This window comes from Anabaena sphaerica FACHB-251 (assembly GCF_014696825.1).
GTDB lineage: Bacteria > Cyanobacteriota > Cyanobacteriia > Cyanobacteriales > Nostocaceae > RDYJ01.
In genome coordinates this window covers 115,343-173,013 of the sequence record NZ_JACJQU010000005.1, presented here as the reverse complement: position 1 = coordinate 173,013, position 57,671 = coordinate 115,343, and the positions used below count along the sequence as shown (strand labels likewise).

At 38.2% G+C, this 57,671-nt stretch carries 57 protein-coding genes, 1 tRNA gene and 2 pseudogenes (1 of these 60 cut by a window edge); 17 read left to right on the top strand and 43 right to left on the bottom strand.

The genetic code is table 11. The features are described from left to right. Nucleotides 1–281 precede the first annotated feature (281 nt). Nucleotides 282–2,351 carry a prolyl oligopeptidase family serine peptidase gene (locus tag H6G06_RS11520; protein ID WP_190560166.1) on the top strand — a complete coding sequence of 690 codons (2,070 nt, stop codon included), beginning with the start codon at nt 282–284 and terminating at the stop codon, nt 2,349–2,351. Between the two features lie 67 nt (nt 2,352–2,418). Here the strand turns inward: H6G06_RS11520 and H6G06_RS11515 are convergent, their stop codons facing one another. Together H6G06_RS11515 and H6G06_RS11510 are read right to left on the bottom strand one after the other, a co-directional pair. After that, the gene (locus H6G06_RS11515) at nt 2,419–2,964 is read right to left on the bottom strand and encodes a PIN domain-containing protein (protein WP_190560164.1); all 546 of its coding nucleotides are present in this window, start codon (nt 2,962–2,964) and stop codon (nt 2,419–2,421) included. Nucleotides 2,965–2,984: 20 nt separating this feature from the next. Beyond that, nucleotides 2,985–4,193, bottom strand: coding sequence for an XRE family transcriptional regulator (locus tag H6G06_RS11510; protein WP_190560162.1), 1,209 nt, complete (start codon nt 4,191–4,193; stop codon nt 2,985–2,987). A 191-nt stretch (nt 4,194–4,384) separates the two neighbouring features. On the opposite strand from H6G06_RS11510, the gene H6G06_RS11505 reads away from it, so the two are divergent. The 3 genes from H6G06_RS11505 to H6G06_RS11495 are packed head-to-tail and all read left to right on the top strand — an operon-like array spanning nt 4,385 to nt 5,110. Further along, nucleotides 4,385–4,552, top strand: coding sequence for a hypothetical protein (locus H6G06_RS11505; protein WP_168646016.1), 168 nt, complete (start codon nt 4,385–4,387; stop codon nt 4,550–4,552). Continuing rightward, nucleotides 4,549–4,737 (top strand): hypothetical protein, encoded by a 189-nt coding sequence (locus H6G06_RS11500; RefSeq protein ID WP_190560160.1) that lies wholly within the window; start codon nt 4,549–4,551, stop codon nt 4,735–4,737. Before H6G06_RS11505 ends, H6G06_RS11500 begins: the two co-directional genes overlap by 4 nt. Continuing rightward, nucleotides 4,730–5,110: a hypothetical protein gene (locus tag H6G06_RS11495; protein ID WP_190560158.1), complete on the top strand. Its 381-nt coding sequence runs from the start codon at nt 4,730–4,732 to the stop codon at nt 5,108–5,110. Before H6G06_RS11500 ends, H6G06_RS11495 begins: the two co-directional genes overlap by 8 nt. 279 nt (nt 5,111–5,389) lie before the next feature. Here the strand turns inward: H6G06_RS11495 and H6G06_RS11490 are convergent, their stop codons facing one another. Then, on the bottom strand, nt 5,390–6,004 hold the full coding sequence (locus tag H6G06_RS11490; protein WP_206754714.1) for a restriction endonuclease: 615 nt from the start codon (nt 6,002–6,004) through the stop codon (nt 5,390–5,392). Between the two features lie 18 nt (nt 6,005–6,022). Between H6G06_RS11490 and H6G06_RS11485 the strand changes: the two genes are divergently transcribed. Next, nucleotides 6,023–6,643 (top strand): tyrosine-type recombinase/integrase, encoded by a 621-nt coding sequence (locus H6G06_RS11485; RefSeq protein ID WP_190560154.1) that lies wholly within the window; start codon nt 6,023–6,025, stop codon nt 6,641–6,643. Here H6G06_RS11485 and H6G06_RS11480 read toward each other — a convergent pair. From H6G06_RS11480 to H6G06_RS11460, 5 genes and pseudogenes are all read right to left on the bottom strand, one after another. Then, nucleotides 6,640–8,232, bottom strand: a pseudogene (locus tag H6G06_RS11480) (Tn3 family transposase); the annotation flags it as partial. The gene H6G06_RS11485 and the pseudogene H6G06_RS11480 sit on opposite strands and share 4 nt — an antisense overlap. Before the next feature lies 1 nt (nt 8,233). Beyond that, nucleotides 8,234–8,905 (bottom strand): annotated as a pseudogene (locus H6G06_RS11475) (RpnC/YadD family protein); the annotation flags it as partial. Nucleotides 8,906–8,941: 36 nt separating this feature from the next. Beyond that, nucleotides 8,942–9,379: a PIN domain-containing protein gene (locus H6G06_RS11470; RefSeq protein ID WP_190560152.1), complete on the bottom strand. Its 438-nt coding sequence runs from the start codon at nt 9,377–9,379 to the stop codon at nt 8,942–8,944. Continuing rightward, a complete protein-coding gene (locus H6G06_RS27370) occupies nt 9,372–9,548 on the bottom strand; it encodes a hypothetical protein (RefSeq protein ID WP_242039666.1) in 177 nt (58 codons plus the stop codon). The genes H6G06_RS11470 and H6G06_RS27370 overlap by 8 nt, the downstream gene beginning before the upstream one ends. A gap of 221 nt (nt 9,549–9,769) precedes the next feature. Beyond that, entirely contained in the window at nt 9,770–10,324 is a 555-nt protein-coding gene (locus H6G06_RS11460; protein WP_190560150.1) for a GNAT family N-acetyltransferase, read from the bottom strand. Between the two features lie 743 nt (nt 10,325–11,067). Between H6G06_RS11460 and H6G06_RS11455 the strand changes: the two genes are divergently transcribed. From H6G06_RS11455 to H6G06_RS11440, 4 genes are all read left to right on the top strand, one after another. Continuing rightward, the gene (locus tag H6G06_RS11455) at nt 11,068–11,940 is read left to right on the top strand and encodes a DUF4388 domain-containing protein (protein ID WP_190560148.1); all 873 of its coding nucleotides are present in this window, start codon (nt 11,068–11,070) and stop codon (nt 11,938–11,940) included. 376 nt (nt 11,941–12,316) lie between these two features. Then, the gene (locus H6G06_RS11450; RefSeq protein WP_242039665.1) at nt 12,317–15,082 is read left to right on the top strand and encodes a M16 family metallopeptidase; all 2,766 of its coding nucleotides are present in this window, start codon (nt 12,317–12,319) and stop codon (nt 15,080–15,082) included. A 488-nt stretch (nt 15,083–15,570) separates the two neighbouring features. After that, complete coding sequence (locus H6G06_RS11445) at nt 15,571–16,065, top strand: hypothetical protein (RefSeq protein WP_190560146.1); 495 nt, start codon at nt 15,571–15,573, stop codon at nt 16,063–16,065. A 37-nt stretch (nt 16,066–16,102) separates the two neighbouring features. After that, complete coding sequence (locus tag H6G06_RS11440) at nt 16,103–16,537, top strand: hypothetical protein (protein ID WP_190560144.1); 435 nt, start codon at nt 16,103–16,105, stop codon at nt 16,535–16,537. A gap of 535 nt (nt 16,538–17,072) precedes the next feature. Here the strand turns inward: H6G06_RS11440 and H6G06_RS11435 are convergent. The 6 genes from H6G06_RS11435 to psbQ form a co-directional block, all read right to left on the bottom strand. Further along, nucleotides 17,073–17,933 carry a DUF6671 family protein gene (locus tag H6G06_RS11435; RefSeq protein WP_190560143.1) on the bottom strand — a complete coding sequence of 287 codons (861 nt, stop codon included), beginning with the start codon at nt 17,931–17,933 and terminating at the stop codon, nt 17,073–17,075. 53 nt (nt 17,934–17,986) lie between these two features. Next, nucleotides 17,987–18,580 carry a protoporphyrinogen oxidase HemJ gene (hemJ, locus tag H6G06_RS11430; protein ID WP_190560141.1) on the bottom strand — a complete coding sequence of 198 codons (594 nt, stop codon included), beginning with the start codon at nt 18,578–18,580 and terminating at the stop codon, nt 17,987–17,989. A gap of 121 nt (nt 18,581–18,701) precedes the next feature. Then, complete coding sequence (locus H6G06_RS27365; RefSeq protein ID WP_242039664.1) at nt 18,702–18,998, bottom strand: hypothetical protein; 297 nt, start codon at nt 18,996–18,998, stop codon at nt 18,702–18,704. 396 nt (nt 18,999–19,394) lie between these two features. Further along, nucleotides 19,395–20,246 carry an alpha/beta fold hydrolase gene (locus tag H6G06_RS11420; RefSeq protein ID WP_190560137.1) on the bottom strand — a complete coding sequence of 284 codons (852 nt, stop codon included), beginning with the start codon at nt 20,244–20,246 and terminating at the stop codon, nt 19,395–19,397. A gap of 277 nt (nt 20,247–20,523) precedes the next feature. After that, nucleotides 20,524–21,660: an NAD(P)/FAD-dependent oxidoreductase gene (locus H6G06_RS11415; RefSeq protein WP_190560135.1), complete on the bottom strand. Its 1,137-nt coding sequence runs from the start codon at nt 21,658–21,660 to the stop codon at nt 20,524–20,526. A 227-nt stretch (nt 21,661–21,887) separates the two neighbouring features. Further along, on the bottom strand, nt 21,888–22,343 hold the full coding sequence (psbQ, locus tag H6G06_RS11410) for a photosystem II protein PsbQ (RefSeq protein ID WP_190560133.1): 456 nt from the start codon (nt 22,341–22,343) through the stop codon (nt 21,888–21,890). A gap of 414 nt (nt 22,344–22,757) precedes the next feature. Here psbQ and H6G06_RS11405 point away from each other — a divergent pair, with 414 nt between their 5' ends. Together H6G06_RS11405 and H6G06_RS11400 are read left to right on the top strand one after the other, a co-directional pair. Continuing rightward, the gene (locus tag H6G06_RS11405) at nt 22,758–23,189 is read left to right on the top strand and encodes a hypothetical protein (RefSeq protein WP_190560131.1); all 432 of its coding nucleotides are present in this window, start codon (nt 22,758–22,760) and stop codon (nt 23,187–23,189) included. Nucleotides 23,190–23,371: 182 nt separating this feature from the next. After that, nucleotides 23,372–23,635 carry a hypothetical protein gene (locus tag H6G06_RS11400; protein WP_190560129.1) on the top strand — a complete coding sequence of 88 codons (264 nt, stop codon included), beginning with the start codon at nt 23,372–23,374 and terminating at the stop codon, nt 23,633–23,635. Between the two features lie 224 nt (nt 23,636–23,859). On the opposite strand, the gene H6G06_RS11395 is transcribed toward H6G06_RS11400, so the two are convergent. From H6G06_RS11395 to H6G06_RS27360, 5 genes are all read right to left on the bottom strand, one after another. Next, entirely contained in the window at nt 23,860–24,777 is a 918-nt protein-coding gene (locus tag H6G06_RS11395) for a M48 family metalloprotease (RefSeq protein ID WP_190560423.1), read from the bottom strand. A 106-nt stretch (nt 24,778–24,883) separates the two neighbouring features. Then, nucleotides 24,884–27,574, bottom strand: a complete 2,691-nt coding sequence (locus H6G06_RS11390; protein WP_190560127.1) for a type I secretion system permease/ATPase — start codon at nt 27,572–27,574, stop codon at nt 24,884–24,886. Beyond that, a complete protein-coding gene (locus H6G06_RS11385; protein ID WP_190560125.1) occupies nt 27,523–28,281 on the bottom strand; it encodes a peptidylprolyl isomerase in 759 nt (252 codons plus the stop codon). The genes H6G06_RS11390 and H6G06_RS11385 overlap by 52 nt, the downstream gene beginning before the upstream one ends. A 257-nt stretch (nt 28,282–28,538) precedes the next feature. Then, on the bottom strand, nt 28,539–29,297 hold the full coding sequence (locus tag H6G06_RS11380; RefSeq protein ID WP_190560123.1) for a TIGR00297 family protein: 759 nt from the start codon (nt 29,295–29,297) through the stop codon (nt 28,539–28,541). A gap of 116 nt (nt 29,298–29,413) precedes the next feature. After that, on the bottom strand, nt 29,414–29,629 hold the full coding sequence (locus H6G06_RS27360) for a DUF2887 domain-containing protein (protein ID WP_338422935.1): 216 nt from the start codon (nt 29,627–29,629) through the stop codon (nt 29,414–29,416). 279 nt (nt 29,630–29,908) lie between these two features. On the opposite strand from H6G06_RS27360, the gene H6G06_RS11370 reads away from it, so the two are divergent. Continuing rightward, nucleotides 29,909–30,337 carry a VOC family protein gene (locus tag H6G06_RS11370; protein ID WP_190560121.1) on the top strand — a complete coding sequence of 143 codons (429 nt, stop codon included), beginning with the start codon at nt 29,909–29,911 and terminating at the stop codon, nt 30,335–30,337. A 45-nt stretch (nt 30,338–30,382) separates the two neighbouring features. Here H6G06_RS11370 and H6G06_RS11365 read toward each other — a convergent pair whose 3' ends face one another. Further along, nucleotides 30,383–30,991 carry an esterase/lipase family protein gene (locus H6G06_RS11365; RefSeq protein ID WP_190560119.1) on the bottom strand — a complete coding sequence of 203 codons (609 nt, stop codon included), beginning with the start codon at nt 30,989–30,991 and terminating at the stop codon, nt 30,383–30,385. A gap of 398 nt (nt 30,992–31,389) precedes the next feature. Between H6G06_RS11365 and H6G06_RS11360 the strand changes: the two genes are divergently transcribed. Beyond that, the gene (locus tag H6G06_RS11360) at nt 31,390–31,761 is read left to right on the top strand and encodes a hypothetical protein (protein ID WP_190560117.1); all 372 of its coding nucleotides are present in this window, start codon (nt 31,390–31,392) and stop codon (nt 31,759–31,761) included. Between the two features lie 149 nt (nt 31,762–31,910). On the opposite strand, the gene H6G06_RS11355 is transcribed toward H6G06_RS11360, so the two are convergent. The 6 genes from H6G06_RS11355 to H6G06_RS11330 form a co-directional block, all read right to left on the bottom strand. Further along, a complete protein-coding gene (locus H6G06_RS11355; protein ID WP_190560115.1) occupies nt 31,911–32,993 on the bottom strand; it encodes a tetratricopeptide repeat protein in 1,083 nt (360 codons plus the stop codon). An 86-nt stretch (nt 32,994–33,079) separates the two neighbouring features. Further along, a complete protein-coding gene (locus H6G06_RS11350) occupies nt 33,080–33,787 on the bottom strand; it encodes a 16S rRNA (uracil(1498)-N(3))-methyltransferase (protein WP_190560113.1) in 708 nt (235 codons plus the stop codon). A gap of 408 nt (nt 33,788–34,195) precedes the next feature. Continuing rightward, nucleotides 34,196–34,483 (bottom strand): DUF29 domain-containing protein, encoded by a 288-nt coding sequence (locus H6G06_RS28120; RefSeq protein ID WP_199306667.1) that lies wholly within the window; start codon nt 34,481–34,483, stop codon nt 34,196–34,198. A gap of 153 nt (nt 34,484–34,636) precedes the next feature. Next, nucleotides 34,637–34,804 carry a DUF29 family protein gene (locus H6G06_RS11340; RefSeq protein WP_190560111.1) on the bottom strand — a complete coding sequence of 56 codons (168 nt, stop codon included), beginning with the start codon at nt 34,802–34,804 and terminating at the stop codon, nt 34,637–34,639. A 516-nt stretch (nt 34,805–35,320) separates the two neighbouring features. Further along, nucleotides 35,321–37,234, bottom strand: a complete 1,914-nt coding sequence (gene sir, locus H6G06_RS11335) for a sulfite reductase, ferredoxin dependent (RefSeq protein WP_190560109.1) — start codon at nt 37,232–37,234, stop codon at nt 35,321–35,323. Nucleotides 37,235–37,586: 352 nt separating this feature from the next. Further along, complete coding sequence (locus H6G06_RS11330) at nt 37,587–38,123, bottom strand: porin family protein (protein WP_190560107.1); 537 nt, start codon at nt 38,121–38,123, stop codon at nt 37,587–37,589. Nucleotides 38,124–38,356: 233 nt separating this feature from the next. Between H6G06_RS11330 and H6G06_RS11325 the strand changes: the two genes are divergently transcribed. Beyond that, nucleotides 38,357–39,310 carry an ADP-ribosylglycohydrolase family protein gene (locus H6G06_RS11325; protein WP_190560104.1) on the top strand — a complete coding sequence of 318 codons (954 nt, stop codon included), beginning with the start codon at nt 38,357–38,359 and terminating at the stop codon, nt 39,308–39,310. A gap of 1 nt (nt 39,311) precedes the next feature. On the opposite strand, the gene H6G06_RS11320 is transcribed toward H6G06_RS11325, so the two are convergent. From H6G06_RS11320 to H6G06_RS11260, 13 genes are all read right to left on the bottom strand, one after another. Beyond that, on the bottom strand, nt 39,312–39,827 hold the full coding sequence (locus H6G06_RS11320) for a hypothetical protein (RefSeq protein WP_190560102.1): 516 nt from the start codon (nt 39,825–39,827) through the stop codon (nt 39,312–39,314). A gap of 108 nt (nt 39,828–39,935) precedes the next feature. Continuing rightward, the gene (locus H6G06_RS11315) at nt 39,936–41,516 is read right to left on the bottom strand and encodes a TrbI/VirB10 family protein (protein ID WP_190560421.1); all 1,581 of its coding nucleotides are present in this window, start codon (nt 41,514–41,516) and stop codon (nt 39,936–39,938) included. A gap of 151 nt (nt 41,517–41,667) precedes the next feature. Further along, complete coding sequence (locus H6G06_RS11310) at nt 41,668–42,378, bottom strand: hypothetical protein (RefSeq protein WP_190560100.1); 711 nt, start codon at nt 42,376–42,378, stop codon at nt 41,668–41,670. 31 nt (nt 42,379–42,409) lie between these two features. Beyond that, nucleotides 42,410–43,234, bottom strand: a complete 825-nt coding sequence (locus tag H6G06_RS11305; protein ID WP_190560098.1) for a hypothetical protein — start codon at nt 43,232–43,234, stop codon at nt 42,410–42,412. Between the two features lie 154 nt (nt 43,235–43,388). Continuing rightward, the gene (locus H6G06_RS11300) at nt 43,389–44,438 is read right to left on the bottom strand and encodes a hypothetical protein (protein ID WP_190560096.1); all 1,050 of its coding nucleotides are present in this window, start codon (nt 44,436–44,438) and stop codon (nt 43,389–43,391) included. Nucleotides 44,439–44,700: 262 nt separating this feature from the next. Then, nucleotides 44,701–45,486: a hypothetical protein gene (locus H6G06_RS11295; protein WP_190560094.1), complete on the bottom strand. Its 786-nt coding sequence runs from the start codon at nt 45,484–45,486 to the stop codon at nt 44,701–44,703. A 78-nt stretch (nt 45,487–45,564) separates the two neighbouring features. Next, entirely contained in the window at nt 45,565–48,312 is a 2,748-nt protein-coding gene (locus tag H6G06_RS11290) for a hypothetical protein (protein ID WP_190560092.1), read from the bottom strand. After that, entirely contained in the window at nt 48,260–48,637 is a 378-nt protein-coding gene (locus tag H6G06_RS11285) for a hypothetical protein (protein ID WP_190560090.1), read from the bottom strand. Before H6G06_RS11285 ends, H6G06_RS11290 begins: the two co-directional genes overlap by 53 nt. 184 nt (nt 48,638–48,821) lie before the next feature. Continuing rightward, a complete protein-coding gene (locus H6G06_RS11280; RefSeq protein ID WP_242039663.1) occupies nt 48,822–49,421 on the bottom strand; it encodes a hypothetical protein in 600 nt (199 codons plus the stop codon). 341 nt (nt 49,422–49,762) lie between these two features. Further along, nucleotides 49,763–50,098, bottom strand: coding sequence for a divalent-cation tolerance protein CutA (gene cutA, locus H6G06_RS11275; RefSeq protein ID WP_422387050.1), 336 nt, complete (start codon nt 50,096–50,098; stop codon nt 49,763–49,765). 5 nt (nt 50,099–50,103) lie between these two features. Next, complete coding sequence (locus H6G06_RS11270; protein ID WP_190560084.1) at nt 50,104–51,093, bottom strand: transposase; 990 nt, start codon at nt 51,091–51,093, stop codon at nt 50,104–50,106. 18 nt (nt 51,094–51,111) lie between these two features. After that, a complete protein-coding gene (locus H6G06_RS11265; RefSeq protein ID WP_190560082.1) occupies nt 51,112–51,990 on the bottom strand; it encodes a hypothetical protein in 879 nt (292 codons plus the stop codon). Nucleotides 51,991–52,137: 147 nt separating this feature from the next. Next, on the bottom strand, nt 52,138–52,797 hold the full coding sequence (locus tag H6G06_RS11260; RefSeq protein WP_190560080.1) for an Npun_F0813 family protein: 660 nt from the start codon (nt 52,795–52,797) through the stop codon (nt 52,138–52,140). Between the two features lie 355 nt (nt 52,798–53,152). Here H6G06_RS11260 and H6G06_RS11255 point away from each other — a divergent pair. Next, nucleotides 53,153–53,225 (top strand) — tRNA-Arg (locus H6G06_RS11255). A 17-nt stretch (nt 53,226–53,242) separates the two neighbouring features. On the opposite strand, the gene H6G06_RS11250 is transcribed toward H6G06_RS11255, so the two are convergent. The 4 genes from H6G06_RS11250 to H6G06_RS11235 all read right to left on the bottom strand — a co-directional run bounded on the left by H6G06_RS11250 (nt 53,243) and on the right by H6G06_RS11235 (nt 56,807). Further along, complete coding sequence (locus H6G06_RS11250) at nt 53,243–53,791, bottom strand: deoxycytidylate deaminase (RefSeq protein WP_190560077.1); 549 nt, start codon at nt 53,789–53,791, stop codon at nt 53,243–53,245. A gap of 57 nt (nt 53,792–53,848) precedes the next feature. Next, a complete protein-coding gene (locus H6G06_RS11245) occupies nt 53,849–54,274 on the bottom strand; it encodes an XRE family transcriptional regulator (protein WP_190560075.1) in 426 nt (141 codons plus the stop codon). Between the two features lie 127 nt (nt 54,275–54,401). Continuing rightward, entirely contained in the window at nt 54,402–55,241 is an 840-nt protein-coding gene (locus H6G06_RS11240; protein ID WP_190560074.1) for a dCTP deaminase/dUTPase family protein, read from the bottom strand. 72 nt (nt 55,242–55,313) lie between these two features. Then, the gene (locus tag H6G06_RS11235) at nt 55,314–56,807 is read right to left on the bottom strand and encodes a thymidylate synthase (RefSeq protein ID WP_190560072.1); all 1,494 of its coding nucleotides are present in this window, start codon (nt 56,805–56,807) and stop codon (nt 55,314–55,316) included. A gap of 176 nt (nt 56,808–56,983) precedes the next feature. Here H6G06_RS11235 and H6G06_RS11230 point away from each other — a divergent pair, with 176 nt between their 5' ends. Both H6G06_RS11230 and H6G06_RS11225 read left to right on the top strand, forming a co-directional pair. Then, nucleotides 56,984–57,199: a chlorophyll a/b-binding protein gene (locus tag H6G06_RS11230; RefSeq protein ID WP_190560070.1), complete on the top strand. Its 216-nt coding sequence runs from the start codon at nt 56,984–56,986 to the stop codon at nt 57,197–57,199. A 147-nt stretch (nt 57,200–57,346) separates the two neighbouring features. Then, nucleotides 57,347–57,671: the 5' portion of a thioredoxin family protein gene (locus H6G06_RS11225; protein WP_190560068.1), read on the top strand. Its footprint extends 254 nt past the window's final position; 325 of the gene's 579 nt are visible here — the first part of the coding sequence; its start codon is at nt 57,347–57,349; the stop codon falls past the right edge of the window.

Genomic DNA, 57,671 nt, shown 5'->3' with positions numbered 1-57,671 from the left:
AGATGGGGCGCAGAGGCGCAGAGGAGCAGAGGAGCAGGGGAGATGGGGCGCAGAGGCGCAGAGGAGCAGAGGAGCAGAGGAGCAGAGGAGCAGAGGAGCAGAGGAGCAGGGGAGATGGGGAGATGGGGAGATGGGGCGCAGGAGAGAAAATTATGTACCTATTCTCTATTTCCTATTCCCTATTCCCTATTCTCTATTTCCTATTTCCTATTCCCTATTCCCTATTGCCTTTTCCCGCTGACAACTGTTAACTGTTAACTTATAACCGTTAACTATTAATTATGTCTGAATCACACGAACCCCTCAAATATCCCACTACTAGCAAAAGCAATCAAGCTGATAATTATCATGGTACTGTGGTATCAGATCCTTACCGTGCTTTAGAAGACCCGGATGCAGAAGCAACGAAAGCTTGGGCTGAGGCACAAAATCAAGTTACTTTTGCATACCTCAACGAAATTCCTACCAGGGAAAAAATTAAACAGCGTCTCACTAAACTTTGGGATTATGAAAAATATGGTATTCCCTTTAAAGAAAGTGAAACTTATTTTTATTTCAAAAACGATGGTTTACAAAACCAAAGTGTTCTATATACTCTCCCCAGTTTAGATGCAGAACCTAGAGTTTTACTTGACCCTAACAAACTTTCTGAAGATGGGACAGTTGCTCTTTCTGGTATTGAAATTAGTGAAAATGGTAAACTTTTAGCTTATGGTTTATCTACTTCTGGTTCAGATTGGCAAGAATGGAAAGTTAGAGATATTCAAACAGGTGAAGATTTACCAGATTATATACAATGGGTTAAATTTTCTGGTGCATCTTGGACTCATGACCATCAAGGGTTTTTCTACAGTCGTTATGATGAACCCAACGAAAAAACCAAATTAGAGGATGTTAATTATTACCAAAAGCTTTATTATCACAACCTTGGTACATCTCAATCAGAAGACATATTAATTTACCATCGTCCAGATCAAAAAGAATGGGGTTTTAGTGGCAGTGTTACGGAAGATGGCAAATATCTGATTATTTCTGTTTGGTTGGGAACTGACCCCAGAAACTTGGTTTTTTACAAAGATTTGACTCAACCTAATTCTGAAGTAATCGAATTAATTAACCAATTTGAGGCAGATTACAGCTTTATAGATAATGACGATAGTGTTTTCTATTTTCGCACAGATTTAAATGCCCCACGCGGTAGAGTTATTGCCATTGATACTAAAAATCCAGCTTCAGAAAATTGGGTAGAAATTATTCCCCAAGCAGCAGAAACATTAGAAAGTTTAGGCATTTTAAATAATCAATTTGTGGCTGATTATCTCCAAGATGCTCATAGTCAAGTTAAAATATTTGACCTACAAGGTAATTTTATTAGAGAAGTAGAATTACCAGGACTCGGTTCAGCAGGAGGATTTGGTGGTAAGCGTTATGATACAGAAACTTTTTATAGTTTCACCAGTTTTACTACTCCTGGAACTATCTACCGCTACGACATGAAAACGGGTCAAAGTGAAATTTTCCGTCAACCCAAGGTAGATTTTAATGCTGATGAGTATGAGACAAAACAAGTCTTTTATCAAAGTAAAGACGGTACACAAGTACCGATGTTTATCACTCACAAAAAAGGTATTCAATTAGATGGCAATAACCCAACTTATCTCTATGGATATGGTGGTTTTAATGCTTCATTAACTCCCAATTTTTCCGTTAGCCTTTTGGTATGGCTAGAAATGGGGGGAGTTTATGCTGTACCTAATTTGCGCGGTGGTGGTGAATATGGGGAAGAATGGCATCAAGCGGGAATGAAGGAGAAAAAGCAGAATGTTTTTGATGATTTTATTGCTGCTGCTGAATGGTTAATTGCTAATAATTACACCCAACCGCAAAAATTAGCTATTGGTGGTGGTAGTAATGGTGGTTTGTTGGTGGGTGCTTGTATGACACAACGCCCGGAATTATTTGCAGCAGCTTTACCCGCAGTGGGGGTAATGGATATGTTGCGTTTCCATCAATTTACCATTGGTTGGGCTTGGGTGGCTGAATATGGTTCTTCAGAAAATGCGGAAGAATTTAAAACGCTTTATGCTTATTCTCCGTTGCATAATTTAAAGTCAGGAACAGCTTATCCTGCTACTTTAATTACTACGGCTGATCATGATGATCGGGTTGTTCCTGCCCATAGTTTTAAGTTTGCTGCTGCTTTGCAAGAATGTCATGTTGGGGATGCGCCGGTGTTGATTAGAATTGAGACTAAAGCTGGACATGGTGCTGGTAAACCGACGGCGAAAATTATTGAGGAAGCGGCTGATAAGTGGGGGTTTTTGGTGAGGGTTTTGGAGGTTGAGGTTTAATTTTTGGGTGGGGTGTTCCCACCTTTTTTGTTTCACGCAGAGACGCAGAGGCGCAGAGAAAGGAAGATTAAGAGGCATTTGTCCACCAAGTTCGCAAAGGATCATTTTTTGGGGGTACATAATGTCCTTTAATCTTAATTGCATTGAGGACGTTACTTAATATGACAGAATCAATACTTTGTTTTTCTGACCAATTTTTTATTATTTCTGAGGTTGATATTATTTGAATATTGGGAGCTTCTTTTTGAATAAATGAAATTGCTCGTTTATCATCAGTTGCGATCGCCCATTTTCTTTGAACGGCGATCGCACAAGTTGCTGACTCACCATCATCAAGAATAGCCGCATAGTTTACAAAATATTCTTCCTCTTCTTCTGATTCAAAATCTACAACTTTTAATAAACCTTGTTGAATAGCTGCTTCAAACTCTGACACAGTATCATTTTCTTCTTCCTTGAGACTTTCGAGTGTCTTTAATTCCCGTTCTTGAACAACTGTAGTCACGACAATTTCCGCAGGAAGAGATTTCAAAATTGCTAAAAATTGACCAGATGCACAAAGATTGAGAACACAACAAGCATCAAAAATAATGTGGGAGTGAGTAATTTTCATAGCAATTTATATATACTTCCTCACTTCCCAGCAGTTTGGATTTGACGCAAATCAAAATCTGTATCTTCTTCCATCATTCCGCTTGAATATTCCCGTAATGCTTCCGCAATACGACGGGCTTCTAAACGATCAACATGAAGAAATTCAGCAAAACGCCCTTCTGTAATTAAACCTTGATCTAATGCTTCAATTGCGAGATGTTGATAGTGCAGAGGCATCATATCAACCCGTTGGGGAATCTGTTCTAAACCTAGTTCTTCCTGTATCTTTCTGACTTTTAAACCTCTATCTCGCAATTTCTCCCAAGTTCCTGAAGGTAGAAGTTCCATTTCTTCTAACCGATAAACCAGGGCTTCTACGGACACACCGTAGTAATGAGCTAGTGTAAATAAATTAGTTGGCGTGAATTTGCCGTGTGTACGGTACATATCATTAAACCGCTTCAGCAATCCACTGGTAGGCATCAAGAAATATTTGGGGAAAGTTTCTGCTAGTTGCTCACTTTCAGGAAATCGCTGATATTGACCATCAAAATGAAACTCTGGTTTTTGCCGATGCGCTAAAAAGTGCAGATATCCATGCGCCATTGACCAGCGCCGACGTTCTTCTGGATGATTGGCATTGATAGCCATACAACCGCCAACTTCTTCGTTATAGCTATACACTTCTGAGTATTTTTGCGGCATCTGCAAATAGAAGATCCGTAAACCCACATCTTGTTCTAATATGTCCCGCAGTTGGGAAATAGGCGCATCACCTAAACCCAGTCTTTGACGTTCTGCTACTGCTATACTCTCCGCAGCAGATTTAATGGGCATATCAGTTACTTGATACTCAAGAGGATAGTTACGCGCTATTGGCGCATCCATGATTTTCTCAAGTTCTAGGTAATTCTGACATAATTCCTCTAAATGCAGGATAAATGGTTCAATTTCTGCTTGTTGTTCCTGACTGCGTTGATAAAGTGCGCGAAACTGCACTTCAAAAGGTTGAACTATGGGACGTTGGCGAACAAATTCACTCACAGAACGTCCGTAAGCACGGGCAAGTTTAATCAGTTCATTGGCTTTGAGGCGACGTTCTCCTTTTTCAATAGCAATCATGGTGGTACGTGCAGCATCAATAATCTTGGCTGCATCCGCTTGAGTCATGTTGCATTTTTTACGGGCTTGTTGGAGGAGTTCTCCTAATGTCCGCAGGTCAATGTTATCCAGGATGTTGGTAGTCATGATGGTTTTCTAATAATGTCAGGTATTAATTATATTATTTTAGCTATAATGTCAGATTTTTATATGGTTGACAAATATATCACCTGTTAATATTATAATTACAAGTGACTCACCTGTAACTACTTTAATTCATTATTAGTCAATCAGACTAATAAGAACGATAATTTAGGAGTAGTGAATCATGGTTAGATATGCCTTCCAAAAAACCGCAAATGACAATTCGTATAGAAGAGGATGAATATAAATACTTAGAAGATTGGGCTGCTAGAGAATTTCTCAGTGTTCCTCAACTAGCTAAGGTGATTGTCAAAAGAGCGATCGCTGAAAACAAAAAGTCTCAACAAGTAAAATCACCATGACAGATGAAGAAAAAATTTCCAGACACGCAGCAACAGATAGAGATAAATGTCAAGAAATGGCTGATAAATACGGATGGGAATTATTGAAAGTAGAACCTACTAATAATAAAATTCTCAAAGTGGATTGTGTGTTTGAAGGTGAAACAGAATTTCCTAATTATCATGAGGAATCAGAAAATGAGTAAATATATTATTTTTAAAGCAGATAAAGGACAGTTAGAAAACTGGGAAAAAATGTTACTATCTCATACTGGAGCTTGTACTGATATCCTAGCTGAACATTATGACGGTTCTAAAAAACCTATTCCCGAACCAGGTTATAGACTCAAGGAATTTTGTCAAATTGAAGAATATGTAGATCCTGAGTTTCCAGGTGCAAGTACACATTATAGAATTGGTAATTGGGAAGTTTCAAAGGTAGAAGAATATGTACCAGATTTACCTGTGGGTACTTTTGAATCAGTAGTTATTTGTTATTGTCGTTATTCCCCAGTAAATACCCCATTAAAACCATTACCAAAAATCCAAGTATCCCCCAGTATTAAAATAGAAGCGTGAATAGATTATAGTGGAAATATCTTGATGGAAGACGGATTTTTTTATGGTTAATTAAATCGTAGGTCAAGACTAACCTTAGAGGATGTTTTAAAAGTTTTTAATGTATAAATCCCTCTCCCAACCTCTCACCAACGCGGGGATAGGCTTTGAAATACCCATTGTAGGAAAGGGGGGTAGAGGGGTTATTTTTCTGGAGATTATTGGTTTCATCTAATACTTTTCAAACACCCTCTTATGATCTTTCTTGCAAAGCAAAGCCACACAGAAGAAGAATAACCTTTATGAAATATCATGAGAACAATATATGTTGCCTTTCAAAGATGCTTCCTTTCTTGCGTGTTCTAATAATTCTTTAAAGGTACGAATACCAGATATAACACTCATTAAATGTGTACCATCGAGAAGTATAATTTGCATAGGTTTCCCTCTTGTTAGGGATTCTAAAGCTTCTTGAGAATAGCCATTCATTGAAATAAATAATCCCAGAGATTGCATCTTACCTTCTACTTTCATGTAAAGACTGGATATTTGAGCTTGATTAACTTTATTTGCAGTCCACTTTAATTCAACTATATAATAGTAACTATCATATTTAATTGCTCCATCTATTTGTTCTCCTTCTATTTTGAATGATTCTTCTACAGGAATATTACTTATCTTCATCAAATCGGTAAATATTTTTTCTAATTCATAACCTCTCCTTTGTGGCGGTAATTTAAACGAATCAATAAATCGCTCATGTAGGCGTAAATAGAAGGTTCGTGCAACCAGGGGCAACCTTGTGAAATTTGGTAAAAATAACCCTTGATTTAGCCTTGATTGATAAGAAATACTAATAATAACTTTGCCTAGTTCATCTCCTTTTAGGCAAAGTATGCTGGAGATAGCAACCAAGGCGTGAGGATTTGACCTATGTCTATCCACACTACTCAACTTCCATTTTCGGCAAAGTCAACCAACTGCTCGACTCCACCAGCCAAACGCCCATCTGCTCGCGAACGAGAATATTTGCGATCGAAAGAAGTCGAAGCAATGATCAGTGCGGCTCGCTCTGTCGGTCGGCATGGGGTACGGGATGCAGCAATGATATTACTTATGTTCCGGCATGGACTACGTACTGCTGAGTTAGTTGCGCTCAAGTGGTCACAAATAGATTTGTCAGAGGGCTATATCGACATTCATCGTCTCAAACATGGCCATGATACCGTTCATCCATTACGCGCTCCAGAATTAAGAGCCTTGCGTCAACTGCAACGGGATTATCCCGACACTCCCTATGTTTTTGTGTCCGAGCGCAAAGCTCCACTATCAACCAGAGCCGTTCGTCACATTATTGCACGAGCAGGTGAGCGTGCTGGAATCACTGAACCAGTTCATCCCCATCAACTGCGCCATGCTTGTGGCTACTATTTAGCAGCCCAAGGTCATGATACCAGAGCCATTCAAGATTATTTAGGACACAAAAATATACACCACACAGTACGCTATACCCAAATGTCACCTCAGAGATTTGAGAACTTCTGGAGAGATTAAGCGACCGCCTGTTCCGTTAAACCAGCAATCCTTTCGTTGAGATCCAGCTTAAATGTACCATAAGGGTTGACATGACTGAAAATCAGAGGAGTAATTGCCCTTTTATCAGTTTCTGTTAGCTTTTGCTGCCAATGCTTCTGTTCTAGAACACTCTGAATCATTAAAGTATTCACATAGACCAAACATATCTGCAATAAATGCAAAGATAACACAGACAACTCCTGACTCTCCAGGCGATTTGAAGCGAATTCCCCACCTTTACCATAGAAAATAAAATCATTAACCCCATTCCATCGTTCTACTACATTCAATCCTTCATTAACTTCCCGTCGTATTTCCTCCTCCTGAAGATACTGACACAGGAAAATTGTTTTAATTGCTCGTCCTAATTCGAGTAAAGCCAGATAAGTAGGATGTTTGAAAGGATTTCTGCTAAAACGTTTTAAAATAGCTTCAGTTTCTGTCGTTCCCAACTTTAAAGCAGTAGTATACTTCACCATTTGGTCATACTGTTGACGAATCAAATCCCAATTAATAGGACGAGTCAGAATCGGCTGTAAATTAGGGTAAGCCTCAGATTGTCCAGTATAAGGACGATATAATTTCTGTACCTTAATCCGCTTCAATCTGGGCATTAACTGAAATCCCAACAGATGCGTAAAAGCAAAGGCCACCTCACTTTGACCATGACTATCCACATAGTTTTTCTGCACATCCATATTGGTACAGTGACGTAACACCCCTTCAATCATGGCTGCAACTTCACTACTGGAGCAAGTTTTGAGTTGGGAATAGATGCAGGCCGACTTCTTCTCGACGTGCCAATAAATCATCACTCCTCGACCACCGTAACGCAAATGATACTGGGTCATAAGATTCTGGTCCCATGCTCCAAAATGTTTGCTGTCACTGGCACAGGTAGTAGTTCCTTCCCCCCAAATGTGGGGTAAACGAATCTCAAAAATGGCATTAATAACGTCCGCAATGGCACTACGTAACTGGTCTTTGTGGATATAACGACGACGTACATAGAGTAAATCTTGATAGTTTTCCCCATTTATTCCTGTATTAATTCTCTTCAATCCAGTATTTGTTCCCATCCCGTAGAGACAGAGCAATAATCGCTTTTGTAGTGTTTCTCTATCAATAATTTCTCTTGTCCCCATACTCTTAAAGTTACGGGTAAAATCAACTCTTAAATCTGTTTCCTTGAGAATATCTAAAAGACTGGTTTGATGCCAAATCTGATTTATTTCTCCCTTCAGTCGTTTGAGATTGATAGGTTCAGATACAGGGTCTATCGGGCTAAGTCTAATTAAACCCTGACCTTTCTTACCGAGAATAGTGACATCTGGGTTTTTGGGCATTCCCTGGTCTAGTTTTTCTAACCCTTGTACCATTTGTTGTTGTAAGTTTGAGATAAAAGTTTCTACATCTAATGGAAGGGTTAAAGCTTGATAGTAAATCTGACGTTGTTGGTCAAAATCAGTTGGTAAATCATAATCTGGATTACCATAACGAGAAGCTCCTAATACCCAGATTTCCTTACAACTGAGTCTTTCTCTAAGAGCTTGCAAAACGCTAATTTCATTGCTGTAATTGCTCAGGTAATGTCATCATTTTGTCAATGATTTTAAAGAGTTTAACAATTTGTTCTTTTGTTAATCCTCTATCATACAGTCCGCGAATTAATGTCCATTTCCATTGCTCCCGTTCTGATAAATTCCCAGTGGTGGCTTTAGTTTTCAAATGTGCCATTACTATGATAGCAAATGGATTATCACTAGCTTCTAATTCTTGCCAGCGAGATTCATAGTCCAGAAGTTTAGCAATAGGAAATTTCAGACTAACTTCACACCCTCCAAGGGAATAACCATACGCACTAGGTCGCCAATTATTCCTTTCATCACCTAGAACAGCTAGACTAACTACAGGTTTGTGATACAGATCAAAGGAACGGTAATTATAAATATACATCCGTTGCCCAAAATCTACCTCATATTGACTTTGAATTTCTACATGAATTAATATCCAAACTTCTCGTTTGTCCAGTAACCAAACTTGATAAAGTTGGTCAGCAATTCGTTTTTCTGTCTCTGATGAAGCTGTAATTTCCTGTAATTCTTTATCTAGAGAACGGGGTGGTTTTGTCCAATCAATTAATTGATGAACTTCCGGAAAAAAGAATGTCAAAAAGCTTTCAAAATATTCGGTTAAAGCTTCTTTCCAAGATTCATCAAAATTAGCAGTTATTTCTTGCATAATCAAAGATTCATGAATTAAAAAATAGGAGTAATTTTAATTGATTATCTCCCCTATTTCTCGTAAATAATTAGGTTTAGGTGTCAGTTGTCTCACCAGTGCAGCGTCAGCAGTCCAAAACTCAGCAGATGTCATTTCAGAACAAGTAAGAAAAGCGGCATCATAAAGGGTAGATAAACCGTATTTTTCGGCAATTTCCCAACTTTTTACCCTGATTACTTCATCTTCAATATAATCTATCGGCAATTCACAGAAGTCGTCAAAAAAATCTTGTGCTTCCTCCTTAGTTATGACTCCTATTCGTGTTTTCTTCCGTAGTACAGATCCAACTTCTGCCCAAACAAACGCAGGAGCTACTAAACGTATACTCAAACTTAATGCTTCTGTTAGTAAGGTTCTAGCTTGAGGTTGATACACTTCTGGAACAAGGTAAGGTATCCAAACACTGGTATCTATGCACAAAACTCTAGTCACGTCTCCCCTCACTCTCTCTGAGACTGCGAATCATATCGGTAGAATTTGCTTGTGTACCAGTTCTTGCTTTAACGGTTTCGCTTCTGGCAATAATTCGTTGATGTGCAGCCCATCCCCTTCTCCGTTTGACCTCACGTTCTAAAGCTTCAACTATTAAATCATTAGACATCTCCGGTAATTAAATGTGCGTGGTTTGAAACCCTTGTAGAGACGTTCCGCCGGAACGTCTCTACCATATTTCCGGAGAGGTCTATTAAAAGATTCGCTACTTTCTTTGATTTTCCTAGCTTTTGCTAGTAGTTCCGAGGGAAAACGGATTGTTAAAGCTTCCCGTTCCATAATATAACCATTTAATGCAACTAATTAATGATATCACTTATTATAACTAATCTATCTTTCCCACTCTTCACGCAAAATAGCAAACCACAACTCATCTACCCACTCACCCTTAAACCACAAACTCTTGACAAAATGCCCTTCCCGTCGCATTCCTAAACGTTCCAGGAGTTGAATAGATGCAATATTTTCCGAGTCGCAATTTGCGCGGACACGATGCAATTTATATTCTGTAAATAAATATGCCAATAAACAGGTTACTGCTTCTGTCGCATAACCTTTTCCTTGATGTTGACGTGACAGGGTAAAACCAATTTCCGCCTGTTGTCCATCTTCAGCTAAGATGCAAAAAGCACAATCTCCAATTATTTCATCTGTGGTTTTGAGTGCAATTCCTAATTGATACCATTCACCTAAAGTCCCCGGTTTTGTCTGTTGCAGATATTCGATAAATTCTCTGGCCGCTGTTTCTGGGTAAGGGATATCCCAACTTTGATATTTAGCAACTTCAGGATCATTGCGATAAGCAATAAAAGCGTTTATATCCCCATATTTAAAGGTACGCAGCAGCAATCTTGGTGTTTCTAAGTTGATGGGAATTAGTAACATATTTTAGAAACGGGGGCAAGAATTTACTGTCAATTTACCATTGGTTAGGTCGGGATGGTTGAATATGGTTCGTCATAAAATTGGGAACAATTTAAAACTCGTTATGTTTATTCACTATTGTATAAGTTGAAGCGCAAGACAGCCTAACCCATACTTTCATTCATTGCTATTGCAGGGGAAAAGTCAATATGTGAAAGTTCTGTGCTGTCCTTACTGAAATCTTCAGTATTATTACGGTATTGATTCATTGGTTACTATAAAATTTTTCTATTTATTCCTAGTGATAATCACGTATTTATACTGTGTCCATTTTAGGTTGATTTCAGCATACTAGAACAGATACACAAAAAGTAACAATAACTAAAATGATGCGTGTTTATACTATAGCAGAGGTTAAGGTGGTTAGGACATCAATTGATAATGAAACTCCCACTACAAAAGGGGTTTGTGCCTGACTCCTGCTCTATTACGTAAATTTCTATCTCATCATTTCAGGACTTACGCAAAACAGAACGGAAGTAGGGGTAATTCATGTAGCTTGCTTCCCGAAGGGTATTACCCCTACGCAAGAATCAGGTTTTGAGTTCAATCTTGCGTAAGTCCTACATTTAATAAAATACTAATTTTTTACCGCAGTTAGAAAACTGCAATGACTAAAATTCATCCCCTTTCACCTAAACAAAGTTTGACATTAATGGGCAGTAATATCAAATATTTAAATTCTTATATTAAGGAGGTTAATAATGTCTACATCTGGTAATTTAGCAGATTTTTCCTTGCCAGAACTGCTGCAATTTTTAGATCGAGGGAAAAAGACTGGATTACTTTACATTGAATTTGAACATGGAAGAACTATAAAAAGTAACCCTGAATCTTACTATATTTGGCTGTACAAAGGTCGTGTGATCGCGGCTTCTGAACGTTCAGATCAACAGGGTTTGATGCGAATGATTACTAAACGCGGTTGGCTCAATAACAGTGAACTTTCTGAGGTAACTAAAACTTCTCCATGTTTTATTGACGCACCAATGGGGTTATGCCTAAAATCTCAGGGATTATTGCAACCAGAACAGCTACAATTGCTATTTAATAGCCAAGTGCTGCGACCGATATCTGCATTATTTCAAGTTAGCGATGGTGTTTTTAAATTTGATCCAATACCATTTTTGCCGTTAGGGGAAATGACTGGTTTGAGTATGCCTGGAATTGAGGTGATATTAAATTGTCTGCGATCGCTCAAAGACTGGAAAGCTTTTGAAGATAAGCTCCCAGATCCCAAATCAGGATTGTCTAGTTTGATCCATAAACAACCACAGATGCTGCTCAATGCCCAAGAATCTCAAGTGTGGAAATTTGTTGACTCACAGGTTTGTTTGGAGGAGATTGCCAATCAACTGAACATGAGTGTAAAAACTGTCCAGAAAATTGCCTTTCGACTAATTGTAATTGGTTTGACGAAAGAAAATTTTATGGTTGTTTCTAGTCCATCCAGTGACTCGAAGTTTACTCCTGTACCCAACTTTATACAAGCAGTACCTGACATGGTTCAAAAACCAGCTATTAGTCAATCATTCCTCAAAAATCTAGTCGGTTTTCTGCGGCTTAAAGCGTCATAATTATCACTCTGAAAGATTGGTTTGATCAGCGAGGAGGGGACTGTGATGTACCTCATGTGATTAGGAAACGCTATAAGCTTCTGTAATACAATTTGTGTATAATACTACCACATCTCCCTCCTGCCCTCTGCCTCCAGCCTTCTTTGTCAGGTGTGCGAAACACCTTGATTTAGAAAGGTTGTGGGTTTGAGCTATTAACTCAAGCTGAAATTTTTGCTTTCGCTAATATAGAAAAATAGATTATTGGCATGATCTGAATTGCCATAACTTTTCCTTTGAAAACCCAGTCTCTAATCCCTAATCCTTAGTCAAGAGTCCCTTTTAATTCACCTTTCACCCCAAAACCTGGGGTTTTGTTGTCTCAACTCAACCGCTTATGAAGCTACGCTCATATATGCTTTTAGGTTTGTGTCTCAGTCTGATTCTGAGTGTTTTGCCATTTTCTGGCAATGTCACCAACGCTGTAACACCAGCAGCTACACCCCCTGCGGAAATCTCCTTTACCCAAGGGGTACAAAAAACGGTATTAGAAAATGGTTTAACGGTGCTAACCAAAGAAGTGCATACTGCACCTGTGGTAAGTGTGCAGGTTTGGTATAAAGTTGGTTCTCGCAATGAGGGAAAAGGAGAAAATGGTATTTCTCACCAACTTGAACATTTAATGTTTAAAGGTACTTCTGACCGTCCGGTGCAATTTGGTCGGTTATTTAGTGCTTTGGGTAGTCAGTTTAATGCTTTTACTAGTTTTGATGAAACGGCTTATTTTGGTACGGTGCAGCGAGATAAGTTAGAAGCACTGTTGACTCTGGAAAGCGATCGCATGAAAAATGCTTTAATAGGCTCAGAGCAACTCACTAGTGAAAAGCGTGTAGTCATTTCTGAATTGCAAGGGTATGAAAACTCACCAGAATATCGTTTAGATCGGGCAGTCAGAAAAGCTGCTTTCCCTAACCGTGCTTATGGTTTAACTGTGGGAGGTACAAAAGCAGATGTAGAGAAATTCACGGTTGAGCAGGTGCGGAATTATTACCAAAATTACTACAGTCCTGATAATGCAACTTTAGTAGTTACTGGTGATTTTGCCACAGAACCGACACTGAAAGCTATCAAAGCAACTTTTGGTCAACTGTCAAAAGGAAAAAAGACTAATGTTAAAGCTTCTCCTGCTGTAACTGCTGTTAGTGCTGCTGAAAAAACCCCAATAGTTCTTAAACAACCAGGAAGTGCAGCACTATTGCAAGCTGTCTATCCTTTACCCGATATTAAGCATCCCGATGTACCAGCAATTGATGTCATGGATGCTATCCTCACAGGTGGACGTACTTCTCGGCTGTATCAAGCTGTGGTAGAATCGGGACTTGCTAGTTCAGTTAGTGGTAGTGCTGCGGAACTGATAGAACCTGGTTGGTATGAGATTAGCGCCACTGCTGCACCGGGTCAGGAAGTAAGAAAAATCGCGGATGTAATTCAGAAATGTTTGACAAAATTGCAACAAGAAGCAGTAACATCGGCAGAATTAAACCGAGCGAAAACACAACTGCAGGCTAGTTTCATTTTGAATAATCAGGATATCAGCAGTCAAGCTAGTCAATTGGCCTATAACCAAATTATTGCTGGAGATTATCATTATATTGAAAAGTATTTGCGTGCGATCGCTCAAGTTACCCCCGAAGATGTGCAGCGAGTCGCTAAAAAATACCTCGACCCCGCAAAACAAACAATTGGCTTTTTTGAACCAACTTTAGCAGATGGTCAAGCTGGAACTTCTAACGGTGGTTCTGGTCGCACTGTCGAAAACTTTAGTCCTGGTCAACCTGTAGACCCCGCAGAATTAGCTAAATATCTACCACCGACAACATCAGCTACTAATTCCACTCAACAATCTCTACCGCAACAGTTTACCTTAGCTAATGGCTTGAAGGTTCTGCTATTACCAGACCGCAGCGTTCCCACTATTAACATCAGTGGACAAATTAACGCTGGTAGTGTGTTTGATGGCAATCAAAAAGCGGGTTTAGCAGTTTTGACTGCTACCAACTTAATGAATGGTACTCAAACTCAAGATGCTCTGACTTTGGCACAATCTTTAGAAGATAGAGGTGCTGGTTTGGAGTTTCGTGCTACTCGTGAAGGTGTGAGTATTTCTGGTCAAGGATTATCTGCGAATTTACCCATATTAGTTGAAACTATAGCAGATGTGGTGCAGAATGCCAACTTCCCCCCTGAGCAGTTAGAACTTAGTCGTCAACGAGAATTAACCAGTCTCAAAGTCCAGCTAGATGACCCTAGAACCCTGGGAAGACGGGTATTTCAGCAAGCAATTTACCCAGAAAATCATCCTTTCCACAGTTTCCCCACGGTCGAGAGTTTACAAAGTATTAATCGTGCAGATGTGGTAAGTTTCTATCACACATACTATCGACCGGATACTACAACGCTGACTTTAGTAGGTGATTTTGAACCAATGCAGGTTAAATCCTTGCTAAATCAGGCTTTTAGTAAATGGCAAGCTCAGGGAAAACCCCCTATTCTCAACCTAAAAACTGTAAATATCCCGTCAGATTTGAAACAAATCAATACCGTAATTCCTGGTAAAGCTGAGGCTGTCACTTACCTTGGTTACAATGCGATCGCTCGCACAGACCCGCGTTATTATGCTGCACTGGTGCTAAATCAGATTTTGGGTGGTGATACCTTATCTAGTCGGTTGGGTACGGAAGTGCGCGATCGCTTGGGTTTGACCTATGGTATTTACAGTGGTTTTGCTGCGGGAATTAATCCTGGCCCTTTCTTGATTTCCATGCAGACAGCACCTGGTGATGCACAAAAAGCGATCGCTAGTACCATCGCTTTACTCAAACAATTACGTACCCAAGGTATAACGGAAGCAGAATTGAACACCGCCAAACGTTCAATTACCAACAGTTATCCCGTAGATTTAGCTAATCCTAGCGAAGTCGCCAGCATCATTTTAAACAATGCTGTTTCCGGATTATCGACCGCAGAAATCCGCGAATTTCCCCAGCGTATTCAAGCAATCACCATGACTCAAGTGCAGAAAGTAATTGCAGAGTTAATCAAACCAGAAAATCTGGTCATTGTTACTGCTGGTCCGGGAAACAGTAAAACCAATGGTAAGTAACTTGGCACAATTAAATATAAAACCTCTCTCCAAACCTCTCCCCTACCAGGAGAGAGGCTTTGACTCCCCCTTCCCTAGCAGGGAAGGGGGTTGGGGGGTTAGGTTTATATTATATTTTTTAACGCCCACTTACTTAGTTAACCGTACTACTTAAGTGTAAACCGCTAGTAATACAGTACAGCTAATCCGACAAATATTGGGTGGGGGATTGAAACCCACCAATTTTTTTATTCTCCCATACTCAGTTAAAGGAACGGGTTCAGCTTCAAAATTTCGGTATTTTTTCCTTAGCTGTATTGTTGTCGAACCGTCTGAGACAAACAATGAGAATAGTAAAAATTAAGTAGTTTTTAGGGATTCATTTGCTAATTATTTAAGTACATATACGAAAATATTTTCTTAGGAAATTGCTGTAACGCTCCTGAAAAACTTGTGTTATTTTTTAATTACTTGATTAATAAATTGCATTTATAGACATAATCACAAATATGAAAATAGTGCCAGATAAAAAAATATTGAATGTTAATCCTATCTTTGAAGAACTTTTCTCCCAAATCTCACCAGAAATAGCATCCACTTTTACAAAAGAGCAAATCGCAGCCATAAAACAAGGGGTTCAACGACGTGAGTGGTATGAGCATTCTCTAGATTTGAGAATATCTGTTCCTATTCCCCTACTAAGTTTTTATTTGGTGTTATTGGTAGGTGAAGAACGTCGTTCAAAACAACGGTTACAATACGAAAAAAGCTTATATCCTTTTTGGACTTTTGGTAATATTTTATTTTTAATCTTATTCTTTTTTATGATTGTGAGTGGTAGTATCTCCACACTATTTTTATTCAAATCTCTAATTCCTACCAAAACCCACTCTGTTTTCCCTACCTCAATCCCTTGGATAAATACTCAACAGGAGTGCGAGAAATTAACTAGAACCTGGAATAATAATAAGTGCTGGGATAATGAACATAGTTCTACCTTTTAAAGCAAATTCATAGTCAAAAAACAGGATCAAAAATAAAATGTTTAATAAACATTCAAAACCTACACATCCAAATAATTATCAAAAAGACCCTTTTGTACAAAAAATTTTAGCTGGTATTCCTGCTCAAACAGCCGCAACTTTTACTGATGCTCAATTATCAGAGTTAAAAAGGGTATTTATAGAGCGCGTTAGTAATTCATCTGCGGTAGATATGAGGCTTTCTATCCCATTTTTTAAACGTAAATTTTATCTAGTATTATTAATGGGTAAAGAAAAACGTTCACAACAACGTTTAAAAAATTCAGAATTCAAAATTCTCAATGGCTTTTCAGGTACAATGTACACTTTAGCTATAATTAGTTTTATACTCAGCAGTCTCTACATCATAGAAAGAGAATTAAGAATAAATTCTTTTCCTTATAACCAAATTGAAAAAGTTAGAGAGTCTTTAAAAGAGAATCCTAAAATTTAGGATACAGCCGATTTCTTTTAAGAAGTCGGAAGTCCGGGTATGACGTTTCTCAAAGTTGAGAGACTTATCCAGCGGGTTGTACTCCTGACTCCTGTAATGGTTTAGCACTCCTAAACCCTTACTGACTCTTGCATTCTGCTGTGTTTATATTTCTGCAAAATTAACCAATAGTATTTTAATATACGATTTTTAACCTATTGTTCAATATTTCTCTATCCAATGGAGGAATAAAGATACAGACAATAAATACTAAATAATTAAATATTCCGATCACCTGACGAACTTTAATACAATATTCCCTCGTTGATATCTGACAGCGGGGGCTTTTTTTTGCAAATTATACCAACAGATAGTTTTCAAGAAAAATTGATCTATCTTAGGGAGGACTTGATAAATAGCTAATAATTATTAAATATTAATTAGCCCGATTACCCTACCGGACTTTAGCTCCAAACCTCCTCTTGTTATTAACCGTTCAAGAGGGGGCTTTATTAAATCAGTTATCAGTTATCAGTTGTGAATTTAAACTTTTGATTTAAGGATTACAATAGTTACATAGTCCAGGTTCAGCAAATCGTTTACCATCAGGATATAAAATTTTTTCTTGGAAATTACATTTTCGACATTGATAATTTACTGCCATAATCAAGAGAGTAGGTTGATGGCAAATTTCACAGGGTAAACCTGTTAGTTTTTCAGATATACTAAACCCTGGTGTAGAACATTGAGGACAACAGCTATTAATTTTATTTAGTAAATCTTGGGTAGCTTTTTCAATATTCTTCATCCGCTTAGGATTATAAAGCGCCCGCATATCTGTTTCTATATGCAAATTACCATCTTGTGCATTATTTAAGGCGAAATTCACAGATTCTTGTAATTTTTCTTTTGTAGTTATACCTTTAATAACTTCCGGATTATTATTATTTGAGTTCTCAAACCAAATCACTAAGCCATGTTCAGGAAAGCCAACTTTGAGGGCAAATGCTTCTACTGCTTGCAGATTATTGACAACTTGATGATTAAAGTTTGTTTCTGTTGAAAATACCTCACCAATAATTTCTAATTCATTTTCTTGATCTAAAAAAACAATAATTTCTCTGTTAGCATAAATATAAGGAAAACTGGGATGAGGTGCAAAACTACCTTCACTGGCAATAGCTATAGTTTCTCCTGTGATCTCAAGTGCTTTCTCAGCTTTTAATTTAGCAGTAGCAATTTGCGTATCTGGGCGTTTTATTTCTCTGGTAAATGTGCCAAAAGTATCGGTGTTAAAGTTTTGAGGAACTATAACTTGTATTCCCAATCCTTGCTGTAATAATGGGGCAATTACTTTTTCTTTATGGTGCATTGTGGCCAGAACAGCTACACGATTATTAAATAACTGCTTTGTCATCTTAATTTTTAACTCCTCAATTCTTCTAGGGTGGGCAAAGCCCACCTTAAAACCTAACTTTGTGCTTGGGGAACTTGATTAACTTGATTCATTTCTGCCAACATCTTCTCTTTATTGCGTCTGCGGATTTTCGCATACATCTGAATACTCACAGCCATGAAAATCACTAAACCAAAAATCAGCCAAGCAGTGATATCTGTAGGTAGATTATTCTTGAAAATAGCCAACATCACAATCACGACTAATAACAAAGTCGGTGCTTCATTTAAAGCTCGTAATTGTTGTCCACTCCACTTACATTCATCTGCGGCTAACTTTTTCATCAACCTACCACAATAATGATGATAGATTAGCAAAATACCCACAAACCCTAATTTAAAATGTAACCAGGTTTCTTTTAATAAATCTGGGTTAGTGGAAAGAATACCAATAGCCATCGCTACCGTTACTATCATTCCTGGGATGGTGATAATATGGTAGAGACGCTTTTCCATAATTTGATACTGGTTTTTCAGTATCGTTTTTGCGGGTTCTGGTTCTTGGTTCGCTTCCACGTGGTAGATAAACAGACGCACAAGGTAGAATAACCCTGCAAACCAAACCACAAAGCCAATAATGTGAAATGCTTTAAACCAGGAATAAGCCATGAATCCTAACCTACCTTAATCAATTTACAGATGATTGCATTTACTCTCATTATTCAGGTTACGGTAATTGTTGACAAGGATACAAATCAGGTTAAAAACTGTGAATTATCGTAACAATAATTTAACGTTTGTACACTACCAAAATCTTGGTTAATTTTGGCTGTTGGGGGTTACTCAGGTTTAATCTATAAGTAGTTCTTAAAATGTTTTCATTTTTACTTCCTTTCACCGTCACTATATAATTAGTTGGTTGAGAAGCATCTTGTTCAAATTTTTCAATCAGCTTATTTTGAATCAGTTCAGCATTTATCAACCTTTTTGGTAACTGCTTATTAGGAATTCCCAGACAGAAAACCCCTGTGGAATCAGGAAATCTGAGCATTCGTAAATAGTATCTTTGATTATTAACTTGAAACATCTTGGTTAACCAAGAATTTCCTCTGTTTTGAGGTGTTATTTTCTGATAAGTCTCTTTTGTTGGATCATGAAATTTGCAATTTCTATCCCTAATTGGTTCACCAGCTATTGTAGGCTTTGAAACTATGGATATAGTGGCGGAACACAAGGTAAAACCTGTTAAAGTAAAAGCAATAAATTTTGACAAATTCATCATAACCAGACTATGACTATGTTCTGAATATATATTAGTAGATTTACAATATAATTGCCAATGCTCATTATTTCTCGTTCCCAGTCTCTGACTGGGAATGCTACTATAGAGGCTCTGCCTCTGATTTAATAGAAGCCAGAGCCTTCTTAAACTCATTCCCATACAGATTATGGGAACGAGGAACGATGTTACTTGTGCTATGCACTAATTCGACTGAGAACGACGCACAAAGGGTAACAGGTCTTGTAAAATTACCTCATGATAATGTTCTTGGGGATAATGTCCCACATTATTGAGTTTGATTATTTCCACATCAGGTACAGATTTCATAAAACTTTCGGCAATATCTACAGATAACCAAGGGTCTATAATTCCCCATTGTAATAAAATCGGTTTCTGCCATGCTTTAAAACCAGTTTCTATTTCTGTCATGGCTTTGTCTAGTTGCAAATTTCTAATTGTTGACAGCAGACCCCTACCAGATGCAGAACTTTTTAAGTACGGTTTGCGATAAATATCTAAATCTTTATCTTCGATGCGGTAACGACATCCACCTTCTAAGGTTCTATCCACTAATAATGGGTCTTGTGTCATGACTTCACCTGCTAATGGTAAACCCATTTGTTGAATTTTCCAAGGTAGTTTAGCAGATGTGGAAATGGGAGTATTTAAAATTGCTATATTGGCGATTTTTTCAGGATGACGTAAGGCATATTGTAAGCCAACTGAACCTAAAAAACCTTGCACAACTAAGGAAAAACGTTTTAGTTCTATTGTTTGAATAAATTCATCTAAAGCTTTGATAAATGCGTCGGGAGTGTAGGCAAAATCTTGTTTTTCGGGTTTACCAGAAAAGCCGTAACCAATCCAATCTGGTGCGATCGCTCTTGTTCCTTGTGCTGCTAAAGCTGGTATAATGTTTCTCCAGCTATAACTTTGGGAAACTATGCCGTGTAGTAATACCACTGGTAATAAGTCACTTTGTCCAATCGGTTCAGCTTCCCGATAAAACCATTCTAATGAATTTACTGTTATTTTATGTTCTTGTATTGCCACTCTATTTTCCTATCCTGAAAATGCAACTTTATATATCCCCGACTTCTCCAAGAAGTCGGGGATCTGGATAATGATCTTTTATCATCCTATAAATGGGTAAGAGAAGTTTCACAAAAAAATCTCGCATTTGCAGAGATAAATCTGTTGACTTCCATCTCCAAACCTGATATAATAGATTTCGATAAGGAAGAACTATCACAAAATATTTGTTGTCAGAATCAGGATGTACAGGATTAAACAAAATATTATCTGTAACCTGTAACCTGTAATCTGTCACCTAACTAATCATATCCCGTACTGCTAAAGCTGTAGCAGGTGCGAGTAAAACACCATTACGATAGTGACCAGTGGCTAAAACAACATTACTAAAACCAGGTAATTTATCAATCACAGGTGCTGGTCTACCTTCAGGACGGGGACGCAAACCAGACCAAGTACGGAGAATTTTCGCCTCAGCTAAATCTGGACAAAAGGCGATCGCTTGTTTTTGCAAAGATGCCAACAACTCTTTCTTTGCAAGAATCTCATCTGCATCATTGGGAAATTCTACCGTAGCCCCCACCCAATAGTCACCACTACCCATAGGCACAAGATGAACATCATTACCAGTAATCACCGGTTGAAACTCAGGATTTCCTAAAACCCGTCCTAAACTTAAATATAAAGCCTGTCCTAAAACTGGACGAATATTTACCTTTTGATTTAATTGTCTAGTCAGTAATGTTGAACCCAAACCAGCAGCAACAATAAACCAATCTGCGCTAACTGTACCCTCTGAAGTTTCAATAGATTTAAGTTGTTCAGTAACAGTCGGCATGATCTGTACTATTTCCGAAGATGGCGCTTGATGATTGCGTACAGCCACACCAAACTTAAATTTTACACCATTGCGTTGAGCCGCATCCACCAAAGCTAAAGTTAAAGCCGTGGGGTTAAGTTGACGGTCTTGAGGAGAATAAACAGCACCAATAACAGTGGGATCATCAATTTGTGGACAGAACTTTTGCAGTTTCTCCTTGTCCCAAACAGCTAACTGCCAACCTTGAGATTTACGAACTTCCCGCAATTGTTCCCATTCTGTCATCACTTCCACACCACTTTCTAAAGGGTGTTCTAAGTCCTCCGACAACAGCATGACAATACCCTGACGGTTACAAGGGATTTTGCGCCCTGTGATGCTTTCCAGTTCAGGAATTAAAGTTTCATAGCGTTTAATACTTTCTTCGCGCATCTGCCAAGCTTTACCCTTGGTTTTATGGCTAATTACGCCCATCAAAACACCGAGAGCAGCAGCTGTTGAGCCTTGTGCGGGTTGGTTTTTGTCGTAAACAGTGATATTTAAACCTTTAACTTGGCTGAGTTGATATGCGATCGCCGCCCCAACTACACCACAACCGATAATTACTATATTCATAACTTTTGTAAACAGTGATGGGTGAAGAGTAAAGAGTTTCCCCTTCACCCTATCACCCCATTACCCTAGCGTTTTGTGACTCATGACTCAGAGTAGAATGAGGGGACTAGGGACTGGGTACTGGGTACTGGGTACTGGGTACTGGGTACTGGGGACTAGGGACTGGGTACTAGGAGAAATCTTCTCCCCTGCGCCCCTGCTCCCTGCTCCCTGTCACCTGTCACCTATCAACTCTCACTTTGTTCTGGAATCAGTTGTAGGAACTTGTCAACATCTGCAAAAACTTCTTTGTAGTTGCTTAAAGCTAGACTAGTGTTGCCAGAAGCAGCAGCTTGGTCAATTTTCACCAGGTGAGTCAATAAATCCTTTGTAATCTGTCTGGCTTTGGATTGGTCTTGGGGTAGTAGGTTAGGAATGACATAAGTCATATTTAGCCTAGCTTCCGCCATCGGTCCATGAATAAAATTACCAACCTTAATCCACTCACCGCTTTGAATCAGGGTTTTCAGTTCTTGAGAGCGATCGCGCACCACCTGAATATCAGGAACATATTCCTGAATTTTCACCAGTTGAGTCGGTGTGTAAGTTGGAGGTGCAGTAGCGATACTAGGACTGCCACAGCTGATCAGGAATGTAGTCAATAGTACGAGAATCAGTGACAAAATAGAGCGTTGACGCACCATAAAGGGAAATTAAATTACTGTTTGTTTACCGATTTACAGTGCCATTTTAGATCGCTACTGTAATTTATCGTTCCTGTCAGTCAAAGTTTTTGCAGAAAATTCTTGAAATTTAGGATTTAGGTAAAAATTCTCTCAAACTCCTCTATGTCTTCTGTGGTTAGTTTTGACGTTGCTTGTGCGTAAGTCCTAAAATTTACCAAAAATTCTCGCCCACCCAGCCAAAAGGCAGAATTTCTATTATTTTGGGAGACTTTTTAAGTATAATTACTCAGGTAAATGTGAGGAAATCCTAATTCACAGTTGCTAAATTTCCAATCTTCTTGATAAGCTGAAACACTAATAAGATAAGCCTTCTGGCGGTTTTTCTGTTTTCACATCCCCCACAGGCAAATGCAATATTAGGAGAGTTTTGACGTGAATGCAGCTGAACAGGCAACAAACCTTGAACTGGCCAGCAAAATTGCTACAGTAGTTAATCTGTTCAAATTAGAGTTTCCTGATGCCAAATCGGATCTTAAACCTTGGCATAATGACCCAGAAACCAGGGAACTAGTAGATCCTGATTCCATAGACATCGGTTTTCACTTTCCGGGAATCAGCAAATCTTGGCGCAGTCGCAGTATTTTGATTCAAATCCGTTTTTATCAAGATCCTATCAATAAATCTCGGCGAGCTATTGGTATTGAAGTATCAGGATTTGACCATCGTGGCCAAGCATGGCGACTTTCAACCGTAGACCAATGGAGTTTTGTTGGTGAGTCCCTACCTTCCCCTGCTGTTGGCGAAAAACTCAAACAGATTTGCCAACAAATTTTAGAAGTTTTTAACCTAAGTTCTTCTTTATAGCAGCAATTCATAATTCATAATTCATAATTCAGGGGTCAGATGAAAACTGACAACTGACAGCGTTACCTGATAACAGAAATATCTAAAATTTTCTGCCATAAATAAATTCTGCAAGTCGAATTAATCAGCGTATAAACATTCCCCAGGTGTTATCTACCGTCAACACCACACTGAGGAAATATATGCGCTTTCCCCCATCTGGTAAACAAGGCAACCTTTCTGCTTTATTTGCTGTCAAATGTGTCAGCTTTACGTTTTTTTTTGGAACTTTAATATTTTGTGGATTTTATACAGGTTCTTTCATGATTTCTTATGTTACATCCAGCTTAAACACTATTCACCCTACCTTAATTCCTGGTATTAAAGACCAAGAAAAATGCCAGTCAACAGGTAGAGTTTGGCGTAATGATAAATGTTGGAATTATCAACATAATCCCACATTTTGATATTTATATGGGTAAGCATTCAACCTTTATTTATCCGATGAATGCTTACATTTTTGGTTCTTTGGTACATATTATCCAAAATCTAGGCAAAAAAATCTCAAAAATTTTAATCTGTATAAGATATGAGGCAGAATTTTTAACATTATTGCCAAATATTGCCTCTTGCCCCTGTTCCCTGTTACCGACTGGTAATTTAGCATAACAAGTAACATAGAGCCACATTTTTACCAAGAAGACATGAAATTCCAACCCTCTTTTTCTAGATTATTATTTTCTGGATCTTCTGTGGTATTTAAATTTTCATGCAAATTTCCATCTTCTTGAATCAAATTATTATATTCACCTGAATCATACCATTTTAATAATTCTCCAGTTCGCATGACTATCCAAGATAGTCTAGGTTCTGAATAGCTTAATATTTTTGTTACCTTATCCAAACTATCCAAGTTATTGGATGCAAACTCACGGGACTGAATCACAAAATCTTCAATTACATTATCAGTTAAATATTCTTCAGGTAAACCAGCTAGTTTCATCAGTGAACTTGTAGCAATATTAATATCTTGACAAGCTAACAAACCCGCACGATCCGCAGTTAATTTAGCCATCATCACCCAATTATACAAACCTAATTCAATTCCACCTGCAACTAAACCACCAATTCCCAAGGTGGTACTACTCAATAGATTTTTTACAGTCGGCATCACAATGGCCATTTGATGATATATCATGTGTTGGCTCTTAATTCGAGCTACTTCATATCCAAAAATATAAAGCAATTCTTCCTCATTCAGCCATTCCATTGCTTCTAAATTCACAGCAACTATGGGTTTTTCTACCCCCACGACATAAGTTTGAATATAACCAGTACCGCGAAACAGATACAATTCAGGCAGAGGAGAAACGTCAAGAGTTTCGCAAGTTTCTAGCAATGCTTGATATAATTTAGGAAAATTACGATTTGTCACTCTGATTTCACTACCAAGACTTTGTAATCTCAGTAGACGATCAATACCATATTCGTTAATTTTTTTGAGTATTGGTGATATACCCGGCATTTTTTGTAAAGAAGCTAAAGCTTGCCGGTCAAAAGGGTGTTCGTAGACTGTTGAATTCAGCCCAGTTAAAATTTTTCTGGTGATCATTTGTGCAAGTTTCGGCAAGTGAGGTTGTTTCTATTATTTTCTAATACAACGTCACCTTTTTTCAATGCAGCTAATAAAGACGTTCCCAGGGAACGTCTTTAGCTTAAATATTTGCCTGCTGTCGCTGATACAGTGACCAGTACAACCCCTTTTGTTGCAATAAACCTGCGTGTGTCCCCCGTTCAGCAATGATACCTTTTTCCATGACTAATATTAAATCTGCCCGTTTTAAAGGTGCAAACCGATGGGCAATTAAAAACACGGTACGGTTAGCAGAAACTTTTTGCAAGTTTTGTAATACTTGCTGTTCAGTTTCACTATCTAAGGCGCTGGTTGCTTCATCTAAAATCAAAATTGGTGCAGAAGAAAGAAATAACCTTGCTAAAGCAATTCTTTGTCTTTGTCCACCAGATAAAGCTGTACCTCTTTCACCAACATTGTTTTCGTAACCATAAGGTAATTGACTGATAAAATCGTGTGCTACCGCTAATCTGGCAGCTTCTACAACTTGTTCAGCTGTAATATCTGGATTTCCTAAACTTATGTTTTCCAAGATAGAACCGTTAAATAAAAAGTCTTCTTGGAGAACTACGCCAATTTGTTGTCTTAAAGATGCTAGATCACAACTTTTGAGATCAAAGCCATCAATCAAAATGCGTCCTGATTCTATTTGATAAAGGCGTTGTAAAAGTTTAGAAAGTGTGCTTTTTCCAGAACCACTACGTCCCACAATTCCTACAAATTGCCCTGGTTGGACATCAAAGGAAATTCCTTTTAATACAGGTTCTGTATTGGCACTATAGCGGAAGAAAACTTGATCAAAATTAACTTCACCTTTGAGGTGTGGTAATACTAAACCTGTTCCCGCTTCTGCTTCTGGTGCAGCATTGAGAATATCACCAATACGATCTACTGATAATAGTACCTGTTGGAGACTTTGCCACAACTGTACTAATCGCAGTAAGGGTCCTGTGACTCGCCCTGATAACATTTGGAAAGCAATTAATTGACCTACGGTAAGTTGATGGTCAATGACTAATTTTGCACCGACCCAAAGTATTAGCAAAGTCGAAAAATTAGTGAGAAAATCACCAATATTACTGCTAATATTTGAGGTTGTCGAAGCTTTAAAACCTGTGCGAATAAACCGAGCAAATAAACCTTCCCAGCGTTCCCTGGCTACTGGTTCGGCAGCATGGGCTTTAACAGAATGAATACCCGTAACAGTCTCGACTAAAAATGATTGACTGTCAGCACTGCGGTTAAAGGTTTCGTTTAACCAATTTCTTAAAATTGGTGTAGCGACAATTGTTAAAGTCGCAAATAATGGTAATACTGCTAAGGCTACAAATGTGAGGGGAATGTTGTAATAAAACATCAATCCCAGATACACCACTGCAAAAATACTATCGAGAATTACTGTTAAAGCTGTACCTGTGAGAAATTGGCGAATTTGTTCTAATTCCTGTACTCTAGCAACTGTATCTCCCACTCTCCTAGACTCAAAATAAGCCAAAGGTAAACGCATTAAATGGCGGAAAAGTTGGGCTGATAAACTCAAATCTAAACGTCGTGCTGTGTGGGTAAAAATAAATAGCCGCAGCATACCCAGGATAGATTCAAATATAGCGACTAACAACAGTGCGATCGCCATGACATCGAGAGTAGCTAAACTCTCCTGCACCATCACTTTATCAATGATCACTTGGGTAATTAATGGTGAAGCTAAACCCAACAATTGCAAAGTGAAAGAAGCCAGCAATACCTCACCTAACAATTTCCGATATTTCCAAACTGCGGGAGTGAACCAAGCCAGATTAAATTTTTCTTGTTGGGAAATTAATTCAGCTTGCCATAATTTACCATCCCAGCAAGATTCTACTACCGATTGGGTTAAATATTCACATTCAACATGAAGAGGATTGGCAATAATTAAACAATTACCTTTCATCCCATAAGCTACAACCCAACTGCTAATAGATTCAGATTTCCACATTAATAAAGCTGGAAATGATAACTGTCGCAACTCACCCCAATTTACTTGCAACTTCCGCAGAACTAACCCTAACTTTTCCGCCGTTTCTATCACATTTTTTGGGCGTTGTCCCCGGAGTTGACGTTGCACCCATTCCAGTTGCACAGCATTGTTTAAATATTGCGCCACCATCGTTAAACAAGCAGCCGCAGTATTTCCACTGGCTACAAAAGGATATGAAAGTGACAGGTGAGAGGTGACAGGTGACAGTGAAGATGATAAAGATGATAAAGATGATAAAGATGATGAATTATAATTTTCTTCTTCTTCCATCTTTTCTCTGTCACTTTTTCCTTGTTCCCTGTCCCCTTGTTTTTCACCTTGCAAATTCCAAAATTCATCAATTTGAGGATGACAAAACTTTGCCCATAATGATGAATTCCAACACACAATGACCACTTCTTTACTAGCAGCTACAGCCTTACAATTAGTAAATAATTGTTGTAAATCACCAAACCAAGCTCCGTCTTCTAAGGTGGCTACAGGTTTACTCATTTCATCCCGTAAACGGACTTTACCAGTCACAATAAAAAACTGATATCCTCCTGTTTCGTGTGACCAAATTTTTTCGCCAAGTTGGTATTGACGAACTTCCAATTGATTCTTTAATTCGGTTTGTTCTTCAGGAGTCAACCAGCATAATGGCTGTTGATTCCAAGGGACAGCATCTAGCACATTTACTCTTAAAATTTGATGATTCAGAATATTTAGCTCACTTGTAATTTTACTGTCAGGTCTTGAATTTTCTCCCCTAGCCATTTTTCAAATAACTCATTTTGTAGTGATTGTTTTAGTTGAGTATTTTCTAAAGATGCTGGTAGAATGTTCTCTAATCTAAACAAACTGAAACTTCCTTCTATTTCGATAGGTCCTATCAATTGTCCAGGAGTAGCCGCATCCACAGCCGCACGCAAGATATCCGGTAAACTACCCCGACTAATCGGACCCATCATACCGTTAAAGGTTTTTTCATCTGCCAGTGAATACTCTTTTGCTAGTTGCTCAAAACTACTTCCTTCTTCAATTTGAGTGTGTAGTTCTTCGGCTAGTTCTCTGTTATCAACCAGAATTCGAGAAAGTACCACTCTATCTAAGTAAATCTTCCTTTCAATAAAGTATTCTGGTAGTTTTGGTTCTACAATTACCGCTTTCAGTTTTTCTAGTTTGAAGCTAAAGGTAACTGACTCATAAAATGTAGCATAATCACTACCATTGTTTTTTAACCATGCTTGGAATTGTTCAGGATCTGTGAGTTGGTTTTTTAACCGAAAATCAATAATTGATTGTTCAATTAATCCCGTACTGATATCTATATCGTCTCTGATTTCTAGTTCTTTTTCTAATATGTATTGACGCAGAACATCACTAATAAACTGATTCAGTTTACCAGATACTTGTAAATACTTGACCACTTGAAAAAGGTCGATTTGCTCGTCATTGACTGTAAAGAATGATGAAGATTCCATGAAATAAATATGAGGAAACCACTAAAAATATATACAACTTTTCCATTAAATAATAGATAAAACCGTAGGAAAATACGGTTCATAATGATAAAGATTTTATGAATTAGTAACCTAAAAAATAAATTATTATAAAATTTACCCAAAGCATCTAACTATCAGGTGCAATATTTTACACATTTAATAGGGTTTTTGGTGTGCAATAAACATTAAAAAAACAGCAAATTTGCTGTTAAAAATTTTGAGTTATTAGTAACTATTCAAACAAATATCATTTGCCAAATCAAAGCCAGAATAATGGCTGAAACAGCCCCAATTAGCGTATTTAAGATATTGACGACTTCGTTGGTGAGCCAAGTATATTTAGATTGTAATGTTGCACCAATTACACTTTCTAAATTTGTAGCAATAAATGCTGCAATTACACACCACACAATTCCTAAGATATCTATTAAATTTACACCCCAACCGATAAAAGCGATCGCTACTGAGCCGACAACACCCGCTAAAGTCCCTTCTAAGCTTACCGCCCCTTCTGTACCTCTAGCTACAGGTTGCAGGGTCGTAATCAAAAAAGTACGCTTGCCATAGGCTTTACCCACTTCACTCGCAGTCGTGTCAGATAATTTGGTGCTAAAACTCGCTACATAGCCCAAACATAGCAAGAACTTCCAATCAGGTACAAGCAACACTCCCACAGCACACAAAGCCGCAACTAACGCCGAACCCCAAACATTTTCCGGACCCCTAGCACCAGAACGCTTTTCTGCAATTCCTTCCGCTTCCTTTTGCGCCATCCCAATGCGCGTCACCCCAGAACCGACAATAAAATAAAACACTACCACTAGATATCCTGGCCAGCCTAGTGTTCCCCAAATAATTACACCCAATAACCAAGCATGGAATATTCCCGCAGGGGTGAGCAATTTTTTAGGAATTAAGGCAACTATTCCCAATAAAATCGCGTTTAAACCTGCACCTACTAACCAGGGATTTATGGAATCAAGTAAAGATAACATTGTTAATGAGGTATGAGTATTTTCAGTTTTTTATGATACTCGAATATAAGAATTCAGGAGTCAGGAGTCAGAATTGTTTATCAATCAGTATATTCTCAACGATTGATTTTTGGCGCTTATAACTCCTGACGGCTATAGGTTGAAAACTTGTAAATTAGCATTCTTTCTACCAATTCTAAAAGATAACGACTATTCGCCGCATCTGCATCTATGCGTCGTGCTAATTCTTTGATTTCGACTGATGAAAATTCGTAATGTGCAGCTAGTTGGGGTAGTTTTTCCAGCAGTTCAAATAAAACGTTGGGGATATTTTGTAGGAGGGTGTAAAATATAGTGTCTGTCTTTATTTTTTATCTAACCACTTTATAAAGAAGATTTTTATATAATTAGGACTTACGCAAGATTGAACTCAAAACCTGATTCTTGCGTAGGGGTAATTCATGAATTACCCCTACTTCCGCTCTGTTTTGCGTAAGTCCTGATAATTTTAAAGAGGCTTTACGCAAATTAATTTCCTCCTTTGCGTCTTTGCTCCTCCGCGCCTACCCTGCGGGATCTCCTAACGGAGATTGCGCGAAACTTCCATCAAAATTATCTAACCCACACCTACCATGAACCGAACCATATTCCACCTCGCTTTCCCCGTCACCAATATCCCCCAAACCAAAGCCTTTTACGTTGATGGTTTAGGCTGTATCCCCGGAAGAGAAAGCCCCCATGCTTTAATTCTCAACCTTTATGGACATCAATTAGTGGCACACGTTACCAAGGATAATTTAACACCTCAAAAAGCTATTTATCCCCGACATTTCGGCTTAATTTTCACTCAAGAAACAGACTGGCAGGAATTACTAGAAACCGCAAAAACCAAACAATTAACTTTTAGAGAAGAACCTAAAAGCCGTTTTCTTGGTTCTCCTTTAGAACATCACACTTTCTTTTTAGAAGATCCTTTTTATAACTTAATGGAATTTAAATATTATCGCCATTCAGAGGCAATTTTTGAGAATTCTGAATATACAGAAATTGGTGATAGGTAATTGGTAATTGGTAATTGGGTAAAACCAATAACTAATAACCAGTGACTAATGACTAATTTGTTCATCTAATGCTGCTGCTACAACTTCAAAGGTCTGTTTATCTGTTAACATCCAAGGATGTAGGGCAACAGGCAAAACGACTTCTTTACCAACAGGTATTCTTGAACTTTCCGCAGGTACAATCATCAAATCATAAGGTGTCCAAATAGATGTAAAATTTAACTTATTCAACATTTCTACATCAGAATTTAAGTCATTTAAAAAATCACTATCAGGCTGCATTTGTAAAGCACCCTTTAACCAAGTTAAATATGCAATATTTGTTCCCTGATGTGGTGAAGAAATGGTAATAAATCTCTTTACCTTTTCTATTCCTCCCAATCTTTGAATATAATAACGGCTGACTATTCCCCCCATACTAAAACCTACTATGTCTAATGGTTGTTCTGGTGCAAAGTTAATGTTTACATAATTTGCTACTTGCTGTGCTAATTTGTCTAAAAGCTCAGAACCGTTATTAGGAATTAAATCCAGTGTACACACTATCCTACCTTGCTTTCCCAGGTAACGCGCCATTTTGTTGAAAACTGCGCCTGTATCGTTAATACCGTGTACTAATAAAACAGGATTACGCTTTTTTGTTTTGTTTTCCATAGTAATACTTTTAAAATAAATCTGTGAAAAATTGTCAGTATTCATAAAATCAGATTTTAGTTGATTCTGTAGAAAATATAACCAAGTACCACAGCTATCAACCCAGAGACTATGACAGTTTTTGCAGCTAACCAGTTATTGTTAAATTTTATTAAGGAACATCTCAGAATCTTGCTCCTAGTTACAGTAAAATTTAATAATTAATTCGCAGTCGCTATAGGTTGCTAATGGTTGTAATGAAGTCATAACAATTGGCCTATAGAATGACTACAAGGTGATTAAGTAAAAATCCCTAGAATTATTGCCGGAAACAATTATGGCAACAAAATGTAAGATTATGTTGTAATAATTCATAATTACGGTGATATGGCAAAATATTAAAGACAGGAGAAATTGTCATGTTTGGATTTATCAAAAATTTAATCGGTGGTATTTTCGGTTTCATCACAGGGCTATTTGGTAAGAAAGATAGCTACTACTTGGAACTCAAAGAAGAAACCACTCAAACCACACCAGTAGAAGCTAAACCAGCGACTGCACCAACTCCCAAAGCCGAACCCGTTAAAGCAACTAAAGCAGAACCCGCTCAACCCGCAAAAGCAGCACCCGCTCAACCTGCAAAAGCAGCACCAGTTCAACCAGCAGTAGCAACCGAAACTACATTTGCACCTAAATATCTAGTTCCTTCATCTTCTGGTATTCGTCGTCGTCCAGGTGCGAATATGAGCAGTTATTTAGATATGGCGCGTCAAGCGAAAGTACCTGGATAAATCAATTTTGGATTTTGGATTGACAATTTTGGATTGATTAATTGGTTTAATGCAGAATATCTAGCTCGCAGTGAGGGCTAAAGCCCTGACTACAAACAAAAAATAAGTCCTACATTTAATCCAAAATCCAAAATCTAACCTTTCCCTAGTTATGATTTGGTTGAGGCATTTTTCACAAAAACAATTCCACTGTATAACTGAAATGCCGAATCCCAATTAGTCTGTTCTCTCCTAAATATTTGAATATGAGAGGGAATGTGATTTAGCACTTCTGTTTGGTCTAAAACTGTTTCTCCAAAAGGCTGAAAATCTGACCAAACTTTGACTTGAGGTAATTTTTTATCAACCCAATTTATCAAACTATTCCAGTTGATTCTAATTGTGTTTTGTGTGGCTTGGGGAGTAATTTCTAAACCTTTCTGGAATTCATAACCATTGTCATAAATTCTTAAAATGGCACGTCTTCCAGGTAGATGTAAATCACAAAATTGGGCATAGTCTTGAGTTTGGGTTTTCCGTTCTAATTTACCACGAACATTAATATCTACAACCTGTTCAAAAATAGGTAATAGTCCTACAACTCTGGCTGTGACTTCTGACCAGTCAAAATTGAGAGAACCCAGTTGATTTTCTTCATTGCTACAAACAACTGTTGGTTTTGATGGTGATTCGGAAAAATATTGAACTTGATATATTTGAATTTGTTGAATTTGTGAGATTTTCAACCAAAAGCAGGGAATTCCAGCTTGCTGTAACTGTGTCCCATAAAATTGAAGTTCGCCTATTTTTCCTGTCCGGTATACTCTCCAACTGCGACTTGGTAACATCAGTCTAGCTGTGTAGGCATCTATTTGCATAATTTGGGCAAATTTTGCCGCAGCTATAGTTTTCAGTTCGTTGTTGATCGGTTCTAAAACTAATATTCCCTGTTCGGCGTTAGTTGGTTCTGCTGTTGCTTGAACAATGGCTCTTTGTCTTTCTTCTTGCCGAATTTCTTCTATACGTTGTAAACCTTGACGTGCTTGTGACAATATTTTGTTATTTACTGTCACTCGTAGCAGTTGACGATAGATTTTTTCTGCTTCCTGTCGCTTTCCAGAAACTTCTTGTAACCGGGCGAGATAAAATTGCACCCAAGGATTTTCTGGTGAGTCTTTAAGCAGGGGTTTGAGTAATTTAGCTGCGGTTTGGTAGTCTTTGCGTTCAAAGGCGGCGATAACTTCTTCCAGCATAACTTTTAATGAATCTGAATGGATGTCTCGCGCCAAGACGCTTTAGACGCAAAAAAAGCGTGATCGTTTTGCGTGAGATATATCATTTATACTTCACAGGCAGCCGCAATCAAGGATAATGCAACAATTGGTGCGGTGACGGCGCGGAGAATACGACAACCAAGGGAAACAGGCTGAAATTTGGCTTTTATGGACATTTCAATTTCTTTTTCTGTCCATCCCCCTTCAGGTCCGATCGCAATTATAATTTCACCAGAGCAGTTATTTAGCACTTTTTTCAAATGTGGATAATCACCACGCGCTTCACATATATAACGGTGATTTGCTGCATATTCAGTTACAGCGGTGCTAAAGGCTACAGGTTCTAAAATGGTGGGTACAAAAGCCCGTTCTGACTGTTCAGCGGCTTCTGAGGCTATGCGTCGCCAACGTTCGAGTTTTTGCGGACTGGGATTTAATAGGGTGCGATCGCTCAAAACAGGTAAAATACAAGTTACACCCAATTCTGTACAACACCGGACAACATCATCCAAGCTATTTCCTTTCGGTAAAGCCATCATCAGGGTTATAGATACAGGTAACTCGGTTTGCACCTCAAGTAATTCTAAAATCTCTCCTGTTTCTCCTGTTAATTGGGTTAACCACCATTTACCCATACCATCCATCGCAATAAATTTATCACCATCTTGTAACCGCAACACTCGTAATAAATAATGTTGTTGTTGGGGTGTTAATAAAAGTTGGGTTTGTTGGAGTTGGGAGGGGTTAATGGTGATGCGTTGCAGTTGAGACATTATCTGTCAGAATTATGATTTTCAAGATTTTTTGGAATGATTGATTTTTGGGAAGTGGGGATTTTTGGAAGTTGGGATATTTTAAAGATGTTGTTTTATGATATTCTTTATATGATTAGTTTACAGCATTTTCGCCATTACCAATTACCCATCCTGTACATCCTCAAATCCTGGATATCCTGATTTAGACGATTCTCCATATCCCCGACTTCTACCAATATTTCCTCATCAAACCATAAATTTATTACAGAAGTCGGGGATCTAAACCCGTGACAAAATTCTGACAATCACAAATTTCATCACCAACAAACAACCAATCAACTACCCATCCTTTACATCCTTAAATCCTGGACATCCTGATGCTGACAAAAAAATCCGCGTTTATCTGCGTTTATCTGCGTTCACTATTCAAACATCAGGGAAATAATCACTATTCAAAATTTCTTCAGGAGTAAAAGGACATTGTTCAGGAAAAGTTGCACTTGGTAAACCTGTTTTTTGAATCGCTTGTTTTCTGGCTTTGAGATAAACAGAATCTACACAGTTCAGAAAATAATTATAAAGTGTTTTTGAACGACAAGAAAATTCTAACTCATCTCGAAAATTAGAAATCTTATTTTCCCAAACCCGTTGACAAAATTCTCTTTCACTTTCCCAATAACAATACAGCAGAAGATGAATTAATAATTGCTTCAGCTAACTTTCTACTTTTCGTCTTTGTTCAATTCCCAAAGCTTCTAAGTAACTTGGCACAATTAAATATAGAACCTCTCTCCAAACCTCTCCCCTACCAGGGGAGAGGCTTTGACTCCCCCTTCCCTAGTAGGGAAGGGGGCTGGGGGGTTAGGTTTATATTATATTTTTTAACGCCCACTTACTTATCTCTTCTGCTAAATGTGGCCAATCTAAATTTTCAATATCTTGATTTTGTATTTGTTGAAGAGTAGTTTCTATCCATAAATAATAATCTTCTTCATACAGGTTAGGTTGAAGAGATGGTATTGTTCTTATCGTCATACCTTAACCTTAAAACAGTATATAAGGTAATTTTAACATTTTTTGTCTGATAGCGCAGCGTGGAGCAAGCCATATCAGGATTTACAGTATTTAAGGATTTACAGGATGCGATCGCAAATAATCAAATTAGGACTTACGCAAGATACGACTGAAAACCTTATTCTTGCGTAGGGGTAATTCATGAATTACCCCTACTTTCGTGCTGTTTTGCGTAAGTCCTGCAAATAATAATGTTGATCATTAAAAATCAGTTATATATGGGCGCACCTTTTCCCACCCATAACATATAGCATAAAACAAAATTTTCGACTTGTCAAGTCTTAACTATTATTTGACACAAAATTTCTTCTCCCTTGTTTTCCTCGTGTGCTTTGTGTCTTAATTGTCACGAACCGCAGAGAACACAGAGTTTTAGAGATATTTGGTGTAAGTTATGCAAGATTGAACATTGCTTGTAAATGTCACGCAAAAGCTGACAAAATTTGCGTCTTAGCGCCTTTGCGTGAGAATATGTTCTTACAGACCTTGGAAATACTTATCCAAAGCTTCATGTACTAAGTCAGTCATTGGTCGATTTTGTTTTTCTGCGGTTTCCTTCAGTTGCTCATAAACATCATCACGAAGACTTACCCGATGGCGTGATTTTCCACTACTGGTAGGTTCTCCAGGTGTGTAGGTGGCTGAAAACTCGCGGATAGCATCAAAACCAATGCGATCGCAAAAATCACCAAAGCTTTCTTTACCTTTGCGGAACTTTTTAAAATAGATGAAAATCGGTTCTAAAAAGCTTTCTATGTCGTTGTGGTGTAGCTTCTCAATGATAGGTTGTGCTAATCGTGTTTGATCTGGTGAACCACCCAACCAAACTTGATAAGATTCCGGGGCGCTGCCCACAAAACCTAATTCTGCCATATAGGGACGAGCGCAACCGTTAGGGCATCCTGTCATCCTTACCACAAAATGGTCTTTTTGTAAACCCACTTTATCTAATAAAGCGCGGATTCTTTCTAAAATCCCAGGTATTGCTCTTTCTGATTCCGTAATAGCTAAACCGCAGGTAGGTAAAGCGGGACAAGCCATAGCATAGCGAGTTAAGGCTGCAATTTGATTAGGATCAGCAATGACACCGCATTTATCCAAAATCTCTTGAATCGCTTCTTTGTCTTCCGGTGCAATATCGTAAAAAATCAGGTTGTGGTTAGGTGTGAGGCGGATGGGTAGGTTAAACTGCTCTACAATTAACCGTAAAGCGGTTTTTAGTTGAAATGTACCTTCGTCTTTTACCCGACCATTATCAATGGAAATACCCAAGAACAGTTTACCGTCGCCTTGTTCATTCCAGCCTAGATAATCTTGATATTTGAACTTGGGTAATTGTTTGAACGGTTCGACAGCTTTACCAAAGTATTCTTCAACTTGAGTGCGGAACTTTTCTACACCCCAATCATTGATTAAATATTTTAATCTCGCGTGTCGTCTGTCGGTGCGATCGCCATAATCTCTTTGAGTAGCAACAATCGCTTTGACGATATCATAAACATCATCCTTTGCCACATAGCAAATCGGATCAGCTATTCGCGCAAAGGTTTCTTCCTTATTGTGGGTTCTTCCTAAACCACCACCAGCAAAGACATTAAAACCTTGCAGTTCCCCTTTCTTATTGGTCATTACTACCAATGTTAAATCTTGGGAATACAAATCTATGGAATTATCACCAGGTACAGTCACGCAAACTTTAAATTTGCGGGGCATATAGTGAGTACCATAGATTGGTTCTACGGAATCATGAATAATAGTACCATTTCCATTCTTGTGTCGTGCTGCTATGACATCTGGGTGTTCTTCAGCACTAATGGCTTTTTCCCCATCCAACCAAATTTCATAATAAGCACCGGTTTGGGGTGAGAGCAAATCAGCAATATTTTGGGCATATTCCCAAGCATACTGATATTCTGGGCGATTTTTAAAGGGTGCAGGGGGAGCCATGACGTTACGGTTGATGTCACCACAAGCACCCAAAGTTGAACCCAAATTTGTGACAATAGTAGCAATCGCACTCTTGAGATTCTTTTTCAAAATCCCATGTAGCTGAAAACCCTGGCGGGTAGTAGCTCTCAAGGTATGATTACCATATTCATCAGCCAATTTATCCAAAGCCAAATACAGCTGCGGTGGTACTAACCCCCCAGGATTTTTTGTCCGCAGCATCATTTGGTAATCTTTTTCTTGTCCCTTGACACGATTATCACGGTTATCTTGTTGATAAGACCCGTGAAACTTCAGAATTTGTATCGCATCTTCACTAAAGTGGGTTGTGTCCTGAAGAATTTCTGTAGCTACAGGTTCACGCAAAAAATTACTATTTTCTTTGATGCCTTCAACTTTGGAAGGTTTACGATTGTTAACGGAAGAAGGAGCAGAGTTAACCATTACAGTAGTATGTTTCTCAATAATGCAGCAGTTAAAGACTAATTAGGAATTTAGCTATACCTTTGCTGCTGGTAGAACACCGAAAATCCAGTCGGAATTATGAATAATAACTTAATTTTAACACAGTGAAAAGCCGGCTTCATTAGTGATGTAACACTTAACAAAACCAGCACGTTCAGTAGATAGATGTAAATAAACACATTTTTTTTGTTTTTATCTGTTGACATATCAATAAAAATGTGTATTCTGTCAACAGATACCATTAATCTTTACTGCACCGACCTACTGAGCGTATTGTATCAGTTTCATCGGGCGATTTATTCACCATCAACCAGCCAATTCAGGTAACTTCCTACTTAAAGCGAACGCCAATACCACCATTAATGCTGACAGCAGAAGCATCACTATTTTGGTAAGCACCGAGTCCAACTTTAGCGTTAGTGTAGACAAGGAAGTTTTTAGTAACTTCAGATTCCACCCCAGCACCTACAACTACAGAATCTCTGTTGCCCAAGGGTGTTGGTTTACCATCTGACTCTACAAAAGAATAACCGCCAGTAATAAAGGCATTTGTTTTATTAGCGATGGGTACATCTACAGAAACTTCAGGGATGATAGCAGAGGTTTGATCGCTCCAGAGGACATTACCCCGTGCTGAAAAAGGTGTATTGCCCAATTTCAAACGACCTGTGACATTTCCGCCAAAGGTAGCAGCATCGTTTACTTTTCCACCATTGGTAACACCAGCAGCTACACCAGCACCTATATAACTAGCATCAGTGCCTTTTTGGGTTTGGGCAGCCGCTTTACCGACTGAAAGAAATGCAGGAATAATTACTAAGGAAGATAAAGCAGAAATTGTAACCAAAGACTTGAGAAAGGGTTTCATAATTTTCACCAAATTTTAGAAGTTTTACTGTTAAATTGTATGTCGAATAGCAGGTAGAAATGTTCCAGATGATTTTAAATTTTACTAAAGTCCTTGTTGTTATTGATGCAATCCCTTGAGTGTTCAGTGATTTAGCAAATTTTTGAATCAGTAGTTATGATTACACAGCTATATTTGAGGATTCCAGATGAGCAAGTGACAGTTTTGTAATCGTCCCTGAGTAAGATTTAACTATGATAGCAACCGTAAAAGTATTATCGGGCTTAATGGGTGTCTGTGTTGGTGATGCTCTCGGTGTACCAGTAGAATTTACTAGCCGTGCTGAACGTCAGAAATCTCCAATTACATCTATGTTGGGTTATGGTACGTGGAATCAACCACCAGGAACTTGGTCTGATGACAGTTCACTTACCTTGTGTTTAGCAGAATCTTTGTGTCATGGTTTTTCCCTCGATGCTATAGCTAATTCCTTTTACCGTTGGTATGGCGAAGGTTACTGGGGCGCTCACAATCGAGTTTTTGATATTGGTGGCACGACAAGACAAGCTATTATGGATTGGCATCATGGAGCTTTGCCACTAAAAGCAGGTGGTACTAGCGAAAGCAGCAATGGTAATGGTTCTTTGATGCGAATTTTGCCAATGGCCTATTTTTATCAAACCTTGAGTTTTAGGGAATTAATAGAACGAGTTCATCAAGTTTCTTGCATTACTCATGGTCATTTGCGATCGCAAATGGCTTGTGGCATTTATATTAGTATTGCTGTGGAACTACTAGCAGGGTTAAAACCTCATGCAGCTTATTTACAAGGGTTAGACAAGATTCAAGCAATTTATTTTAATCATTTTAATAGTGAATATGCCTTAGAAAAACCCCATTTTGATAGAGTTTTCAGTGGAAAAATTGCCCACATACCCATCGAAGAGATTAATTCTGGTGGCTATGTCATTGATACCTTAGAAGCCTCTTTATGGTGTTTATTAAATAGCTCGTCCTACGCCCAAGCTGTGCTTACAGCCGTTAATTTAGGCGGAGATACGGATACTACTGCGGTGGTAACTGGTGGTTTAGCAGGAATTTATTACGGCTTAGAAAATATTCCCTCAGAATGGCTAGAACAAATTGCCCGTAAACAAGACATCATAGATTTAGCTAATCGTTTGGCTCAGGCAATGAGTATGGCATAATTTAATATGCTCCTCTGGCACAATTAGTCTGATTAGAAGATGAATCTGGGTAAATAGCTAAAGTGTGATATCCCGGAGCAGTATCTTTATAGAAGATTCTAAAAGTATAAAGCTTTTTTTTGCCTTGCCCTTCTGTAATTACTGTTAATAGTGTGTTGTCCATTTTGGGTAAACCTGGAATTTTCAGCCTTTCGATGCGCCGCAGTTGAATGACGTTAGCTGCTGAATTTTTACAATCCCCCGCGCTCAACTTGGGTTCTTGTCCGAACTGCATACACATGGGTCCATCAAAATCCATAGTTACCTGTGACGGATCATTTAACCAAACTTTTTTAATAGTTTCCCCAGCAGGAATAAAGCTTAAATTTGTACCTTGTTGATAGGAAACATCGATATTTGGTACAACTCCTGATAAACCCTGTGCTTGACAGGAAAACATGGAACGGAGAACAGCATTATTAGCTACAGCACGACCAGCCAACAATAACATAGCCACTGAGAAAATCAGGGAAGCCATGGGATTTTGGATTTTGGATTTTAGATTTGGGATTGGGAATCTCTTTTTGTGTATAGGAACTATGAATCCAAATGACTTTAAGTTAATATCTTTCATGACTGCAAACAACTAAAACTGCATTGTACGATTGACATATATTTCCACTTCTTGTCCAGCTGGTATTAACCAAACATTATTAGTTTGTTGTTGCATCATTTGGGAAATTGCTTGTTGATTGCGTTGGGAAATTTGTGGAACTATAGACTTTAAACCACCTTCTACAATTCCAGCCGCTAGATTACGCTGGCCGTTAGAGTTGGTAACAACAGTGCTACCGGAATTGGTTGTAACTTGGGTGTCAATACGATTTAATAACTCTGCGGCTTTACTCACACCTCCCAAAACAAATAGTCCGGCATCCATTCCAGCTATGGATGATCCATTGTTAGGAAATTTATTTGCTACTAATGGTCTACCTTGGGTAGCGCGAACTGTAATTGCATTGTTGGGTAAGCTTCTTTCTTGCAGTTGGCCGTTATCTTGGGAAATCACTTTGATGAGATCCAACTGTAATAATCCTCGCTCAGAAATAGAACGAATTTGAGCTAATAATTCAGTATTTGCTGGTAAGGCGATCGCACCATCCACAGTTTTTAATGGTTCTTTCAACTGCACCACAAATACTTCAGCATTTTCATCTTTTTGATTATTCCTGTCATTACTCCTTGGTCTGGTAGTTTCCCCAAATACTGCTGTCAGCAATACAGCTTTGGTACTAGTTCCTGCTTTAACTACTGATTTCGAGTTTTGTGGTTGTGCTTGACTGACTCGGATATCTGGCTGTGATGGTGGTGGTTCTGGGTTAGAATTAGTTGGTTGTTTGGGGATATTAGTATTATTCACAGGTGGCAATTTAGCCATATTCACACTAGATTTACCAGTGGTTTCAACCTGACCATAACTACCTAATTTTGCTAACTTTGTCCATTCTTCCAGGGGGTCAGGTGGAGATGGTGGTGCAACAGTTGGAGTGATTGTTGGGGTAACAGTCGGGACAACAGTCGGGACAACAGCAACTGGTGGTAAAACTGGTTGAGGAGAATAGGGTTTTGCAATGATGCGTTCTACAGTGACTACGCGAGGTGCAGTAGCAGTTTGTACAGGAGTTGTGATTCTGTTGTTAACCCGTGGAGTTTCCAATCGTGTGGTTACTCTAGTTCTTAGATTTTGTTGTGCTGCTGTGACAGCTTGTACTTGTTCAGCAAGAGCTAATTTTGTTTTTAGAGTCTCTATTTCTTGTTCTAAATTTTGCTCGCGGAGTTCAATTTTTGGGGGTAATGAAGCTGTTGAAGAAACAAGATTATTTTTTGGCTTTTGATTGCCGGTACTCATAATCTGTGTTAAAAACACACCAGCCACCAAAACTACAGCAAAAGTCCCACTACCTACCAAAGCTAACTTAGCAAAGGGATTAGCCGAGAGAGGTTGTTCAGTTGAAACTTCTTGTGCTTGAAACTGGGACGGCTGCAAGCTTTCTATGTCTGCTTCTAATGCATCAATATTGACCCTTGGCGATTCTTCTTCAAAACCCACCAATTTGGCCATTTGAGATTCCCAATCGGAAGAATCTACTTCTAATTGATAGTTTTCAGAATTGGGTTCGATGTGAGGTGGTTGAGAAAGTTCTAAGTCAATTGAATAAGAAGTCATATAGTAATCGGGTTTGATTTGTGGATTTATTTGTTGAGGAAGAGTTTCACCTCTGTCACCTGTCACCTGTCACCTGTCACCTAATAGACCTCTCCGGAAATATGGTAGAGACGTTCGGAACGTCTCTACAAGGATTTCAAACCACGCACATTTAATTACCGGAGATGTCTAATACGGATTTTCCAGAACATTTGTTATCTTTGATGTCGCATATATCGTAAATCTCTAGTCTAGCTTCTCCCAGACGGTAAGCTGCTAAATGCCACGGTAGTGGTTTGGTTGGCAGAAAAGTTCTTGATTTATCAATGGTTCTGACTAAGATTTTTTTATTAAACGGAATTGATGTTCCCAGATTATTATAACCGCTAAAATTTAATTGATTGGCAAGCATCTCTATTTCCCATTTACCATTAGCTATTTCTTTAGGCTGAGAAATTTTTTCTATTACTAATATATATTCATTACCTTGATTTATATTGGCAAATTGATTAGTTGCATTTAAGTCAGTAAGTTCTGATTGAAATTTCGGTTTTAAATTAGGGGCTAAGAGTTGAGAACTAATTTCCCATACTGTCATTTGTGGTTGTTGTCGTGACCAGGTAAGCATAAGGCTCATGGTTTCACCAACAAAGCGGCGAATTGTTTCTGGATGTCGTTCATAACTGGTTTTTGGATCTACAGTGATAGCGCGACCATCAACAAGTTGTACTAAACTTTGGGGTGTTAATTGCCTTTTTAAATCCTGTAAGATAGAACCGTGAAACAAAAGTAATAGCAAGGTAAATAAATGTAAGCCAAATGTTCCTACTGCTAAAAGTGGTAATATGCTACTTTTTTTAGTTTCTGATTTTACGAGTTGCATAATTAAGGTAATTGATAATTGTAATTAAAATTTATCTGAGAAAGCTATCAGAGGTTCTTATGTTTCCGCAGGGGTTAGATTTATCATTGCTGAGGTTACTATAGTTATCTATTAAGCATAAAGTCCGAATTTCATAAATTTCTAATTTTTGAGCGCGATTGCTATAAATTGCTTTTTGAATATCGGTGCTAATCTCAGGTAGAGGATGGGGATAATAATCTACTGCACGAACTAATAAATCTTTATTAAAAGGCGTTATTGTTCTTCTATCATCAGCGCGTTTTTTTTGAATCAAATCTGCTACCATTCCCACTCTCCACTTTCCAGGTTCTATTTGTTCTGGGGGATAAATTCGCTTAATAATTAACTCTGCTGACATTGCTTGAGTAGGGTTGTTAGAGAAAACTTCTGCTGGTGTCATTTGAGCGATCGCACTTAAAAAACCTTTCCGAAAATCTTCTGATATCGCAAAACTAGCTACCCAACTACTCGTAGTCACTTTTTGATTTCCACCTTGTGATGTTCTCAACGTAATTCCTGGGTCTGGTTGCGGTTTTACGGCTGCTTCAACATTGTTTACTGGTAAAGTTCCTGACCAGTTAAACATGGATGTCATGGTTTTACTAATAAATTGGCGAATTGCTTCAGGATCTCTAGCTAAATCATCAGTTGCAGTTGGGGTTTTACCATCTATCATTTGCACAAAACTAGGCGGTTTTCGCAGACTGAGTTGGCGAATATTCAACCCTTGCAAGATGAATAAAAATAATACCAATAAATGTAAACTAAAAGTAGCGATCGCGAAAGTATTTAAAATATTGCTTTTGGGTTTTTTATTGTTAAGTAAATTTGTCATTTTTGTATATCCATCCTATTTAATAATATTATTCAGATTTCTATCTCAATACGTTTCAGTTAAGCCTAATTTTTTGGAAAACGAACCGCAGAGGACGCAGAGAACACAGAGAAAAGAAAAGAAAAGGAAAAATTATTAACTGAAATGTCTTGATTTATATTCTACTTTTTACCAAACCATCTGTATTATTAATAGCACTAAAAACAGCAAATCCCCCCGCACCAGCCACCACCAAAGATAAAACCGGGGCTAAAATTCCCAGAAAAATAATGAACCACATTAAATCAGGATTTGCATTAGGATTTTCAGCGGGTCCATTAATAACTACAGCAGAAGTGACAGCAGCAATAATATTAAATGATATCTTGGCAATACCCGCAGCTAAAAACCCAGTCAGCCATGCAAAAATCGGTTTTCCAGCCACAGGTAACAAAGACGCACCCACAGCTATCGGACCCAAAGTTGCAATTAGTAACATAGTAGCTTCTAGAAGATTTTGAAAAGCATATTGCAAAGAAATTAAAAAGTTTTTGATGCTAGTTTGTGTCGTATTTCCCAACAAAGAATTAAAACTAGTGTCTGATAAATTTGTTGTCCCAAACTTTAAAGAAAGTACCTGATTTTCTAATCTTTGAATCCAAACTTTATCCCCGTACAAATTTCTATATTCCCGCCACAGTCCATCTATTTGATCACTAGCTTTAGCAAAACATTGATTTTGTTGTTCACCAGTTAAAGATTGACAAGGACGAATTAAAGAACCAGCCACTTCTTCAGCCAAACTCATATTTAAAGCTTGTTGATAAGTTTGATTAGCATCTGCTGTAGTTACGACTTGCTGATTGACAGTATTAATAAAACTTCTTACCCCCAAAGTCAAACTAGCAAGTATACTACCATTTCCCGTATTACTTAATAACATTACCACTATAAAAGGCCAAATCAAACCCGATATAGGGCGAGAATACTCACTATAAATAACATCTTTTAACCATTGCATCATAAAAAATAGTAAAGTTCCGACAGCAAAAAACACACCCAAATTGGTAATAGCACCATATAAATTATTACTAGAACTATTTTGTAATAACTCTAGCCATTGATTATCCCAACTTTCCGCCATACTTCTGGCAGTTTCAACACCACTATCAAGAGTTTCATTAATACCAATTTCAGGAAAGATTTGCAAAATATAAAACTGCATTTTGGGTTCACGGAATTTTATAAGAATTATTTAACAACCACAGAGGCACAGAGTACACAGAGAGAGGAGAAATAGAGAGGTTTTTTCTCGTTCCCATACTCTGTATGGGAATGAATTTTAGAAGGCTCTGCCTTCTATTAAAGCAGAGGCAGAGCCTCTTTGATCACATTCCCAGTCTGAGACTAGGAACGAGATAAAAATATAAAACTGCATTTTGAGTCTTCCTTTGCTCCTTTGCCTCTTTGCGCGAAATAAAATAATATTAATTTTCCTCTCTCCCAAACAAATCTATTTGCGAAGTCGTCCGCATCAGTCTTGCAGCTTCAGTTGCTGAATCAACTCGACGCGCACGATTCATTTCTTCCATTTGCTGAGAAATACTTGCTAAATTCAAATTAGAATATTGCAAAGATTGATTAGTTTGCATAGTTTGAGCCAGCGTTTCTCCAATAATTTTTGATTGCTCACTTTGTACCTTCAGAGATTGTAATTGCAAATTAATTTGATTAGCATTAGATTGGGCTGATATTTGTTGACTGATATTATTAATAGCCGGAAGTTTCGCAATAATATCACTGAGTAAATTTTGATTACTTTGTTCTGCATTATTGACAGTTTCTACAATAGTTGTAATGATATTTTCAGTCTCTTCCAACTTATTTTTCAATCTTCCTTGTCCATCCCTACCCATCACACCTTCCACCGAACCACGAATAATCAAACGATTCATTTCATTACTAATCGCATTCGCTTTGACAACCGGATTATTTTCAAACTTATCTGTGATTGGGTAAAAAAATAAATCCTGACGTGCTTGTCTCCCCACTTCAATCGGATTAGGTAAATTCAACTGTCCTGTAGAACCATTCAAATAATTTTGACTACTAATTTCCAAAGGTCTTAAAGTTTCACTCACATTATTTCTAAAATAATTTTGCATATCCACAGAATACAATTGAAACTCACTCCAAACCTTACCTAATTCTCCCATCGCTGGTAAAACCAAAAACAACAAAAACCCCAAACTAAAAAAAACAACCTTCCGCATAAAATCCCCTTTAATATATAAAAATATCTCATGTATCTCTCTGCGCCTCTGCGCCTCTGCGTGAGCCTAATTCATCTCTTAACCACCACGCAAAGAAGCCACTAACTGCCGAGCAAAAACAGAAATCGCTTCATACTTATCCCGATAAAGTAACATCGCTTCCTGACGAGCAGTTTGTTCATTAGGATTATTCGCAACCGCCGCCAACTGTTCATAACCTGGATAATAACGGCAGAATGTATAAATCCCATTATCATCTAACAACCATTGACTATAAATACCTTCTTTCCGAGGAAAGAAGCTTTCCGTCGCATTCCGAGAAATAACATCGCGGGGATATTTTAAAATACTGATAAAACTATCTACCGCTACTGGTTGAATACGACCTATTAATCTAGTTGACAAATTTTGTAAAATCTTCGATGCAGCTTTAGATTTAGCAATTGTATCGGGATCTTGTGCTGATAAAATAACTCGAATTCCAGCTTTTGCACCGTTAGCGCAAATTCTCCCCACTAAATCTGATATTTGATCAAACTCAAATAAAATTGGGGCTTCATCAATGAAAAATATCGAAGCTGGACTGCTTAAAGCTCGTCGCAAAGCTGCGGAATAAGCACTTAAAGATAAAACGGCTGCATCTTCATTATCTGATAGATTTCGCAGCGCAAAAACTAAAAGTTGGGCATCGGTGGGAAAGCTAGATGGTGCAGAAATTGATTTTCCCACACGACTAGAAAGCCAAAAACGCAAACGTAATTGGATTTGACTGAGTGCATCATCTACTCTGCCACTAATAGAATCTAATTGCAGATGTTCTGGAGAACAAAAATAGAGAAAGTCTTGTAATGTAGGGGTTTTTTGCCAAGCTGCACTACCAAAACCGTTAGATATTGCTTGTTGATATCGCTCCTTAATAGCTGCATCAGCAAAGAACGCTGTTAAGGCTAAATTGAGCAAGGAACGCACAGTTTGAGTTAATAGTTGATTTTCAGTAGATGAGCCTAAAACCATAGTCATCAAGGCTGATTCTAAGAATCCAGTATAATCGAGAAGGCGATCGCGTTGTTCTTCTGGTGAAAGTGACCTTAAATCAGGCTGTTCAAACAAATTATTTGATTGTTTGGAAATATCAAAATAAGCCCCATTCCCCTCCATAAACTCTGTATAGTCAGTAAAGGTAGATGTTCCATCAGGTTTAGGAAAGTCCAATGCAATTACAGGAATTCCATGAGCTAAAGCTTGAGTTAAAATTCCCGATACCAAAACCGATTTACCCGCACGAGTAGTAGCAAATAAAGCTAAATTTTTATGTTGATTAAACAAATCTAAATGTATTGGTGTTCCTCCTTCCTCCGCAATTAATTCAAAGCCGTGTTTATCTCCAGCTTTAGTTAAAATTAAAGGCATTAATCCTGGCACTTCACTTGTTAAATATAATTGTCTGCGGTTAAAAGGCTTAACTAACAAACCTTCCCAAACTATTGGTAGAGATTGTAACCAAATTTTCCAGGCATATTCTACTTCTCTAATTACCTGGGCGGGACGTTGAAAACAGTTTTCAATATATCTGGTAGCTTCGTCTAATTTTTCTACAGTCGGACGATGGACAAAAATAACTACACTCGTATATATCGGAACTGCACCTTCATATAATTGTTCTTGAGCCGCTACCGATTTCTTTAACTTTAATTGAGCATTAACATCAATAGTTTTACTTTTTTCCTGTGCCATCATAGCGGTCATATTCGACTGCTTTAAAACTCGTTGTAAAGTAGTTTTTACTAATGCAGGATTAGCAGCAGTTAACTGACAGAAAATTTCTGTATCTACAACCGTTTCTCTAGCTAATAAATCCCACAAATAACTCAACTGAGAAAATTTATTCGGCCAACCTCCCGGTTTTTCCAGAAATGTCATCGCCCCAATATAGCGATTTTTTACATTTACCCAACGACGATCAGCACGGGGTACACTAGATTCCATTAACAAGGTTGTACTATGGATATTTTCTATCAACAATTTGCTACTAGCTAAATCTGAATTAACTTCTTCATGCAGTCCATTTTCATCTAAATAAAGTAATTGGGGAATTTCTATCGGTGGAGTATCATTAAATCTTCTCCAGACTTCTTCCCAAAGTTCTTCCGCATTCAGAGGTTTAACATCTAACCCCATTTTGTTAGATAACAATTGTTCCCATCGAGAAAAACCTTGTTGGTAAGCTTTGATGATCAGAGTTTCAATGCGTTGGTTTTGAACTTCTCCCAATTCCCCTTTGAATTTTAACCACCAAACTTCAGTTTTAGCTAAAAGTTTCTCAATCCAATCATCAGCTTGATTAGCATTAGGTTCAATTGTATAAGTAACATATATTCTGAGAAATTTTGGCTTGCGAATACCAGAATTACTCAGTTCTTGAATTCTTGCCCTTTCTGCTGTCAATAAATATTTAAGATCCCGCGATGGTGTCCGCTTTACCAACTCTGCTAGTTCTTGTTGGCGTTGTTTATCTGAACTAAAAGACCCTATATGTAAGGTCATTTTTTCACCTTCGGGAATATCTTTTAAACCAGATTCAATATTATTAAAAATAGTCTCTATTTGTTCCGACCTTAAAGTGGTATGAATGCCTCGACATTCAAACCCGAAAACAAAACAAAACCGATCTTTTTGATTTTCTTTATTGAGAACATAAGCACCAATATCTCTTGAATTTAGCTTAATACGGAGCATTGTCGCCAAATGTAAAGCATCTTCAAATGGTGTTAGTCTACTTTCTTGTCCGCCGACGCTGATGCTTTGTTTTCCGATTTTTTGTTTCATGGTTAATTTCTAGCACGCTTTGATAACGAGCAAAGCCTCTTGTCCAAGTGGGAACACCAATAAACTTGCTTAAAAAACGCCAACTCCTACCACCACTTAAAATCCACCAAGTTGCTATTCCCCAACCTGTCATTAATGCTGTCCACAACCATCGTTGGAAATCATTTGCAAATAGCCCTCCAAAAACGCCATTAATCACAAAGTAGGAAACTAGAACAATTACTAACCAAGGAAAAATTTGATCAGCGGGAATTGGTCCTAATGATGGTTGTGAACCTAAGATTTGATTAACTGGACGAAATTCTTGATCTCGTTCTTCAGGCATAAAATAGGTGATAGGTGAGAGGGAGCAGGGGGGCAGGGGAGCAGGGGAGCAGGGGGGCAGAGGGGCAGGGGAGCAGGGGAGCAGGGGAGCAGGGGGGCAGAGGGGCAGGGCGGAAAATTATCTTCTTCTTCCTTCTTCTTCCTTCATCTTTCCTCCTGAACTCCTGACTCCTGAATTCTTACAATTAACTACTACTACTATCACCAATTACAAAGCCTGTGAGGACATCTGCAACAGTGACAGCAACAACCACTATCAAAGGAACTCTAGCGATACTTTGCCAATCTTCATCTTTGCGAACGGCATTAATTACACCAATCAGAGAAACAGCAATATAAAGTAAATAAATTGCTCGCAAAACGTTGAATATCAAACTTACTGCTGTTTGGGGATTACTACTGCTATCTGTACCTTGTGTCAAGGTACTTTTGAAAAAGTTTTCAGCTTTACCAAAAAATTGAGCAGATGCTGGGGTGGCAAAAAAGTCTAACCAAAATAAACTGAGGATGATAGATACTGCCGATATTTGTAATATTATTAGCCATCCTTTTGGTAAATTTACCTGATGTCCAATTTGCTGGCAGACTATAGTTATTAAACTACCTATTAGTAAACAAAAAAGTAGAAGAGGACTTTTTAAACTAATGACGCTTAAAAAAACAGCGCAAGCAATTAAAAAGGGTACAGATTCAACTAGATGTTTTTGGCATACTTTCCCAGTCTCCAGTAATTTCTCCGTTGTTGTCGTTGTCCTCACAGTTAAACTTTTATCGAGTCTTTTCATACTATGATTTCTAAGCATTTACCAATTTCCCTGTTTTTTATAAAAAAATATCAGTAATATTCATTACCAATATAAGAAACACTATATTACTTATCACCTGTCACCTTCCACTATCTGTCTCTTCAGCGAATTCATGGGTTTTATATTTTATATATAGTATATTTTCGTTTTGTTACTGTGTATTAAGGTTTAGGTAATCAATTCTTAACATTTAGTTAAATCTCAGCTATTTTTCTCACAGGTAAAAGAAAATTGCTGGTCGGATTAAGCGATAACGCAAAATAACAAACTTTCCCAAATCTTGGTTTTCCTTAAATTTTAAATCCTCCGTCTGGTAACATTTAAGAGCATTCTATTTGTAGCTGCTCATCAATCCATTGTTGGTAGGCAGGACTGGCGTTAACAATAGGTAAAGCAATAATTTCTGGCAGTTGGTATGAATGGAGTTCTCTAATTTTGGCTTCTAACGTAGGGAATAGCGCCAAATTACTTTTCATCACCAACTGCCATTCATGCTTTTTGTGAATTTCTCCTTGCCATCTGTAAATAGAGTAGACGGGTGACAGACCGACAGCAGCCGCGAGTTTAGCCTCCACAACAGCTTGGGCAATTGTTTTGGCTTCCTCCTCAGTAGCAACTGTCACCAATACTACACCATAACCAGCTGGTTGCTGCAACATTGCTAAACCATAGACAGTGAGTAAACCTGACCATCAATCAACAATCGGGTGATGCCTTTGGCTTGCAGGTGGGTACTAGCCTTGTGCAGCATTCTACTGTCAGGGACTTTAATCACGCGATCGCGCTTAGTAGAGAAGCGTTTAGCAACTCGGTGATTATCAAACACCGGCAGAGTTTTCTGTTGGGTTTCGATGGTGGGAATAGGTCCTAAGTCGCCAAAATCCTTGAGTGGTCTGGTAATTAACTCCGCAGAGCGGTCAATGACCAAGTAACAAGTTTTGGGCAAATGTGCCACCGACAAGGGTAAAACTTGAACTGCGGCTTCACCTGATCTAAGTCTTGTGACTAGGGGTGTAGGTTCCTCAAAATCGTCGTCTTCAAAATCCTCCTCATCTTCATACAAATCGTCGTCTAAATCTTCCAAATCATCAGACTCGTCCAGTAAATCATCGTCGAACATATCCGCAATGACGTTTACCACTGGGGTTTCATCCTCTAGGATTGTTCTGGGGATGCTGGGTAGTAGTTCTGTGGGCTTGTGTCTGACAATTTCTATTTCCTTAGCTACTGGCAACAGTGGTTTTTCCGTGGCAGAAGAGCGCGTTTTCACCCTTCTAATCGCTGGGATTGGGGGTGGAACCTGCTCAGACTTAAAAACCTCTTTCACCTCTTTGATGGCTGGTTTCTGCGGTTCAACCTTTGGCAACTCTAAGCTTGGTCTATCGCTGGTTGCAAGCGGTGTTTCTATTGGTCGTTGACTCAACAGCGGTAACTGTTCGTAGCTTACCTGCGCTCTGCCTTCAGGGGTTCTAGCAGCGCGTTTTAAGGAAACAAGATATTCGTAATCTTCTTCCGGTAAGGTACTTTTGAGCAGTCGGCTAATTGTTGAGTTGCTCACTCCATAGCGTTCTGCCAAAGTCGAGGTGGTTTCGGCAGTCTCTCTATATAGCTTGAGAATTTCTTGTTTGTCTGAATCTGTTAATTTTCTCACGGTAGACACCAAAATTTGTTAAGTTCGTTTGCGTCCACTGGTACGCCGCTTGAGGCTCAATGATGCTTCGTATTCTAGAGCAGCGCCCATACCAAATAACACTCCACTAAACACCCAGAATACTTCTAGTATGTCTCCACTTTGATAATCTAGAAGATAGTTAGTGGCATATTTAAACCACATATCTGCAATGTAGAGCGAAAATGCTGCGGCTGCAATCATTCTCCAGGAGAGAGAAACCTTTCCTCCCCAGAAAGCTAACAACATGATTGTAGCTATAATTAACAGCAGTACATCACTAACTACGTAAAACCAATCTAAGACCATTTTTATTTGTTGCCAAAGAGGAGCTAGTTCTGCTGAAGGTCCTTGATTTTGCTGAGAAATAAACCAAGCAACAAAACTTCCTAAAGCTCCAATTGCAAACACAATTAGCCACTGCCATTTTTCTAAGTTGATGCGTCGGGAGAACAAAGCTAGAGCCATACCTGTACCCAGGAAGAGATAAGTCATTACAAAAAACACATCTGCTATAGACACATCCGGTTCTTGCCCTAAACCTATTTCTATATAGCCGAAAATTATCCCACCTATAAAATAAGCCAGCATACCTAAGCCGATAAACAACCAAACCTTTCGGCTACTGATAATTTGCGTACTCTGCCAATTTCGCCAGCAGAGAACACTTGCACCCAAGTAAGCTGAAGCTTCAAAGATATTGGTTCCCAGCAAATACCAAGCTTCACGGATTTCTTGGCCATTGGGACCAGGGATTTTGGCGCTGAACAATAAAAAGTATAACAGGGCTAACAGCGCCCAGCCAAGACTAATCAAAATGATCTTTTGAGTAGTGAAAATGGTCTTTGGTTTGTAAGAATCGTCGTATGATTTACTCATAGGTTTTCACTAAGTAAATGCACTGTAGCACTATTCTTGACGTAATTGATTGTGTTCCCAGTAGTTGAGCCACTCTGAATTGCTCAGAGGAACACGTAAAATTAGTGCCAATGAACGGTTTCGGTTTGTGATCAAATAATATCCATGCTACTGCCAAAGTTTACGGAGTGGAGATTGATTTAACCAAGTGATAAATATTAATAGTTCTTCTTCTGGCATATTTTGTAGCCTATCCTCTGATTGACGTGCAAAGTTCGTATCACCAAAATATGTTTTTCCTAGTCGGTGCAGTTCTTCCAGGAGAATAATCACATGAGTTTCCTGCCAAGGAGGCAATTTGGGCATTTGTGACGGTTCAACTGTTAGCAAAGATTTGGCTGACTCTAAGGAAGATGCTTGGGGAAATTGTTTTTGCTGTAACATCCCTGTTATATCCTTTTCAAATAAAGCTGCTTGTCGATTACCTAATAAATCTTCAATATCCAAATAAACGGCTTGCAGCAGCAAAATACTAGCTAACGTCAAAATCTCAGCATTGCTATGGCTACCTGTATCATTTTCTAGCTGTTCCAAGCGGATTTTGCCCCAGACGCTATAGCGTTCTGGTTCTTCCAGCAAGACACAGGCTTTACCGCGATTGTCAGTCAGCGATCTCCACAGAGCTTTAGCTTCAACCTCTTGACTGGCTTTGAAAACACTTATCAGGCGAAAGGTTTGCCCCTGATAATGGAGGATCGGCACCTGCTGATCCCGCGTTGGGTGCTGAATAGTTGATATTTCAACATCCTGGCGTTTAAGAATAAACATGGCACTAGCAACTAACTCCTCACAGGGGCTGTTTTGATAAGGGGTATATCATGGACTTGGGCAAGATTGCCAAAAGTATAATTATTTATATTATGGTGGAGGAGAATTAGACATTTGCCAAATACTTTACCCGCATACGCCTTAGACAGCATTGGCGTTCATGGGTAAATTCCCCCTTGAGATCACAATATATCGGAAATATCCCCTTGGTTTCGTTTTTTAGTTTACATCGACTGACTCATGACTTCGATATTAGTCTTGAGATTCTGAATTTTCCCATTTGTTCTTGCTTTTTACTAGGAAAAACATATATAATGGTGTATGATGGCTTTTTGAGATGCCAGAGATTAGTCTTGGGCGCGTAGCTCAGTGGATAGAGCAATTGCCTTCTAAGCAATCGGTCGCTGGTTCGAGTCCAGCCGCGCTCGTTTTAATTCAATATCTCTCAGGTGCTGATAGAGGTTGAACCCAGTAGTGATGCTGCGGCTTTGGTTGCTATAGCTTCAGAAAGCTGAACCTGATTTATTGTTACCAAACCTTCTTTGATAAAGGAATCTCTCACCAAGGCTTTTTCTCCACTGTTAAAGGAAGTTTCATAAAATACTTCTTTAATACCAGCAGATATAATTAGCTTTAAACAAGATAAACAAGGTTCTAAGGTTACATATATACTAGCACTTTCTGTAGATATACCATACTTTGCGGCCTGAGCGATCGCATTTGCTTCCGCGTGTACAGCCCTTGATGGCAGGATTTTACTAGCATCACAACTACTTAAACCTGGATAGCAATATCCTTGAGTTGTACAATGGGCTGAACCAGATGGAGAACCATTGTAACCTGTGGCTACAACTTGCTTATTTTTGACAATTACAGCACCTACCGGAAAAGCTAGACAAGTTGAGCGAGTCGCAGCTAATTTAGCCAACATTAAGAAATATTCATCCCATGTTGGTCTTTGATTATATTCTTCAGATGAGCAAAAATCTTGCATGGTGTTTTAATTTTAAACCTTACTATACTACTTTGCTGACCATCAAAATCTTAGATGCTATTGTTTCCAATTTAATAAAACGTTTTTTAACTGAATTAAAGCATCTTCATCGTCATTAAACTGAATTTCAGCAATCACAGTGGGAATACCGCGAGGAAATCTTGATATCCGCTTACCTGTTTCGTACAGAAGAATGATAGGAATTTTGTTGTTTTCTGCATAAGCTAACTCCATTCCTACACCGAAAGAAAGCGAACCAAGGTAAGCAATAACCAAGTCTGATATACTCACCTGATGCTTATCTTTATCGAAAACCTCACGAGGGGTAATATCAGGATTTTTTACCGGATCAGTGTGTAAATGTGGTACATAAGCTTGAAGACCAATTTCTTCACAAACCAAGCCTATTTTTTCATAAAGTGCTTTAGTTTCTATTGGATTTTCTACGTCAGTTAAAGCACCAGACACATATATTTTGTACATTTTTATTTATTAGTTACGTTGCATTAAAATTTATATTTTTCTCAGTTTTGAATAACCGAAAATTGATTTTCTCACAAAAATATAAATTTTGAATAATAAATATATTTTGCAAGGAAAATAAGGCACACTATTTAGGTGAGCTTGGATTTGTATTATTATTTGGATTTGGATTAGGAGGATTAAAATAAGCAAGTCCTGTAAATAACGCTGATATTCCTGCAAATAATGTGGCTGCTATTATACCGCCTCTAGTCCATCGGGTATCTTCACTTGAACCTAGAAAACTTAGTAATGTGTCTTTTACACCTTTTTTAAGTTCTTGATACTCATCTGATTTGAGCATTCGTTCTTTAAGTTCCTCTCTATTCGTCATCCAAGAATTTTCGTTTTTACTACTATAATATTCCAATATTGCTTGACAGTTGGGTTTTCCCTGAAGCAAATCCAATCTTCCGGCATTATCGGAGTTAGGAGTAATTGACGACCTCGAACTTAATTTTTCAATAGCTAAATAGGCAATTGGTTTGTTAACATTTCTCACATCAATTCGTAGTGGTTTATCTGAAAGATTATGTAGCGGTATACAAAGAACTGCTGCCCAACAAGGATTTACTCTTGTACCAATATGACCTAAACCCTCTGATGCTTGTTCGACTACAGAATAAAGCGAACCTCGAAATTGATTACTAAGCCACACTGATTCATCAGTCCATACTAAAGCTGTATCTCTTGGTAGTATATAGAAAAACTTCTGTTCTTCATTAGGCTTATCTGGGGTTGATTCTGTTTGAATAGATAAGGTTTGTTGTAGTCCCATTGAATAAGCATTCTCACTAGCCGTGAAACATAAATCACTGGCACGTATGCTGCCTTTTAGAAATTTTGATTTGGGAGATGGTTTAAGAGGATGAAAAAGAATTCCTCTTCCCAGTTCCCTGATAATATCCCGATCACTCAAAACTGACATGAAATACTCCCTGAGCCTTAGACAGCATTAGAATTTTCTACAACCATTTTGGGAATGGTTGCTGGTTAGCGGTTACTGATCTTGAACATAAGGCTTGTCAATTTTAATACAATTTGCGGCTTTTTGCAATTCCATACCTAAATATGCAGCATGATCTGGACGTATTGCAGGGGAAGCAGCACAAATTTCTCTGATCAATTTCAAGGCATTTTTACCAGAGTAGCAACCTACTATTTCCCCACTACCCGGGGTTGTATGTGTGACAACAATTTGACCTTCTGCAATTTCAATTAAAAAGTTTCCTGCGGGGTCAGCATAATCTAATTTAGAGCAAATAGCAGCATACTGTTCTTGAATCAGTTGTTCCGCATTACTCCAAGTATCATCATATATGTGCGCCGACTGACTGAGGGTTATCAATGGTCCCATTTTCAAATCATATTCAGAACGTTGAGCAATTTCATCTCGAATATGTTTTTGCAGCGCCCTTAACCCCATTGCATTAGCAGGCCAAGCGGCAAACATATCATTACTTCTCAGAGTTGCAGTTAGTGATAATTCATTATCAACAACTCTCAACCAAATATGATTTAAACAAGGACTACCACCTTTTTCATGGTCTTTCACATCCCATAAAGTCATGACTGCACTAGCAGCATCAATTTCTCCAATTAATTTCTGAATTACTTGTTCAATTTGATCTCGTCCAAACCAAGAACGCAAACGCTGACCATAGGTATATTTCACACCTTCCCGATGGGGTGAATCATCTAAAATTTGCGAAATATATTCTTCTAAAAAGCTTTTATCTATTGGTAAATAATTAGGTTCAGGAAAATAAAAATCCGCAGGTTCATCGGTGACAACTGCCATTAAATCTATTAATTCTTGCCATTTCCCATCATAACCTGTAGGTCTAATTGTACCTGTAGTTTTAATACGATGAATGATTTTTACCCAAGTTTCAGCGATAGTTTTACCTTCTATTCGATGTCCATAACGTGTTCCAGGTAAAACTGTGGGTTCAACTGTAGACATAGGAAATTCTAATGGTATTCCCCAAGGTGCAATTGCTGGTTTTTGGGCATAAGATTTAATTTTTTCAACTGCTTCAGAAATAGATTTAGCTTCTTCAACTTCTACCGCATGACGCAGTTTTTCTAAAGCATTGATATCAATATCTATATCTATATATCCAGGAATGGTAGAACGAATTACCCAAGATTTACGTCCAGTATCGCTTAAATTTTCTTCAATACCATTACGGAAAAAGTCTAGTAAGCATTGAGACGCACCAGCATTTTGATCTTCTTTAGTAGCGTTGATAACAAGCAGATAGCGAACATGAGGATTCAATAACAAATTGCGAATTAGTAGATTTATACCTCTAGTAGGTGAATATAACTGCCCAATGACAGCATATTCTGATGGTTGCAGGTGTTTAGCGATCGCTTGCTTCACTGTCCAACCTGTAATTACTGCTGTTTGCCCATTTCCATAAATCAACTGGTTGGGTTTGTGCTGTGCTGCATACCGAAATTGAGTTGCGTGACCTGTATGTGTCATCGTTAGCTTAATTTTAAAATAAAAGAATAACCTTTAACTATAGCACAAAATACGATATTCATGCCTGTTCTGAAACAATTTATCTTTTTATCACCTTAGAGGTAATTTTATTCTTTACAAATATTAATTTTGTTGTTACAGTTCTTTACATAACGAAAAACAAGGGGAATAAATCAATGCGTGCAAGTGGTTCCATGATTGACGATCAGGGCAAAATGAATAATTTCGCGGTCGAGCCAAAGATATATGTAGACGAACAAGGCGATCGCACCGGCTTTACACCTTATGCAGAACTGCTCAACGGCCGTTTAGCAATGATTGGTTTTATTTCCCTGATAGCATTAGAAGTATTCACAGGACACGGTGTGGTCGGACTTTTGGCAAGCCTGTAAAAATCAGTGAGAATATTGTTAAATAATAGTTTACAAACTAGAGAGACGGGAATTTTCCCGTCTTTAAATTTTGGAAAAATTTAATGCTATGTTGACAATAATCGGCTTAACAAAGTCGATTGCAGCATTATATTTATCGGGAGATCTATGGTTTTAACTGCTTCAACAATGTTACCGCTAGGTACAAAAGCACCAGAATTTCATCTACCAGAAGTGGTATCTGGAGAAAAGATTTCACTTGCTACTTTTGCAGATAAAAAAGCATTGCTAGTGATGTTTATTTGTCGGCATTGTCCATTTGTGAAGCATATCCAACACACATTAGCCCAATTAGGAAAAGATTACTTTAACAGTGATTTAGGTATTATTGGCATTAGTGCTAATGACGCTCAAAATTACCCAAATGACGCGCCAGAATCATTGAAAGAAATGGCAATAGAACTTGGTTTTCAATTTCCCTTATGCTACGACG

What these genes read in the sequence shown, in the direction of transcription:
- H6G06_RS11520 (WP_190560166.1), top strand. Translation starts at nt 282, where the DNA reads ATGTCTGAATCACACGAACCCCTCAAATATCCCACTACTAGCAAAAGC.
- H6G06_RS11515 (WP_190560164.1), bottom strand. Translation starts at nt 2,964, where the DNA reads ATGAAAATTACTCACTCCCACATTATTTTTGATGCTTGTTGTGTTCTC.
- H6G06_RS11510 (WP_190560162.1), bottom strand. Translation starts at nt 4,193, where the DNA reads ATGACTACCAACATCCTGGATAACATTGACCTGCGGACATTAGGAGAA.
- H6G06_RS11505 (WP_168646016.1), top strand. Translation starts at nt 4,385, where the DNA reads ATGCCTTCCAAAAAACCGCAAATGACAATTCGTATAGAAGAGGATGAA.
- H6G06_RS11500 (WP_190560160.1), top strand. Translation starts at nt 4,549, where the DNA reads ATGACAGATGAAGAAAAAATTTCCAGACACGCAGCAACAGATAGAGAT.
- H6G06_RS11495 (WP_190560158.1), top strand. Translation starts at nt 4,730, where the DNA reads ATGAGTAAATATATTATTTTTAAAGCAGATAAAGGACAGTTAGAAAAC.
- H6G06_RS11485 (WP_190560154.1), top strand. Translation starts at nt 6,023, where the DNA reads ATGTCTATCCACACTACTCAACTTCCATTTTCGGCAAAGTCAACCAAC.
- H6G06_RS27370 (WP_242039666.1), bottom strand. Translation starts at nt 9,548, where the DNA reads ATGTCTAATGATTTAATAGTTGAAGCTTTAGAACGTGAGGTCAAACGG.
- H6G06_RS11460 (WP_190560150.1), bottom strand. Translation starts at nt 10,324, where the DNA reads ATGTTACTAATTCCCATCAACTTAGAAACACCAAGATTGCTGCTGCGT.
- H6G06_RS11455 (WP_190560148.1), top strand. Translation starts at nt 11,068, where the DNA reads ATGTCTACATCTGGTAATTTAGCAGATTTTTCCTTGCCAGAACTGCTG.
- H6G06_RS11450 (WP_242039665.1), top strand. Translation starts at nt 12,317, where the DNA reads ATGAAGCTACGCTCATATATGCTTTTAGGTTTGTGTCTCAGTCTGATT.
- H6G06_RS11445 (WP_190560146.1), top strand. Translation starts at nt 15,571, where the DNA reads ATGAAAATAGTGCCAGATAAAAAAATATTGAATGTTAATCCTATCTTT.
- H6G06_RS11440 (WP_190560144.1), top strand. Translation starts at nt 16,103, where the DNA reads ATGTTTAATAAACATTCAAAACCTACACATCCAAATAATTATCAAAAA.
- H6G06_RS11435 (WP_190560143.1), bottom strand. Translation starts at nt 17,933, where the DNA reads ATGACAAAGCAGTTATTTAATAATCGTGTAGCTGTTCTGGCCACAATG.
- hemJ (WP_190560141.1), bottom strand. Translation starts at nt 18,580, where the DNA reads ATGGCTTATTCCTGGTTTAAAGCATTTCACATTATTGGCTTTGTGGTT.
- H6G06_RS27365 (WP_242039664.1), bottom strand. Translation starts at nt 18,998, where the DNA reads ATGTTTCAAGTTAATAATCAAAGATACTATTTACGAATGCTCAGATTT.
- H6G06_RS11415 (WP_190560135.1), bottom strand. Translation starts at nt 21,660, where the DNA reads ATGAATATAGTAATTATCGGTTGTGGTGTAGTTGGGGCGGCGATCGCA.
- psbQ (WP_190560133.1), bottom strand. Translation starts at nt 22,343, where the DNA reads ATGGTGCGTCAACGCTCTATTTTGTCACTGATTCTCGTACTATTGACT.
- H6G06_RS11400 (WP_190560129.1), top strand. Translation starts at nt 23,372, where the DNA reads ATGCGCTTTCCCCCATCTGGTAAACAAGGCAACCTTTCTGCTTTATTT.
- H6G06_RS11390 (WP_190560127.1), bottom strand. Translation starts at nt 27,574, where the DNA reads ATGGCTAGGGGAGAAAATTCAAGACCTGACAGTAAAATTACAAGTGAG.
- H6G06_RS11385 (WP_190560125.1), bottom strand. Translation starts at nt 28,281, where the DNA reads ATGGAATCTTCATCATTCTTTACAGTCAATGACGAGCAAATCGACCTT.
- H6G06_RS11380 (WP_190560123.1), bottom strand. Translation starts at nt 29,297, where the DNA reads ATGTTATCTTTACTTGATTCCATAAATCCCTGGTTAGTAGGTGCAGGT.
- H6G06_RS11370 (WP_190560121.1), top strand. Translation starts at nt 29,909, where the DNA reads ATGAACCGAACCATATTCCACCTCGCTTTCCCCGTCACCAATATCCCC.
- H6G06_RS11365 (WP_190560119.1), bottom strand. Translation starts at nt 30,991, where the DNA reads ATGGAAAACAAAACAAAAAAGCGTAATCCTGTTTTATTAGTACACGGT.
- H6G06_RS11360 (WP_190560117.1), top strand. Translation starts at nt 31,390, where the DNA reads ATGTTTGGATTTATCAAAAATTTAATCGGTGGTATTTTCGGTTTCATC.
- H6G06_RS11355 (WP_190560115.1), bottom strand. Translation starts at nt 32,993, where the DNA reads ATGCTGGAAGAAGTTATCGCCGCCTTTGAACGCAAAGACTACCAAACC.
- H6G06_RS11350 (WP_190560113.1), bottom strand. Translation starts at nt 33,787, where the DNA reads ATGTCTCAACTGCAACGCATCACCATTAACCCCTCCCAACTCCAACAA.
- H6G06_RS11340 (WP_190560111.1), bottom strand. Translation starts at nt 34,804, where the DNA reads ATGACGATAAGAACAATACCATCTCTTCAACCTAACCTGTATGAAGAA.
- sir (WP_190560109.1), bottom strand. Translation starts at nt 37,234, where the DNA reads ATGGTTAACTCTGCTCCTTCTTCCGTTAACAATCGTAAACCTTCCAAA.
- H6G06_RS11330 (WP_190560107.1), bottom strand. Translation starts at nt 38,123, where the DNA reads ATGAAACCCTTTCTCAAGTCTTTGGTTACAATTTCTGCTTTATCTTCC.
- H6G06_RS11325 (WP_190560104.1), top strand. Translation starts at nt 38,357, where the DNA reads ATGATAGCAACCGTAAAAGTATTATCGGGCTTAATGGGTGTCTGTGTT.
- H6G06_RS11320 (WP_190560102.1), bottom strand. Translation starts at nt 39,827, where the DNA reads ATGGCTTCCCTGATTTTCTCAGTGGCTATGTTATTGTTGGCTGGTCGT.
- H6G06_RS11315 (WP_190560421.1), bottom strand. Translation starts at nt 41,516, where the DNA reads ATGACTTCTTATTCAATTGACTTAGAACTTTCTCAACCACCTCACATC.
- H6G06_RS11310 (WP_190560100.1), bottom strand. Translation starts at nt 42,378, where the DNA reads ATGCAACTCGTAAAATCAGAAACTAAAAAAAGTAGCATATTACCACTT.
- H6G06_RS11305 (WP_190560098.1), bottom strand. Translation starts at nt 43,234, where the DNA reads ATGACAAATTTACTTAACAATAAAAAACCCAAAAGCAATATTTTAAAT.
- H6G06_RS11300 (WP_190560096.1), bottom strand. Translation starts at nt 44,438, where the DNA reads ATGCAGTTTTATATTTTGCAAATCTTTCCTGAAATTGGTATTAATGAA.
- H6G06_RS11295 (WP_190560094.1), bottom strand. Translation starts at nt 45,486, where the DNA reads ATGCGGAAGGTTGTTTTTTTTAGTTTGGGGTTTTTGTTGTTTTTGGTT.
- H6G06_RS11290 (WP_190560092.1), bottom strand. Translation starts at nt 48,312, where the DNA reads ATGAAACAAAAAATCGGAAAACAAAGCATCAGCGTCGGCGGACAAGAA.
- H6G06_RS11285 (WP_190560090.1), bottom strand. Translation starts at nt 48,637, where the DNA reads ATGCCTGAAGAACGAGATCAAGAATTTCGTCCAGTTAATCAAATCTTA.
- H6G06_RS11280 (WP_242039663.1), bottom strand. Translation starts at nt 49,421, where the DNA reads ATGAAAAGACTCGATAAAAGTTTAACTGTGAGGACAACGACAACAACG.
- H6G06_RS11265 (WP_190560082.1), bottom strand. Translation starts at nt 51,990, where the DNA reads ATGAGTAAATCATACGACGATTCTTACAAACCAAAGACCATTTTCACT.
- H6G06_RS11260 (WP_190560080.1), bottom strand. Translation starts at nt 52,797, where the DNA reads ATGTTTATTCTTAAACGCCAGGATGTTGAAATATCAACTATTCAGCAC.
- H6G06_RS11250 (WP_190560077.1), bottom strand. Translation starts at nt 53,791, where the DNA reads ATGCAAGATTTTTGCTCATCTGAAGAATATAATCAAAGACCAACATGG.
- H6G06_RS11245 (WP_190560075.1), bottom strand. Translation starts at nt 54,274, where the DNA reads ATGTACAAAATATATGTGTCTGGTGCTTTAACTGACGTAGAAAATCCA.
- H6G06_RS11240 (WP_190560074.1), bottom strand. Translation starts at nt 55,241, where the DNA reads ATGTCAGTTTTGAGTGATCGGGATATTATCAGGGAACTGGGAAGAGGA.
- H6G06_RS11235 (WP_190560072.1), bottom strand. Translation starts at nt 56,807, where the DNA reads ATGACACATACAGGTCACGCAACTCAATTTCGGTATGCAGCACAGCAC.
- H6G06_RS11230 (WP_190560070.1), top strand. Translation starts at nt 56,984, where the DNA reads ATGCGTGCAAGTGGTTCCATGATTGACGATCAGGGCAAAATGAATAAT.